Genomic DNA, 56,919 nt, shown 5'->3' on the forward strand with positions numbered 1-56,919 from the left:
GATGTGCGTCATAGGCCCGCTCACCATCGGCCCTGGTGGCCTGGTCATGAGCAAAGGCAATGGTCAAATGGGCTTCGCCGGCCGTAACCGGAGGAGCAATGTATTTTCCGCCGCCGCCCAAATTCGTCGATGGAAGGCGACGTGAGCTTTGATGCTGAACTACCGGGTCCGGATGGTAAGAAGCGTTCTCGTAGTCCATCCAGCACCTCTCGACAAACTGCGTCCGCCGCCCCGTCTGATCTTCCAGGATCGACTCGACGGCCAACATATCCAATGCCATCCGAGCCCGTGCGATTTCCAGGACCGCCGTAGGCTCCAGACTTGCCACACGCAGCCCCGATACGGCTCCTGTATCAGCAAGCCCTCCTGAACCAGCGCCTGACAACATTACAAGCGAGAAGCCGATGCGAAAGCCGCCAGGGCGAGCCCGAGCTGGAAGGTGGCGAGCAGCCCGCTGCTTTCGTGCGGCACGGCGCCGCTTCAGCATCTAGCTACAACGAGACGTTGCGCCCCCAGAGACTCTCTGGGGGCGCAACGACTATTCACACAGTATTTCCCAACGATTGGGTATGTTGCCTTTACTCGGCCTTGAAGTAGAAGCGCTTATTTACGAACTCACCCATGCCCAGGGGGCCCATCTCGCGACCGAAGCCGGAACGCTTCACACCGCCGAAGGGGAGTTCGGCAGCCTCGGCTGCAATGACGTTGACATGCGTCATGCCCACCTCAAGCTGAGATGCAATTTTGGCTGCCCGCGCCTCGTCGCGGGAGAACACCGAGCCGCCGAGACCGAAATCGCAGTCGTTCGCGAGCTCAAGCGCTTCTTCATCGCTGGAGACCTTGAAGACAGTTGCGACAGGGCCGAAGATTTCTTCACGGAAGGAAGCCGACTCGCGCTTTACGCCTGTAAGGACTGCGGGGGAGAAGTAGGCGCCCTTGCCTTCAACGAGTTCGCCTCCGATTTCGAGAGTTGCGCCCTCTTCCACAGCACGCTGTACCTGCTCGTTCACCTTTTCGGCGGCAGCACGGCTTGAAAGCGGACCAAAGCCCTTCTCCGGCATGTCCAGGGGATTTCCCGGTACTAAACCGTCCGCGTGCTTCTTAAGCTCAGCGACAAACTCGTCGTAGATGTCGTCCATCACGATGATCCGCTTGTTGGCATTGCAAACCTGGCCGGCGTTGTAGACGCGAAAATTCCATGCTTCAGCGGCGACGGCGGCTACATCGTCGGAGTCAAGCACGATCATCGGGTCTGTGCCACCGAGTTCAAGCACGGCCTTCTTAAGGTGTCGGCCGGCGTGTTCACCAATGATGGCGCCCGCTCGTTCCGAACCGGTCAACGAGACGCCTTGCACGCGAGGATCAGCAATAATCTGTGCTATCTGGTCATGTGATGCGAAGAGGTTCGTGTAAGCGCCGACGGGCACGCCAGCTTCTTGCATGATTTCTTCCATGACCAAGGCTGAGCGGGGGCAGATTTCCGCGTGCTTGAGCAAGATGGTGTTGCCGAGCACCAGGTTCGGCGCCGCGAAACGGGCGACCTGGTAATACGGAAAGTTCCATGGCATGACGCCCAGCAGCACGCCGATGGGCCGGTTCTCGACGATTGCCTTGCCAGGAATCGTGCTTGGAATCTCCTGGTCGACGGCCAGACTCGGGCCGTGAACCCCGTAGTAGCTGATGATCGAGGCGGCGAACTCGAGCTCCTCGATGCCCTCGGACACGGGCTTGCCCATTTCCTGGGCGACGATCTTCGCCAGTTCTTCCTTACGCTCTTCGAAGATTTCTGCAACTCGGCGGACGATGGCTGCACGATCCTGGATGCTTCTGTTGCGCCACTCTTGGTATGCGGCATCGGCATTCTTGAGGGCCTGCTCGACCTGAGCGTCGGTGGCGGTCTCGAAGCTTTCGATAACTTCGCCCGTTGCCGGGTTCTCAACGCGGTACACAGACATGATGCTCCTTCTGCTATTTCGGGTGATGTGGGAGGTCACTGCTTTTCAGCAGCAGCGGGTGGGCGATGGAGAAAACGACCGACCAGGGTCGGTCAGGGTATGGAACTGCATAAAACTGCCCTCCGCCTTGCAACGCTTCTTGAGCTGTCTATCGTCAGCTTTTGCTCATCCAGGGATGCCCCTATACGTCCACGTCTAGAGCTCAGCTTATGCGTATTGCTGATTGTCGTCAATCAGCAATAAGATGGAAGCTCTAGCTGGAAAACCGATTGACGCCACCGCTCGTACTGTCCTACTCTGCTTTTGCGACGGATTGTCAGTCAATCTACAATCTGGCGCCGGGTGGCCCCAGAGATTCCACTAACTCTGCTGCTCTTGGCGCCACTTGCAGCCGCTATTCAGTTTCGTCCTCCAGAAAGGTTGGGAAAGATGGCAGGTGCTGATCCGGGCCGCCCGACTGAGGTGTTGGCCTCAAAGGGCACAGGACTCAACCTGTCTCCGGTCCAGTCGAACACTCGGCGCAACGAGACCACCGAGTTGCTGAGGCGTGCCTTTCTCCGGGGGGACCTCGTACCAGGGCAGAGACTAAAGGAAATCGAACTTTGTGCGGCGCTGAACGTAACCCGGCCCACCCTGCGTGACGCGATGGGCAAGCTCATCCATGAGGGCATCCTCGTTCAGGTCCCTTACAAAGGCGTGAGTGTGGCCGAATTCAGTCCGGAGGAGATTCTCGACGTCGCCGAGATCCGGTTTGCGCTCGAGTCCCAGGCCGCCACGCGCATTGCTAAACAGGACAACGGGCACGGACTGGCGGCGCTGCGGCAAGCCCTGGAGGAACACATTGCGGCCCTGGATACCGGGGACGAAGTGGAGGCCGATTTAGCCCATCTTGAGTTCCATCGAGTTATGTACGAAGCGTCAGACAGCCCGCTGCTTGCACGCATCTGGCCGCTGATTGCAGCCCGCATCCAAATGGCGATAATGACGGACTACGCGGCCAGGCATGATCCTTCGCGGGATAAGGAGCTTCATACACGGTTGGTGGAGGTCATCGAAAACGGCGACGAAGGGGCAATCGTCGAGGAGATACGTCGGCATGTAATTGGGAGCGCGGAGGAAGTCGTGTTCGTGATCGGATCCCAGAGCGCCCGGCCGTCCCGCCAATACGAAAAACAGAACATGGCGACGACGCCGCAAAAAACCATCGGAAATAGGATGATTTCGCTATGAAGGAAGATTCGAGCTCTTGTGAGGGCACGAACGCCTGCGACGATTGCGGGCTGCGAAGCCGCGTGTGGTTCGCAGGCAAGGGGACTGCAGGCTTTAACCACCGGGCCAACCTCAAAGCCGGCGGGCATCTGGGCGAGATGTTCGATGGACGCCCCGTCATAGGGATCGCCAACTCAGCATCCGATCTGGTCCCATGCAACTCCGGGCTCACGGAACTGGCAGAGTGGGCAGTACGCGGTGTTCTGGAAGCGGGAGGTTTCCCCCTGGTCTTCCCGACCATGTCCATCGGTGACTCGATCATGCGGCCAAGCGGCATGATGTACCGCAACCTCATGAGCATGGAGCTGGAAGAGCTCGCCCGCAGCAACCCGATAGACGGACTGGTCCTGCTGACCGGCTGCGACAACACTGCACCCGCCTATGTCATGGGAGCAGCGAGCACCGGCCTGCCGACCATGATGATCCATGCCGGCCCGATGCTCTCGGGGAACTGGCGGGCGCAGACGCTCGCATCGGGCACTGATGTCTACCGCTTGAACGACCAAGCGCGAATGGGTGACCTCGACTCCTCGGACCTCGACCAGGCCGAATACGGTATCTCCAGAAGCGTCGGCACCTGCAACACCATGGGTACGGCGTGCACAATGGGTGCCGTGCTTGAGGCGATGGGGCTGTCGCTGATGGGAACGGCCAATATTCCCGCCGTCGATGCCCGCAAGAAGGCCGCTGCCCAGCGCACCGGACGACGGATTGTGGAGCTCGTCCGAAACCAGACCGGTATCGCCGACATCCTCACGTCTGCGGCGTTCTATAACGGTGCCAGGACAAATGCCGCCATGGGCGGGGGCACGAATACAACCGCGCACCTCGTGGCAATCGCCGGGCGACTTGGCGTGCCTTTCACCATCGACGACATGGAGAAGTACAGCCGGGATGTACCCCTGCTCGCCAACGTTAAGCCATCAGGCGAGTACCTCATGGAAGACTTCTACAATGCAGGCGGCCAGGCTGCGCTGATGAAGGCCATGGGAGAACTTCTCGATACCAGCGCGATCACAGTTTCTGGCAAAACAATCGGCGACGAGGTCGCGTCCGCACGTATTTGGGACCCGGCAATCATCACAACACCTGACAGTCCGTTCAGTACCGCACCGGCTCTTGCAGTGCTGCGCGGGAACCTCGCACCCCGAGGCGCGATCATTAAGGCGACCGCGGCCGACCCGCGCCTGCTGGATCACCGTGGCAAGGCGGTAGTCTTCGAATCCATTGAAGACCTGGACGCTCGATTGGACAGTGATGACCTTGAGGTCGACGCTGATTCCGTACTCGTGCTGCGCGGCATCGGCCCTCGGTCGTATCCGGGCGCGCCGGAACTCGGCAATATTAAGATTCCGCGCAAGCTGCTTGAACAGGGGGTCACCGATATCATCCGCATCTCGGACGGACGGATGAGCGGCACCGCATTCGGCACAGTAGTGCTGCAAGTGACCCCCGAGGCGGCAGTGGGCGGTCCTTTGGCATTGATCCGCGACGGAGACATCATTCACCTCGACGTGGCAAACCGCCGGCTCGACGTAGAGATAAGCGACGACGAGATCGAACAGCGACGACGCGAATGGAACCCGATCGAGGACCAGACCCAACGCGGCTTCCGCCGACTCTACATCGACCACGTACTCCAGGCCGACGAGGGCTTCGACTTCGATTTCCTCCGCGGCTCGTCGGGTGCGCCTCCGATGCTCCGCCGCCCGTACTAACGGCCTTCGGCGTCGGAATGGGCATAAAACGAGCGCTGCTTGTACTTTTCACCTGACGTATCAGGTCTCAAGGCTCTTCCACTACGCCGCAGGTTTTGTTCTCACACTGTTTGCTCCCTTGGAGCCGCTTTGCGCAGCTATGCACCACCCCTTAGCGCCGACTAGCGCGTGCCCAACGAAGGACACACCATTCATGACTGACGTTCTCTGGTTTTCTGACCTTGGCCTGTCCGACCTCGACCAGGTTGGCGGCAAAAATGCTTCACTTGGGGAAATGGTTCGTAGCCTCGCCTCCACCGGGGTGAAGGTTCCAGACGGTTTTGCCACCACGGCCGACGCCTATCGCCGGTTCTTAAGTGAATCGGGTCTCGACGAGCGGATTGAGCATATTCTGCAGGGGCTCGATAGCGACGACGTGACCGAATTGGCCCAGGTCGGCCAGGAAATCCGTGACTTGATTCGCCTCACTGCCTTTCCTGCCGGCTTCGAGGAGCAGATCCGTTCCGCATACACCCACCTGACTGGCCAGCATGGCGCGGATGTGTCCTGGGCTGTGCGCTCCAGCGCCACGGCCGAGGACCTGCCGGACGCTTCCTTCGCCGGGCAGCAGGAAACCTTCCTGAACATCCGCGGCGTGGACAACATCCTGCTCGCCATCAAGGACGTCTTCGCCTCGCTCTACAACGACCGCGCCATCGCCTACCGTGTCCACCACGGATTCACGCACTCGGAAGTGGCACTCTCGGCGGGCGTCCAGCGCATGGTCCGCTCCGACGTCGGGGCCTCCGGCGTGATGTTCACGATGGACACCGAGTCAGGCTTTAACGACGCCGTCTTCATCACCTCCTCCTACGGCCTCGGCGAGGCCGTGGTCCAGGGCGCGGTGAACCCGGACGAGTTCTACGTCCACAAGCCGGCCCTGGCGGCCGGGCGCCCGGCAGTCCTCAAGCGCGGCCTGGGCGAAAAGGCCGTCCAGATGACCTACACCGATTCCGAGGAAGTCGGCCGGACCGTGGACTTCGTTCCGGTGCCGGCTGACCAGCGGCGCCGGTTCAGCCTGACCGACGACGAGGTCCAGCAGCTCGCCCGCCACGCGGTGGCCATCGAGAAGCACTACGGCCGTCCGATGGACATTGAGTGGGGCAAGGACGGCGTGGACGGGGAGCTGTACATCCTGCAGGCCCGCCCGGAGACCGTCGAATCCCGCAAGGCCTCCGGCACTATCTCCCGTTACACGCTCACTGAGCGCTCGAATGTCCTCGCCGAGGGCCGCGCCATCGGCCAGCGGATCGGCGCCGGCCAGGTGCGTGTACTGACCTCCATCGACCAGATGGCCTCGTTCCAGACCGGCGACGTGCTGGTGGCGAACATGACCGATCCCGACTGGGAACCGATCATGAAGAAGGCCGCCGCGATCGTCACCGACCGCGGCGGACGCACCTGCCATGCGGCGATCATCGCCCGCGAACTGGGGATCCCCGCCGTCGTCGGAACCGGAAACGCGTCCCGCGTCCTGGCCGAGGGCACCCCGGTCACCGTGTCCTGCGCCGAAGGTGAGGCAGGCTTCGTCTACGAAGGGTTGCTTGACTACACGCTGCAGGAGACCAGCCTGGACACCATGCCGGAAGCGCCGGTGAAGATCATGATGAACGTGGGCACGCCCGAGCAGGCGTTCAGCTTCGCCAAGCTGCCCAACCACGGTGTGGGCCTGGCCCGGCTGGAATTCATCATCAACCGCCAGATCGGCATCCACCCCAACGCGCTGCTGGCAGTCGCCGGGGAGATCGAACGCCCGGCGTCGCTTTCGGACTACACCGTGCGGGAGATCCGCGAAAAGACCGCAGCCTACGACGGTCCGCGGGACTACTACGTCCGCCGCCTGGCCGAGGGCATCTCCACGATCGCCGCGGCCTTCGCCCCGGAAACGGTGATCATCCGACTCTCCGACTTCAAGTCCAACGAGTACGCCAACCTGCTGGGCGGCCCGGCGTTTGAGCCGTCCGAGGAAAACCCGATGATCGGCTACCGCGGCGCGTCCCGGTACCTGTCGGACTCGTTCCGCCAGGCGTTCGAGCTCGAGTGTGAAGCCCTGAAGTACGTGCGCAATGAAATGGGCCTGTCCAACATCAAGATCATGGTCCCGTTCGTGCGCACCCTGGACGAGGCCCGCGGCGTCATCGAGCTGCTCGCCGAGAACGGCCTGCGCCGCGGCGAGAACGGCCTGGAGATCGTGATGATGTGCGAGCTGCCCGCCAACGCGCTGCTGGCCGATGAGTTCCTGCAGTACTTCGACGGCTTCTCGATCGGTTCCAACGACCTGACCCAGCTGACCCTGGGCCTGGACCGCGACTCGGCGCTGGTGGCCGAAGGCTTCGACGAGCGGAACCCCGCCGTCACCAGGCTGCTAGAGATGGCCATCGCAGCCTGCCGTGCCAAGGGCCGCTACGTCGGCATCTGCGGCCAGGGCCCCAGTGACCACCCGGACTTCGCCGAGTGGCTGCTGGCACAGGGCATCAGCTCCATCTCGCTGAATCCGGACGCCGTTACCGAGACCTGGCTCCGCCTGGCCCGGTCCGGTAACCACACAGCCATCTGAGTGGCAACCAAGCCCGCTGTGGGGGCGGAAGGCGCTGCCGCCCCCACAGTGTTCTTCCTTTCGGACAGCACCGGCATCACCGCCGAGACGCTGGGCAACACCCTGCTGACGCAGTTCCCGGCCCAACACCTGGAACGCCGGAGCATCCCATTCATCACCACCGTGGACCAGGCGGAGGAGGTGGTGGCCGTCATCGATCAGCTTGCCGCCGCCGGCCCGCGGCCAATCGTCTTTTCCACCACCGTGGGCCTGGACATCCGCGCGGTCCTGGCCCGCAGCCGCGGCCACTTTTTCGACCTGATCGGTGCGCACATCGGCCAGCTGGAGCAGGCCCTGCGCGCCTCCGCCAGCGGCCAGCCGGGCAAGGCGCACGGCCTGGGCGACGCCATCCGTTACCGTTCGCGGATGGCCGCCGTCGAGTACGCGATAGAGCACGACGACGGCCAGTCGCTGCGTGCCCTGGAACGCGCCGAACTGATCCTCATCGCCCCGTCGCGCTGCGGCAAGACCCCCACCACGATGTACCTGGCCCTGCAGCACGGCATCCTCGCGGCCAACTTCCCCCTGGTGGAGGAGGACTTCGAAAACCTGGCCCTGCCCAAACCCCTGCAGCCGTTCGCGCACAAGTGCTTCGGACTGACGTCCCTGCCCGTCCGGCTCAGCCAGATCCGGCAGGAACGCCGCCCCGACACTAACTACGCCTCGCTGAACCAGTGCGCCTTTGAGCTGCGGAACGCCGAGGACATGTACCGAGTCAACAAGGTGCCATTCGTGAACTCGGCATCCATGTCCGTGGAGGAAATCTCCGCCACCGTCCTACAACGGATGAAGCTGCACCACTAAAGCATCCACCGGCAGCCATCACGTAGGAAGACGGTCCCGTCCGCCCTCGAATGATCAGTCCCGGCACCCCACAAGATGGTGTGCAGGTCCTCTTTGGAACTGCTCCCCTGCCGGTTTCTAAGAAGCCGATAATGAAGATTCCGTCAACCTGTGGAAGATGAGCGGCGAGGTTCCGCGTCAGCCCACGACCTTTCGGTTCCGGGGCACGGGCAGCGACTGCCGGCAGCTCACGCTTCTCCGTAGCGCCTGGCCGTTATGGTGGTGCCATGGCTTTTGACGCGCATGTTCTCCAGGTTCTCATAGCATCTCCCTCGGATACGAAAGAGGCCCGCGATGAAACGGAAAGAGCCCTTCATGGTTGGAATAGCGCTCGAGCGACACGCGAGCAGGTAATTCTCCTTCCTAGGCGATGGGAGTCGGACTCCGTACCCCGTATGGGGAGCGGCGACGGCCAGGAAGTGATTAACAGTCAGTTGGTCGATGGCAGTGACATCGTAATCGTGATCTTCAATAGCAAGGTGGGGCAGGCTACCCCTCGGGCTATCTCAGGAACCGCAGAAGAGCTTCAGCGTGCCGTGGACCAGGGGAAGCACGTTCACGTTTTCTTCTCGGACGCACCGGTTTCTCGGGACGCCTTGGAGTCGGCGAAGGAGGTTGAGGAGTTCAAAAAATCCCTCGAAGCCAAGGGGCTCTACGGAACTTTCTCCGACGCAGCGGACCTTGCCTACCAGGTCCGAAATGCTATCGAAGCCGATCTCCAAGTAATGGACCTTGCAGCGCCCACCGGCAGGAAAGCAGGACCGGCGGGAGCGGATCCAGTGGCATCCTATGAGTTCCAGCGAGAGCAAGATTTCGATAGCCGCGGCAAGGTTCGCTACAGGACGAGGAATACGCGGCTGGAAGTGACGAACCACGGCGAAGCAGCTGCGGAGGACTTCACGTTCACCCTGACCCCCGTCGACGCCGGCGAACTACCGATGCTGGAGCGAAACGAGATTGGCGTCACCATTCCAGCCAAGGGATCCTTCTCCTACCCCTTGATCCAGCTAGGGGGTGGCGCGAGCGTACTGACTATGGAGATGTCCTGGGCGGAGCGCGGGACATCGAAAACGAAGAGGCAGACAGTCTCCCTCTAAAACGACGTGTTCGCTGTTCGCCGCTACTCACATGGAGCGCGGCTGCCCCTCCGGCACACCGCTGAGCCGTGGAGGCCACTCCCCTGACCATTTTAAAGAGCCGATAGCTTATATTACGTAAAGCTAGCGCTAACGAGGGGTTCCCTGGGGCGCCAATCCGGGCCCCAGTATCACCCGATGCAAGAGGCTCCGGAAGCTGTGCAGAAGCTCGCGCCAGGTTGGCGAAGCCCCGATCAAATAGCGGTTGACCGGAGCTCCAGGAGCATTATGCCCAGCCGAACCTTGAGGTTGCCTGTGAGCTACCTTTACACCTGCCGCTGCTACAGAAGCCCGCAAAACCCTAATGGTAGTCGGACAGCTTTTCGTGGGAGGACGGCGAGGACATCCCTATCAACGCCGGGTAGGAAAGATGGCAGAAGGCCCCGATGATCAGGAGCGACCCGCTCTGAACGGTGCGCTCAGTGCCAAAGCCGCCACTGATAGCGGACGTTATGCAAGGTAAATTGCTTGAACCTTCAAGCAATTGCCCTTTTTAGCCAAACACGCAGGGGTCTCTTACTAAGAGCCGGCGGGCGGCAATACACTGTCTCGCCAGCCGGCTCTTAGCGGAATGGTTACCCGTCCTTTGGCATTTTGGTCGGAAGGCGACGCTTGTCACCAAGGGCGAAACGCGATGGTCCGCACTGGGAACAGCCGGGATCCTGACGCGGCTCATCGATCAGCACTTCCCCGCTTAGGGCATCCGCGTGGAACCACGCCACGTCCAGCCCTTGCGTTGAGAGACCAGTGACGCGCATAAGCCATTCGTTGACCGCATGGCTGGTTGCGACCGAGTTGAGAGTAATGACGCTGGGAGCGTGCACTCCCGGGTCGTCCACATAGCGTTGCCGATCGAGTTGCTCTGCGGAAGTGGCCTCCTCGCGAAGCCGGTCGGAGGAAATCAATCCGTTGCACTTCAAGCAGGCCCCACCGGGACCTACCCGACGACTCACCGCAAAAACGTCGGTGACATCGCCGCTGAGCTTATCGACGGAGATCTTTGCCCCGACCTGGGTGACGGTGATGAGGTACTGGTGAGCTATAGCGTTGACGACCAAACGCGCGGTCGCGCTATCGGCGGAAAGAAACACATGGTCGCAATCCCGCAGGAGCTGCGCCACCTCATGTTCCTCCACGCCGCTTACGATCGCATCAACCCGAATTGCAGGTGAAGCGGTTCGAGCCACCCGTCTGGCCACATGAACCTTCTTCGCTGCGAGGCGATGGCCCAGCTCCCTTATCCAGCTTGGCCGGCGTTCGTCTGTCATCCAGGGGTGAGCATCGGTTCGGCGCGCTCCAACAATCCGCGACAGGTTGGACGTCTCAACCACGTCGGAATCGATCAGAACCAGGTGCCCGACTCCGAGCCGAGCGAGCTGTTCACTGATTAAGGATCCTGCCCCGCCGAGACCGACAACGGCCACTTTCTGCCTTTTGAGTATTTCCTGGCCCCGATCACCGAACAGCCGTGCCTGGCGGTCGTACTCCTGGGAGGCACTCGGTGCTTTACGAGGAGCGGGAGTCAGGATCTGGCGCACCGGGTCGGTAATGACGAGGTGGTCAAGTTCCAATCGCTCCCCTGTGCTTGTCCATAGGTCTCCTGCCACAGCGTCCTCGGCGAAGACCAGAGCTCCTACGACAGGAGCTCCAATCAGCTCGAGAAGACCAGGGTAACCGAGCTCGTGCGATTCCAGATCTGTTTGCGAAAACGCAACGGTTCCCCGTCCTCCGTGGCAGTGAACTGCAAGGTACACAGACTGGTCTTCCGCGAAGCTCAGCGCAGAATCCAGCACAAAGTCAGCGGTCAGCTTTCGATAGCCCTTGGTGCCGGGAACATAATGCTTCCCATCAGACGCAGTCAGGACCTCGCGCACGAGCAAGCGGACCTCCCGCGTCGTGCGTCCAATGCCGCACCTGAGGATTGCCCCATGCTCGTCGCCGTCCCCGGGGAACAGGTGAGCGCGGAGCGTGGCCCAGTGTTCACCACCGATAGTTACCGTCCACATCATCGGTCGGCCAGCCATCTCAGGACCTTCAAGAGCTTGCCTGCTGCCGTATTAGTAGCGCTGTCCAGAACATTCGTGCGACGCGAGAGCTGGGTCGCCATCATCGTGCCACCTGTCCAGCAGCCGATTGACTGCTGGATTCCCTCACCGAGGGGCTGCCCGTCGATGCGGGCGAGGTCAGGTCGCACGAAGTGAGGGTACACGTCCGCTTCGGGATAGTTATAGGGAATCTGGAAGGCAATCCAAGTTTCCCCCTGAGAGAAGGCCGGCCCCGTTGGAACGGGTTCGACCCGCACCCACGCTCCCCCGTCCCCGGTTTCCTCGAAGATAAGTGAGGAATCCGGGAACGAGGTGCGCAGTTCCTCAAGCGCCACCTGCACTTCATCGGTGATCGCCATGAGTGCCCCTAGGAGTTGTCGTCGTCAGCGACGGCGGCGAACTCGATACCCTCACGGATCTCGACAATGTCAGTGTCGCCGATCACCGTGCGATGGTTGCGGTTCTTTATGTGGAACAGCACGTACGTCGGCTGGATGGCAAACCCCAGCGAAATCGCCTCGTGCTTGATTTCCGATCCGGAACTGCGCCCCTTCGGCAGCAGAATCGGCTTCTTATTGAAGACGGCCTCGACAACCTTGGGGTTCTTGATGCGCCCTTCGTTCGACGCGCTGGTTTCGTTTCCAGTGTGGTGCTCGGCTACAGTCATGGCCGAAGCCCCCTTTCAGGCTTCTAGGTGGCGCGATCGGCTTCCAATCGGCGCGCCACCCTACGATTCGAGCATAGATTTTCTATACCCGCTTGGTACAACAATCTAAGTGTACACCAAGTTGGTATAGACTTTGGGGTGTAAAGGTTAGTGGAACTAGGGTTCGGCAGCCAGCAAGAGGCAGAGATGTACAGTGACGTGCAGCACCTCCGGCGCGTGTACGGAGACGTCACGGGCCAGAAAATTTGGTTGCGATTGTCGCAGATTGACGCAGCCGCAAATTTCGCGCGGCTCAGCCGACTTCCGCAGGCCCGCTGTCGGCTGCTTACGTCCGATCACCGTCGCCACTACTCGCTCGCCATTGATGAACTGCGCGTGCTGATTGTGGCCGTGGCGCATCAGCCTGTTCCGTGCCGGTCCGACGGGACGATAGAACTTGAGCAAGTGACCCGACTCAAGTTCATTGCAGTCCAAGAACGGGCGCCGAAAGGATAAGGAAGGGGCATGAACATGGACACCGACATACGAGGTGGCGGCTGGCATCCTTATCGGCCCACCGAGATCCCCGCTCCGGGTGAAACTCTCCGTGAGACGCTTGAATCGCTCGACATGAGCCAGAGCAAACTTGCTTCACGGACAGGACTGACCCTGAAGCACATCAATCAGATCATTCAGGGCAACGCAGCGATAAGCCCTGAAACTTCGCTAGCCCTTGAGAGAGTCACAGGCGTCGAAGCTGACTTTTGGAACTCCCTTGAAGCCAGATTTCAGGACCACCGAGTCCGAGAAGAAGAGGCGGCCCGGCTTGGCAAGCATGAAGAATGGCTCCAGCGCATGCCGCTCTCCGCGCTTCGAAAACTGGGTTACATACATTCGGACAAGCGCAAAGCGGGGGCGCTTCTTCAGGAGGCCTTAGCGTTTTTCGGTGTCGGGTCAATCGAGGCTTGGGAAAAGAGCTGGAACACGCCTGCTGCGGCGTTTCTGCAATCGACAGCCTTTGATGCCGACGCTGGCGCCGTAGCTGCCTGGCTGCGTCTCGGCGAATTGCAGGCAAAAGACATAGATTGTGCACCCTTCGACAGAGTCGTCCTCAGGCGCATACTCCCTGCACTCCGCGCGCTCACAGTGAAGCAGCCAAAGGAATTCTTCCCGGAACTGGTCGCCCTCTGCGCGACCGCAGGTGTCTGTGTCGTACTAGTCCCTGAAGTTACTGGTGCTCGAGCCAGCGGTGCGTCTCGATTCATCTCGCCGTCAAAAGCGCTGATACAGCTAAGTAATCGAGGGAAGCGCAATGACAAGTTTTGGTTTGCCTTGTTTCACGAGCTTGGGCACTTGCTGCTGCATGGAAAGAAAGAGCTATTCGTAGAATTCACAGCTCCAACAGCCAATGTTTCTGCCGCCGAAGCAGAAGCCAACGAATTTGCATCCTCCTTGCTCATACCCAAGCAATACGAGAATCAGCTTCGCGCGATCAAGACCCCTCGTGACGCGGTTGAATTGGCTGAAACTATCGGAGTTGCCCCGGCAATTGTTGCCGGGCGGTATCAACGAGAAACAGAGGACTGGCGTTTTGGTCCGACCCTGTTTCAAAAATTAGAAATAACAACTGGTCCTACCAGCCAAACATCCAGCAATAGGTGACAGTCCTTCACTATCTCCTGTTTCAAGAGAGCCGCGGAACTGGTTGCGTCCCGGGCCGAGGCATACCGAATTCTCAAACACTCGGCCTGGACGCACGTGCTTCCCTGTACTCCTTGTAAGCCGAACTCCTCTAAAGGAATGTACAGCTTAGGGCGACCTGGGCAGTGTTGCAGGATCCACCCATGAATGCCCTAGTTGTGCAGACACTGTCTGCACAACTAGGTATCTCGCTATCCTGCCACCGGTTCGGACGGGCAGGCTTGTTGCTCTGCTTCCGGCAGTGCAACAGGGATGGAAATCGCTTGGAGAACGTGACCCTGTCGTTGGTGACATAGACATAGAAGTTGCGTTGCCACGGGATAGGGCCCGTTAGCCGCACTTACTCGGCTGGACCCGATGTGCACAGCAGCCGAATTGTCCAAAGTTCTATGGACAATTCGACTTCCTCCTGCGCTGGTGGCGCATCCCGAGTTCATTAGTCGGACGGTGACCTCTATCGGTCAGGTAGGCGCTCTACTCGCTACTTTCTATGACTTCGGAATTGGGCTCGGCCCATTCCAGGGCGGCGACGAGGTGTCCCTCGTCGGGCAGCGCTTGTTGTTCGGCCACGGGAAGCTTGTCGTAGGTATACGCGGCGACGGCCATGGGTGACGTGGAGCGGCCGAGACTGTACCGGACACTGCGGTCGTTCTTGGTGCCGCAGATGAGAATGCCAATGGTTTCGTTGTGGTGGTCCCGGCGGAGGACGTCATCGACGAGGGCGACGTAGAAGTTGAGTTTGCCGGCGTATTCGGGCTGGAATTTGCCTGTTTTGAGTTCGATGACGACGTAGCGGGATTGTTCGATATGGAAGAAGAGCAGGTCGACGTAGAAATCGTCACCGTCGACGTCAAAGTGGACTTGCCGGCCGACGAAGGCGAAGCCAGGGCCCAGCTCGCGGAGGGTTTCGGTGATTCTGCTGGTGAGGGCGTTTTCAAGTTCCCGCTCGGCGACTTCGCCTGAGAGCCCGAGGAATTCAAAATTGTAGGGGTCCTTGGCTACCTGCTGGGCGAGCTCTGAGTCCGGCGCATCGAGGTGTTGGACAAAGTTTGAGGGCGCGGCACCCGTGCGTTCCAGAGTCTTGTTCATGATCATGTTCATGAGGACGTTGCGGGACCAGCCGTGCTGCACGGCAGCGGCGGCGTACGAGTCCCTTGCCTCCTCGTCGAGCCGTTTGTCGAGGATGATGCGGATATGGCCCCACGGCAAATGTCCCACAGGCTGTGGGACATTTGGATCGAATGCCGGCCAGGCGTCGGCGAAGCTGCGCATGTACTGCAGGTTCGACCGTGACAGGCCCTTCATGTCGGGAAACTCAGCTCCCAGGTCGTCGGCCAGTCTGCCGATGACCCCACTCCCCCACCCTTCAACAGCTTGCCGCTCAAGTATCGTTTTCCCGATGGACCAATACAGTGCAATGAGCTGGGTGTTGACGGTCCGGATCGCCTGGATACGGGCAGCCCGCACCCGGTTCTTGAGCTCGCTGAGGAGGTCGGTGTAGCCGTTGGGCGGGGCGAGGTCGCGGGCTTCAGTCATGGGTTCGATCCTATCGAGGGCACCGACATGGCCCGGCCGTTCCCTCTCAGAGCCGGCTTAGCGGCCGGGGCCGCCTTTACCTCGTTCTGCCCCCAGCGATGCTCCCGTGGGGGTCTTTCTGGCTTTGGCTGCGCCTTTGCCCAGGGTGACGGCTCCGCTGGGGTGCGTGCCCTCGCTGCGTTCCGCGGCTGCCCGTCCTCGGACTTGCGCTTCGTTGGCGCCGGTGGTGGCCAGGGACGCGGCAAAGGCTTGCTGCCGCTCGGCTGAGCCATAATCGGCGACTGACGTGCTTTCGGCTTTCAGTCCCTGGGCTTTGAGCCCGCTGCCGTCGTTCCCGGTGACACGGTTTTCGATTTCGCGTCCGACGCCTTCAAGGCGGGCGAAGAGTTCCTTTTCTGCCCGCTCGTACCGCTGCTCAAGGGAGGAGAACTGGGAGCCCTTGAAGCCGCCTTCTGCCAGGAGCCTGGCTTCGTGCATATCCTTGGCCGCTCTGACGAACTCGGGATCTTTGAAGTGGGACTCGTTGGCACCGTTGACGTTCGCTGTTGTTTCTTTGCGCAGCTGGTCAAGGTCCGGACCGTTGACACCGTCCTTGCCGATGAGGAACATGCGTTCCTTGATGTCCACGTCGGCAGCTTCAGCTGCCGCTGGGGTTTTGGCGTTGTGTGCCCGCTGCAGCGCCTGTGCCAGCTCGGGGTTGGCCAAGTACTCAACCGGAACCTGGTGGCGCTCCATTTCGGGCGCCAGCTTCTCCGCCTGTGCGCGCAGTTCTTCAGCGCGGGCCGCTGCGAGCAGCTGCATGGCCTTTTCATGTTGGGCAGCTGCCTTGCGCGCCTCTTCCTGACTCAGGGCCATTGCTTCCAGCCGGGCCCTTTCGGTCGTGATGGTCTGGATGCCTGACTCCAGGTAGGCGGTGTCCGATCCGACGTCGTGGGTGTCGATCCCATAGCGGGTCAGGACTTCCTGCCTGATCCGGTCCGCGGCCGCCAAGGCTGCCGGGTCATGGTCTTTCCATGCCTCTGCTACAGCGTGGGCAGTGGCAATATCGCCGGGCTGTGCTTTGTCCCACCACTGATCCTTCTCCACCGGGGAGAGCGCGGCGCGTGCAGCGCTGCGTTGGGCGGCCAGTTGTGCCTGCGCTTCGTGCGCTGCCTGGGCGTCCTGCTGTTCCCGCTGCCGCTGCAGTTCCTGCCGTCGGCGGGCCAGGGTTTCGGCAATGCGTGAAGCGATCAACAGCGACTGCCGTATCCCGCCGTCCAGCACGTCGTCGATTCCATCTGATTCACTCATGGTGTTCCCCCTTGCACTTGGTGTGATTCGTTATCGGTCGAGCACAGGGCCAGATTCGCGCCCTGTCTGTTGGTGGGTTTTGGCCGGCGTCGGAGTGGTGGGTACTGCCGAACCTGGGCGGATGGGAGCCATACCGCGAAGGCCAAGTTCCACCGCATTCGGTACAGGTGTCTGTTCTGGTGCCGTTCGTTCCGGTGCGCCCACACTGACCGGCTTGGGCATGGTCGCTGCGAAGGGTTTCAGTTGTTCGGTCACCACGGTGCGGATCCGCTGCGCTTCCCTTGTTCGTCCCGATTGTTGGTGCATCTCGTGGATGGCAAAGGCAGTGTTCACCAGCTGCAGCATGAGGGCCGACTGTGCAGCGGTCTTGTTCTTGCTCGATGCCGCCATGAACAACATGGCCGTCCCGGCAATCGACGGGAGCGCCACGGGCTTGCTGTGCTGGCGTGGTGCTCGCAGCTGCGCTGTGCGGGCCAGTTCTGCAGCGGTCGCTGCCAATGGTCCGGGCGTAGGTTCCAGGCGATGGGACCATGCCGCGAATGCCCCTGATACTTCCCGCGCTGCCTTCGCCCAGGTGGCGTGGTCATCCTTAGGCAGGACGCGCAGCTTCTCAACCAGCGCTGTTGCGTTGCGGGTGTATTCCACCCACACATCTGCCGAAGGGGTAGCGTTCTCCGGGCCGGTCCTGGAGACCTTGCGCTTGTTGCGCGCGGCAGCGTTCCACTCCGCTGCCGCCTCGGTAGCCAGATGCGGGGAATCCATCCATTCCTGACGCAAGGCGCCGAGCTTCAGGTCTGACGCAAGCGTGCCGCCACCGAACCAGATAGGCCGCTCCCCCGGCTTCGGCCTCTCCGCTACCGAGTACCCGACGATGACGTCGGTGGTGCTCTTCGCGTAACGCGGGCGGACCAGCAGCCCGGTGTCACGGGACCGCCGAACGAACTCGGCCTCGGTGGCTGAGGCGCTGGCGCTGGCGCGCACCTTGCGGGCAAGGGAGGCCCGGTGCATTTCGCGTTCGTCCCGGATGGCGGTGGCCTTCTCGGCGCGGTCGTACCCGCGGGTGGCATGCACGCTGGAGAGCTCTTCGAGCCCGTACTTGGTTTCCAGTTCCCGGCAGGTCTGTTGTGCGCGTTTATAGTCGCCGTGGGTGGAGGCTTTGGTGCCGTCTTCGCGGACGAGGGACACGGCGATATGGATGTGGTGGTTGCCGTTTTCGCTGGTGCCGTGGTTGATCGCTACCCAGCGGCACTGGGCTTTTCCGCTGGCTTCGGTGAAGCCCATGGCGTCGACGAAGTCGTTCGCGATGTCACCCCACTGCTGATCAGTCAGGGCGCCTTCTTCGGCGCGGAGGCTCAACGAGCAGTGCCACACGTCGGCGTGTTTGTGTCCGTTCGGTACGCGCTCCCTTTTCACCGGGTCCCAGCGGAAATCCTTCTGCAGGACCTCGACGCCGAAGCCCTTTCGGGGCTGGTCCAGATGCTTCGCGATCGCCACCGCGTCGTCCTTGTCCAGGACGCCGTCGTCGTACCAGGCCATGACTGCCGCATCGCCTGCGACAAGGTGTGGGTCGGTGTGCGCGTTCTTCGTCTTGTCCTTGTCCGTGGACGCGAGGTACAGCATGAGTCCGGACATGCGGGAGCCGCGAGTGATGTTAGGAATCATCGCCTTACATCAGCCCCTCGATCGTCCGGTCAATGCGCATCGCAACCTGGCGCACATACGCCAGTGCCGCTTTCGCGTCCTGGGGAAACTCATCGCCGGCGTTCGCGTGCCGGGCGATCTGGTTCACGTTGTTCGACACCCGCGCAAGCAGCGTATGGATCGCCATCAGCTCGGCCATCGCCGCCCTGCGCTCGATCGGCGTCTCCGAAGTCTCAGACAACGCCGAAGTAAGCAGCAGGTTCGGGACGGTCACGTTTTGCCGGGCAGCCTTCGCAATCAGGGCCGCTTCCTCATTGGCGGTCACCCAGACATCGCGCCGCTTCTTGGTCCCCGCCGGAGCATTCTCGCGGCGCTTCTTCGTTCCTGCCGTCGCATTGGCGCGGCCACGTACTGAAAAGCGGGAACGCGGCTTCTCCTGCTCTTCAGTCACGCTCTCCCCCAATCCCTTCAAACGGCCCAGCGCAGCGACCCCGACACCGGGGACCACACGACCAGTGTGCCAAGCAAACAACCACAGGGCCGTGAGCGACACGCCATTTACACCCGTGTAAATGTATAGCTTGCTCCGCCGCTGTTGCGGATGCCACCTTTCCCGCCGAAGCGGGTGGTTGGGGATGGCCGTGGCCGCGTGTCGCACTCTGATCGTGCGGGTGGGAGTCAATAGACTCGAACCGATGCGACATTCACGAAGGGGGACGTAATGAGGCAGGACCACATTCAGGACATGAACGACCCGCACCGGCGCCGGCAGTACGTTAAAGCCGACGCCGCCGAGCGGTGGGCATCCAATAGCACCCGGGGCTTTGAACACAGCGCAGACGTCACCGCAGCCTGGGAAAACTTGGCACAGGCCATCAACAACAACCAGCTCCCAAGTGACCCGGATGCCACCGACACCGCGATTGCCGAACACCTCAACCGCAGCGTTTCCGCACTCAACGGGGACGACTACTACCGCTACATCATCGTGGACTGGAAAAGAGTAAGTTTCGGGCCCGACTGGTCAGCCGACGAGATCGCAGACATGGTCGCCCGGGACTTCCTCCCGGATGCAGAACTCCGCAAGGCGATCGACGCAGCCCGCACTGATCAAACCATCCTGGAAGCCGTCAAAACGTCGGCGCAGACCATCGCACGCGAACGGTATGAGCACGAACTGGAGGATGCACCGGATAGTTACGACGGCCCCTACGCCTACGACGAGCTGTTGGAACTCGAAACCGACACCCAGCACGAGCCGGCACTCCGCGTCGAGACATCCACCTACCAAGAGGCCACAGCCGAACGCCCAGCGCACATCCATCTCGAACTAAACATCGACCGGGACTTCAACCCGGCGAACCTTGAACGCCAGCGAGCTGCCGAAGAACGTCTCATCGGCGGCACCGACCAGGTATGCGGGAGCATCGACAATGTCGCAACACGCCACCTGCAGGAATTGACCGGATCAAGAGCCCGGATCGTCAATGACGGCTACGCCATCAGCATCGACATGGACCTCCCGGCGGCCCCGGAAGATCGCACTCACCGCACCGCACCTGACACCGGAAGAGATGCCGGGCCGCCGCTAACGGCCGACCAGGAATCGGTACTTCCCGAACTGACGCGAAGCATCGAAGCAGCCCTCCCTCCGCTTGAACGTCACCACACCCAAACGCTGGCCCTAATGGTCGCCGCGGAGCTCCCCTCACCGGCAGACGTGATCCGCTCCAGCGAGCGGGTAACACTCGCAGAAGTCATCGAGCACCACGAGCGCAGGATGGGAAGCGACCAGGCGCCCCTGCCAGCGTCGCTAAGACTCGCCGAACTCTCCTTCCCACAACACCCCAGCGCCGCACTCCACAGCAGCCCTGACACCACCTCGGCGGGACCGGCAGGCACGGCACGCTCGCACCACGTTGTCCCCGACCTCGAACGCTAAACAGCAACACCACGAAAGGCACCGAACACCATGGCTTCCATCAACATCGAAGAGACCAAAAACCAAGCCCGAGCTCTGCTCAACTCGCGCATCAAGTCCGTCGAAGAACTCGTCCAGGCACGCCAGCGCGTGACCGACCTCAAAGACCAGCTCGCCGCCGCTGAACGCGACGACAAACGCGCCTACGTCAAAGCCACACGCGACGGCTGGAGCCCGGACGAACTCAAAAAGCTCGGCCTCGAGCCCGCCGCCGCAGGCCGCCGGCGCAAAGCCCAGGCCAAGCCCACTAGCTCCCCCACCGACACGGCAGCAGACGCCGGTTCAGCCGCCGAGGAAGCCGCCTAGGATAACTAAGCCCCTCGCCCACATGGGCACGGCAAAAGCGATCTACCTTCGGGCTTTTCCCGTGCCCATGTGGACGACGGGACCCACCTGACCGGCTGCACACAAACGCCAGGACACCAAGGTACGAACCTCACCGCCGGGACCGGCGAATGTGCACAGCCTGGGAACACTGGAGTCACCATCGGAGTCCTTTCCCATGGACCAAGACCGGCGCCGCCGGCCCGTCTGTCGCAGGGGTCAGGTTTCTTTCAGCAGGGACGACACACACCGTCCAGGCGGGGCGAGGTCGGGCAGCGACGGAACCGCGAGCAGTGGCCGGCTTCTAAGGCGCTCGGGGGGCTTCCAGCCCGGTAACGGGCGGTGACAACCACAAGCTGCAGGGCGGCGCTAATCACCACTAAGTACCGCAGGCCCGCGTGATCCAAGCAATGGCACCAACCGCGCATCCTGTGCATCACAAACCTGCACCACAACGATGAAGGCCGGCACCCTCGTGGGCCGGCCTTCATGCTGCTTTGGGAACTTATTGCCTAGCTGTCGCCGGGGACATCGCCGTCCGGGATCTGCCCGGACGCGATGCGCTCTGCGGTCTTCTCATAGGCGGCTTCAATGTAAGCCGCCAGGTCGTCTTGCCGGACCCTCCAAATACCCCGGCCCCCGAATTGGGCGGCCCTCAATTCCCCGCTTTTGACCAGCGCATAGACCAGCGGTTTACCGAGATTCAAGACCTCCTGAACCTCATCCAGGGTGAGCATCTTGGGGAAGGGCAAGCTGCTCGCCCCAGTCGCCTTGTTCACGTCATCGGTCCTCTTCGCCACGGCTACGCGTCCTCGTTCCGGTGCTGCATCTCATCCATCGTTCTCTGCCCTCGCCGCAGCTCGCCGGCCTGAACCGGAGGCCACGGTTTGCCGCCGTTGTACTTGCGCTGCAGACGCTTCGCCTCACGCATGCTGGCCCGGACAATGAAGTCCGAAACGCTCGCGTCACCCTCTTCAGGCTTGCCGGCATTCACGAAAGCGGCACGGACCTCCTCGGCCTGCTCCTCCGTGTAGTAGGGCGTGAACGCAGCAATCTTCTTGGCCTTCGCCATCACCACATCCCTTGACCTACTTGACCGCACGCAACACCGGCGGCCACGGGTGCAGGGTGTCCAGGTAACCCTTCCCCAGCGACATGGAGCCGTCCTCGCTGAAGCGGACATCCGAGTGCTGGTGGCTGCCGCCGGCGTGCGCAATGGCAGCCAGCACCAGGTCAAGGTTTTCCCGGTCAAGACCCGGCACCAGGTCACCCAGAACCACAGGGACATCCTCGGCCAGCGACGCGGCCAATAGCAGGAACCGACGCTCCCCACCGGAGAGCACGCCCGTCTCATCCGGGATGGCTGCGAAGTCGATCCAGGCACTCACCTGACCGGGTCCCTGCGGCTCGGCACTTGTATGGACCCATGGGTTACCAGGGGCAGCAAACTTCCCCCCAAAGGCACGGATCAGCAGCTCGGTGGCCGCCTCGATCGTGTACATGCCTCTTGCCCAGGCACGGAGATCATCTGCATGTGTCATGGTTCAGTCTTTCCGGTAAGCGAAAGGATCGGGAAGGCAGACCGAGTTTGGTCGGTACCGCTTGTGAAGGGTGGGACTTCTGCTCGCCGGCCCCTTAGCTAGGGGCTGCTCTTTGTCTTAGCTTTGGGCGTGCTTTTTGCGTCCATCAACGCCAGATACTTCCGGAAGGCCCGGGGATCAAATTTGTCAGCGGGCAGGTCGCCGCCGGAATTCTGTACATCGTTCACTACATCGACGTAGGTCTGGAGGTTGCGGGCGTCACGCCATTTTACGTACAGCCAGACCGCCAGGCCCAGGACAGCGATTCCGGCCAGAACTAGCGGCATCGTGATGAGGAGACGGTCTGCCATTCCGTCAAAATCTGTTGGCGGCGCTTGGTTCATTGCGTTCATTGGGGGGTTCCTTTTCGATGTGGGGCGCTGCAGGCGGCAAGCGAGATCGAGATCGGCTGTCGGGACCAGCGTAACGGCAGGCCCCGACAGCCTGTCAGGTTAGAACGGGGGTTCGGAGTCGGCGCCGTTGCCCCAGCCGCTGTCTGCGTTGCTGGTTACGGGGATGCCCCAAGGGTCATCCTGCGGGGCTGACTGCGATGCCTGGTTGCCGTTCCCCTGGCCACCGAAGCCGCCGCTGCCCTGTCCGCCCTGATTGCTGCGCTGGGAGCGGTTGACCTTGGCGTTCGCGTACCGAAGGGACGGGCCGATATCATCGACTTCGAGCTCGATCACGGTACGCTTTTCGCCTTCTTTGGTTTCGTAGGAACGCGACTTAAGCCGACCGCTGACGATGACGCGCATGCCCTTGGTCAGGGACTCGGCCACGTTTTCAGCCGCTTCCCGCCACACACTGGCCCGGAGGAAAAGTGTCTCCCCGTCCTTCCACTCGTTGGACTGACGGTCGAAGGTCCTGGGCGTTGACGCGATGGTGAAGTTCGCAACGGCCGACCCACTCGGAGTGAAGCGCAGCTCTGGGTCTGATGTCAGGTTTCCAATGACAGTAATCGTGGTTTCGCCGGCCATGATGGTTCCTTTTCCTCGTGTGCTGGTGATGTTCTCGGTGTCTGTTGTGGGTTCGTTCTGAGGTTCGGTCCCACCCGGTTCTTCGTGGGTGAGGTCGTTGGGTTGGTACTGGTTCGCAGTGTGCGCGTCCCAGACACCGCCCTCCCCGAGCGGGGCGCGGTTGATCGCCTCAAGGTACCGGTCATCCCCTCCCTCGTCTGGGACGGCGTAGCCGTCGTACAGGTCCACGTTGAGGGGTTCCACAATGGCGGGTTTCACAACGTAGGGTTCCACAACGTCGGGGTAGATCCTGCCGCTGGGGTTGACCTGCCGGAACAAGTCCACCTCCAACGGGATCCGTGGGCTGAGTTTGTACCCGACGACCGGGCGCGGGGTGGTCACGGTCCTCACGCTGCCTTGTGACTCATGGCCGCCTGGACAAGCTTGTCGCGGCGCAGGCCGGACCAGTGGTCCTGGTCATCGGAGTTGTTCACGACAACCGGCGCCTGGGAATAGCCGAGTTCGGCGGTGATGTACTCCAGCGCTGCCGGCACTTCGGTGATGTCCACGGCCGTGTAGGTGATGCCCTTGGAGTCGAAGTAGTCCTTCGTCTTCTCGCAGTTGGGGCACTCGGGTTTGGTGTAGACCGTGTAAGCGGTCGGTGAAGCAGTCATTTTCAGCACCTGGTTTCGTATCAAAATGAGTTTCGTTCGTCTGGCTGACTTGCTACTTCAATTTTAGCAATCATTCAACTGAATGAATAGGGCTTTTACCGCTTGTTTTAGAGGTTTTTCGGACCCTTTTTGATTCGGAAAGTATGGAATTTCGTGCGGGCCTGAACCACGGAGACGGACGGTCGTTGGCGCCGCCGGCGACTGTGGTCATCCCCGCAGGTTCGCCAATGCCGCAGCCCCCCTGTGCCTGAGAAATCCCCAGGAGGTGGGGTGATGTGCGCACCGGCTGGAGTGGGAGTGCTGAATAGGTGTCGTCCCTGCTGAAGGAAGAACGCCCACAGCGGATGGTGCGTCGGCAGCGCATGGTGTGGACCATGGGAAACGTTCCCGGGCCTGTCTCTAAGAGTCCTGCGCCTTTCCTAATACCCAGCGGTTCCATCTGGTGGTGTTTCCGGGCGGCAGCCCGAGGGCGCGGATTGATTTCTTGCACCAGCGGTTGCAGAGGTAATAGTGGGCTGCGGCGAGGACAAGGAGGCCGGCCAGGATAATCAGCGCCTGGTCCTTTGCGGCCTGATACTCGTAGTATCCGGGCTGGCCGTAGACCAGCTCCCCCGTAACCAGGGGGCGGGTTACGTCCAGAAAGTAGTTGAGGACCTGGACGAACGGGAACATCAACAGAAATATCGGAACAAGCACGATGGCGAAGTATTTGAGCCATAGGATCCCGCAGCGTTTGTTCCAAGCCGCTAATTGCTGCTTCTGGTCAGTGTCGATCGACTGGTCCATACTCTCCCCCAATGAGTTCTCTTTTTGTGCATAGCTTACGGTGGCGCCGGGCGCGCCGACTTGAAAGGTAAGCATGCTTGCTATTAGGTTGGGTGTCAGCTTCTCCGCCTGTCCCCCATCAGGCGGAGTGGTTGCCAGGGAGGCCCCGCTTTACGACTCGTGCTGCGGGGCTTTTCGCTATCCACATGTGGGCAGCAAATGCAGGATTCGGAACGGCAGAGGGAGTGTGCAATGGCTCAGGGCGATATCGAGACGTACTACGAAGACGGTTCGTGGAAGAACAAGCGCGAAGGTAGCGACCGCGCGTTCGCTGCCGGCTACAGCACCAAGGAAGAAGCAGAAGCTGCAGGCCGGGAAGCTGCCCAGACTGACAGGGTCGAACACGTCATCAAGAACCAAGACGGCCAAATCGGTTCCAAGAATAGTTATGGCAACGATCCCCGGAATGTCCGGGGCTGATCGCTAAGCCACGCCCTTGGCACTTCGCTGTCCTCGGGACACAAGACGGGTCGGCTCAAAATGAGCCGGCCCGTCTGCGGTCTCCGCACGGTAGGTCTACGGGTTCCGTGGCATAGTCATCGTTCCCATCTCGGGGTTCCTGTCCCACAGCCCCCCGGACACTTCGCCTGTTCCGGGGCTGACAGTAGGACCTGCGGTGCCGGGCCTTGTGATCTTTTGGCCCGCCGCATTCCGCATTAACCCTAGTTAGCCTTCGGCCAGCCGATAACGCTAACACGGGCAAAACGCGTGTACTCCACGGCTATCTGCCGCCAGATGCGGCGCTGAGGGCGCTAAATTCCTCGTCAGAAAGTTCCGGCGCGTTGGAGCATATGCACAAGCGCCAGATGCGGGAGCATCGAGCAATGGAAATACTCGCCTCGCTCGTAGACATTCTTAAAACTGTCGCACTGCCGCTTGGCATAGCAATCATTACTGCCCAGGTGACGCTCCAAGCTGGGCGTCAACAAATTCGTGCCCACGCAGCTGAACGCAACGAGAGCCGCCACTACGAACATCAAAAACGTCTAGAGGACAAGGACGCGGCAGCGCGTGCTGTCCGAGGGGAGACCATCGAAGCCATCAGTGACGCCATGGACCAATACATAGAGGATTTCCGGAGCGAGACGAAGAATCACACCACTTCTGCCGTAACACGCTCACTCTTCCGCCTCTCCAGCCGGTGTTCTGCTGACCACTTGGCCGACACATGTCGGAGCTATGTTGAAGACTCTGCGCGGGCCCCTGACCCGGGGCACGCTGTGGACGCAATGCTCGATATCCGCCGGCGCTTACTCGGATGGCATATTGGTCACCTCACCCTCGAAGACACTGAGCGCCTCATACAGGAGGGCCACCGGGAACTAGTGGAGCACCTCGACGATACCCGGGCGGCTGAGAGCACGAGTTAATGATGAGACGCTGACGCTGAGTATCTGGGCGGTCTCGTTGAGAGTTTTCCCTGGCTGCGCGACTGTCGGGCGGCTTTTATCTTTGACGGGCCATCGTTCGAGGGCGGCCGCCGAACCGCCCTCGTGCTTTCGCCGCTGCCAGGCCGGCCTTGGTCCGCTCGGAGAGCCGGGACCGCTCGTACTCGGCAAGGAGGCGAATACGTCGAAGATGAGCTTTCCGTGTGCGCTGGTGGTATCGAGCCATGGTTCAGCGAGTGAACAGAACTCTATCCTCCGCTGTCCCAGCACCGTGACGATGTCAGCCAGTCTGCAGTGCTGCGGCCCCGCCTTGTCAGATCACAACTGTCAGAACATGCCTAGTTGGAGGTAGTCCAAGCATTCCTGCGCGTTCTCGCCTGGGTGGCGCCAGAGGCGTACTCCTGAAACACGCGCACTGCCCCCGCGGCGACGAGTGCATCCACTTGAGAATCCAATGACTGCCCGCGGGTGCTGACCCTCGCGTATCCAATGACGTTGCCCAGGCACGTCAAAAAGCCTTCACTCCGGGTTTTGACCAGCTTTCATTTCGGAAACCAGTTCTGACCAACCATATAAGTGCTTTTTCGACTTCTTTCGGCGGGGTGTCGCAGTCGGTCAGAAACGGTCGTTATTGACTCTTACGAATCGGCGTCCAGCAGCAGGTGGTGAACAGCGGCTCAAGCGGGGCTGTCATTTTCCGAAGTCGTCTGCACCGAATGTCAGAAGTCGACTTCACAGCGGAAGATCTGGCCGTACAAGAGGCCACTCGGCGACGTCGCCGGCTCTGGCGATGGCCGTTCGTGCACGCGCCGCCCGGACACTCGGATCACATGCAGAGGCACCCGAGAGATGGAACTGCTCGGGTGCCTCGTCTCGGGATCTCAGAGGTTGCGGATTCGCTTCCACCGATCGGTGATCGTCGGAGTCATCCAGTAATACATGCCTGAGCGCGCCGGCTTGAAGGTGGCACCCGGGTCGGCAGTAATCGGCCACCAGGCCGTCCCGTAGTGCTTTTTGAAGTGGGGGGTCAGCTTCGTGAAGGTGGCTTTGACGCGACCCGCTGAATGCCCAGTCTCCTCCACGAGGCGCGCCTGGTTGTACTCGTGCGTGCCACGAGGATCGCGTGCGATGACGTCCATGATGTCGGTGAGAACTCGGGTGGTGATCGTGTCCCCCTGGGCGACGCGTGCCAGTCGCTCTTCCGTCCACACCTCGTCTTTAGCCTCGGTCCGTTCGTCTTTAGCGTCGGACCCCTCCGACACGCCCTCGTGAGTGGGCGTCATTGCGTCGGACGCGGAAGCAGGCGAAACGGCCCTGCGAGCTCGCGACCGCTCCGCAATCAGCTCGTACACCGCCTCGATGTCCTCGGTGGAAACCGGTACAGAGTGAAATTCACTGGGAGACATCTTCTTTACCCTTTCGAGACGAACTTAGTATGTCCACAGTAGCCCTGCGCGTCTCCGAGAGCAATAGTAATCGCCTGGAGACGGCTCATAGATGTACTGGAGACGAGGTCTCAGCCTCTGGATCTACTTACTCTCGATGGGCCAGCAATCACATCCCCCGTTTAGCCTGGGGCGGAATCTGGCGCTTCCCGAGGGAGTCCTAGGCTACAAATAAGACATCATCACTGAATGACTGGCTGGGAGGCCCCTGTGGAAATCAAGATCGGCGTTCAGAACGTGGGCAGGGAAATCGTGCTGGAATCATCGCAGGATGTGGAGACGGTGGCCAAGGTTGTCGGCGAAGCAATCAGCGAAGGGAACGAGCTGCGGTTGAAGGATGACAATGGACGCCTCATCATTGTTCCGGGGAATGCCCTCGCATACGTGGAGATCGGCGCTGAAGAGGTCCGGCGCGTAGGCTTCGGCCAGTTCTAGGCCGGCCTCTGGCACTTCCCTTCGACGCCAACCTAGAGCCGTTAGTCTGCTTTTTCTGGCGTCGTGAGTGTCTCGCGACGTGGCCTCGGAAATTGATGGAAGGCGATTTGCTACCGCGCCCGCCAGATAGGGCACTGGCCGTCAGAACTAGCACCTCATTGGAGCTCGAAGACTCTATGTGCTGCGTATCTGTGGCAACATTTGGAAAATGACTAACAAAGCTCCTCGGCCGACGCCGGAACGAGAGCCGGAGAGGGCGGGCTCTTCGCTTTCCCCCGAACTGCTGGATGCCTATGCATCCATGTATGAGCGACACCGACGACTAAAACTAAGATCTGAATGGCCGGGCAGCGCGGGATATGAGTCGGAGTTGTCGGAGCTCAAAGCTGCTTTGAAGGCGATATACGACGATCTCTCGCCCTACCAGCGTCTTGAACTCCACGCAAGGGGGCTATCCTATGAGGCAATTGCTCCGAAATTCTACAACAACGACCGATAGCTGCTCCTGTCGACGGAGACGAGACTGAGCGCCCGAGAAAGCCCCCAGCATTAGGCTGAGGGCTTTTCGGGGGGAGTCGTTACTGGACGGCGTCCTTGAAGATCGCGGCTTTATCGGAGAAGGTTGGCCCGCTTACTTCCATGCGAACGTCGCCGAACTCAGCGGCCGGAATGCCGTAACCGAGCTTCACGGTCTGAGTCTCGCCGGGGAGGATGGTCGAGAGGGTGCCAGATCCGATTCCTGCCTCTATGTCCGTGGCGGTCTGAGCGGCGAGGCCGGAGGCGCCGTAGGTCAGCTTGGGGAAGCCCATGAGGGCGGCGTTCAGGGGCTCCTTGCCTCCGTTGGTCACGCTGAGGTCGAAGGTGACGATCTGCCCCTCGACGGCTCCAGCGGCGTACTGTGCGGCAGGGACGACGGCGGGCGGGGCGACCGTGACGGAGACGCCGCTCGGGAAGGTGATCGTATCGCCGAAGCTGCCGGAGAGCTTGGCCTCGGCGGCGGGAGAATCGGCGGCGACGGGCTGGGATGGAGTTGGCCCTCACCCATGCAATAAGCGAGGACTGAATGACTCGCAGAGTTCGTCGTCATTGCCGGTCCGGCCTGCTACACCCAAGAGATCGTTCCAAGCGTCGCAACAAGCATGCAATGGCTTTTAATACTTGCGAAACTGAACTCATGCTTGATGTCACCGTTCTCGAAGATATGGGATTTGAGGAGCCCAGAAACTTCTGGAACATGAACCCCAAGGAGCCGCCAAAAGAGTTCGGTGTCTACGTCATCCTCAGACCATCCAGCGGCCCGCCGTCGTTCCGTGAAACGAGCACGGCCGGAACCTATAGGAAAGACCCTACGGCTCCCAGTTCAGAGTTATACCGCCGATGGGTCAAGTCAACTCGCATCATGTATATAGGAGCAGCAGGACTAAGGCCGGAGAACAAGACAACTCTAAGAGGCCGCCTCAGCGCTTATCAGCGTTATGGTCACGGTCAAAACGGCGTCTCGCACGAGGGTGGGAACCGGATATGGCAATTAGAAGACGTAGAAGATCTCGACGTCATCTGGAAAGAAACCCCTGGCATCCCCGGCAAGTTGCTGGAGGATAAGCTGTTGGGTCTCTTTGAACTAACCCACGGTCGTTTGCCCTTCGCCAATGGAAGACACTAAAGCCAAGTTCGAATCATTCCATGACCTCCAGAGCGGGCAGCTGAGCCACGATCTTTACCGTTTCAACTGAAACTGTCACGATGCGTTTGATGAGATCCACGATGTAGCGAGGGTCGCCCACCTCACGGCAGTACTCGTTCGGGTCGTTGATGATCTGCGAGTCTTTGTGCGTGGTGACCTGATAGCGGTCGATGATCCATTCCAGCGCAGACTTTCCGTTGACCTGATAGTCATAAGCTTCGTCTGGGATCCCAGCCAGAGTGATCCGCTCGTTGTAGATGATGTTTGAGCGGTCCTTTCGGGAGCCGAAAGACAGCTTGTTCACGCGGTAGAAGTCGTAATCGTCGCCGCCGGAGACGCCCTTGATGATCTCCTGCAAAGCGTATGGCTTCACTGTTTCGTAGTTAAGGTGCAGTTCCGCGAGAGCTCTGCCGGCCTGGCTATAGCCCCAGAAGTCTTTGACCTTGGGAATGCGCGGGAGCATCTTCAGTAGGTCCGACTTGTACTGCTCCTTGTACGTTGGGCTGTGCAAAACGCCATAGACGTAGTAGAAGATATCCTCCTTGTCTATAGCGGAGTCTTCATAGAAGCCGCGATAACTCGTCAGCGTCGCATCTGTGATGTTGTCTTTCCGCCGGTAACCGTCAACGATGTCTTCAGCGTCCGTGAAAAGCTCACCTTGTGTGTTGGCCGCGACAGGTTCATAGGTATACAGGCTGAAGCATTGAGCGTTGTGGATGGTGTGAAGATCGGGCAGGAACTGACCGATCAGAGCGCAGAACGGCTTCTGGGCGCCCACCCCTGTCGCCTGAATGTAGATATTGCGATGTTTAGGCGTGGGAAACAGTTTCGGAAGCTGGTAAATCATGTCGTTCATTGCCCGACTAAAGTAGGCAGTCTGGGCAGTAAAGGGGCGGTAGTTAGATCTGACCAAACCTGTGGGGTCAAAAGCATGCGCCTTGCGGGCACGAAGGTCGTTTAGAAGGCCGCGGTTCCAGCTAACTCGAGTCGGGTCTGGATTCGGTGAAGTGGAGGCAACAGCACGATCTGATTCATAGTTGTCGATCATCCGACGCATATTCGCCTCAACAGCAGACGCGGAAAAGTTGTAGCACCAGGCGTCCCGGTTCGTTTTGAGCCCATTCGAGTAGGTTTCGAAGATAGCGGGCGTAGTCGATTTACCTTTGGTCGCCTTGTCACCCATCGGCTGGTAACGGTCGTAGCTTTCATCACGGTGATTGATCCAGTCGCCGTGATCATTTGGCTTGATTGTTTCCCACTCTGTGCCACCGATTGACTGCTCGATCTGTAGGATATCGAGCTTTTGCTCCCGGGTGAGGTAATCGCCAATGTCCCGATACTGAATATCCACAGGACCGGCATGCGCGGAGTTTTTAATCAGGACTGTGATGGCGATAGGCGTGCGGGCGCCGCTTCCGAAGATCTTCCCGCCTTCCTTTCGAGACGTTTCGCCAGACGTGCGCTGGTTGCCCCGGAGGTTGTAGACGAAGATGCGGCTAAATTCGTTCGCAAATGCCTTACGAATCCCGTCTGTCGTAGGTAAGTCAATGAAGCTGCCGTTCGAGACGAAGGCAATTACGCCATCGCTCTCGATGCGGTTAGACGCCCAGCGAATCCCGCGGATGTAGGAATCGTAGAGGTTGTTCTTGTTCGTCGCCGTCGAGAGTGTGGCATAAGTGGCCGCAATGGATTCATCCAGGACGGGGTACTTCTGGTTTTGGTTGTTGTCGTTGGCACTGGCCTGCCCGGCGGAATATGGAGGGTTCATCACAATGACGCGGATGTCCTGGTTCTTCTGCCGTTGAACACGCTCCGAGTTCTCCGGGAAGACCACAGAGTCGAAGGAGCCGTCTGATTCGTTGAGCTGGAAGGTGTCAGTCAGCGCGATTCCGTCGAAGGGCATATAGCCGTGGCTAAGACCATGCTTAGCCGACTCTTCCGCAAAAACCGTCTCAATATTGATAGCGGCGATGTAATAGCTGAGCAGGACAATCTCGTTGGCGAAGAGTTCCTGGGTGTATTTGCGGTAGAGGTCCTCAGGCTTGATTAGTCCGGATTGCAGCAGCCTGGTCACGAACGTTCCTGTGCCAACGAAGGGTTCCAGGATGGAGACCCCCTCATCGGAGAGAGACTTGCCGAACTCTAGTCGCAAGGCGGCGTCGGCTGACCGCAGAATGTAATCCACCACCGGCACCGGCGTGAATACAATGCCAAGCCTATCTGCCACGCGAGGGAAGGCATTGCGGAAGAAGTTGTCGTAAAGCTCCAGGATGATTTTCTGCTTTGCCGCGGCGTTATCGATTGACTTCACGCGGGCGCGGACTGAGTCATAGAACTTTTCCAGCCCGGTACGTTCCTTTTCGAAGGCCGAGTTCTCGTCCAACTGGTTCAGGATGTTCTGCATTGCCAGCGAAACCGGGTTGTGCTCAGTAAAATTCGAGTCCGCGAACATTGCGTCGAACACCGGTTTGGTCACTAGGTGCTGGGCGAGCATTTCAACGGCCTGAGCCTCGTCGATCTCTGGATTCAGGTTCTCTCGCAGGCCCTGGATGAAGTCATCAAAGGCTTTGCGGTGCTCCGGATCAGCCCCCGCCAGGAGATTATTGATGAGCGTGATGTGCTTGTTGGCGATGGCCGCGATGTCCTTGGACCAGTCTTCCCAGTACATGCGGTTTCCGCATTTGTCCACGATCTTGGCGTAGACGGAGTCTTTCCATTCTTCGGCAGGGAATTGAAGCTGCGGCTGCACGAATTCGGGATCCGCCTTTTGGTTGTCACCGTTGCCATCACCTGCATGTTCTCCGGCACTTCTGCCCACGTTAGTGCGGGCTTTCTTCTTTGATGACAGGTCCACGGTGTCTACGAGAATGGATTCGGGTGCTTTGGCGTTGAGTTCGATCTGGTTGATGGCGGCGTCCATGCGCTCATCGTGTGCTCGGAGAGCTTGGAGGACCTGCCAGACGACTTTGTAGCGGTTGTTGTCCCTGAGCGCCTCCGAGGTCGACATCCCCTCGGGAATTGCGATGGGCAGGATGATGTAGCCGAATTGTTTGCCTTTGGCGATGCGCATGACCCGTCCGACGGCTTGGATGACGTCGACCATAGAGTTGCGCGGGTTCAGGAACAGGACGGCGTCCAGGGATGGGACGTCCACGCCTTCGGTGAGGCAGCGGGCGTTGGTGAGGATCCTGCAGACTGGCTGGTCTGCGGGGCTGTCGAGATCCTCTTTAAGCCAGTCCAGCCGTTCGGCGCGCGTGATGGCGTTGAAGCCACCATCTACGTGCTTAACTTCGACTCTCAGGTCGTCCGTGGGGTCATCGTTGTCCAGGTTGGTCAGGTGCACGCGTACCAGTTCTTCGAACTCCGATTCGACGAGCTTGGAGGATTTGATGTCCCTGTTGAACGCCACGGCCCTTTTCATTGGTGCTAGGTCATTACCGAAGGACACCTCGTGGGCGCCTGAGCGTCGTTTGGCCAGTCCATTCCAGCAGCCGATGAGCTTGGCGACTTCGTCGATTTGCAGTTCCATGTTCGAATCGGCCAGTTGGTCCTGGAAGCTGGAGACCACTTGCGTCTCGTCCACGCCAAGAACCAGGACCTTGTAGTCGGTGAGCAGTTTCTTGGTGACAGCTTCACCGAAGCCGATCCGGTAGAACACCGGCCCATACATGGTCTCGTCGTCCATGGAGCACAGGATCGCATCGCGCTCCAAGGCCTTGTTTTTGGTGTCGTCGTTGAACAGGCGCGGTGTGGCCGTCATGTATAGGCGCTTGGCCCCGGCGACGACGTCGTTGCGGTGGACCTTGACGAAGTGGGAGTCCTCAGTGCCGGCCAGGGTGGCGCCGGTGGTGCGGTGGGCCTCGTCGCAGATGATCAGGTCAAAGTCCGGCAGGCCGGCCTTCTGTGCTTGGGATACGGCATCGATGGACTGGTAGGTGGAAAACACCACCGTCATTCCCTCGTCCAGCTCCCTAGTGCCCATTGCCTCGAGCAGCGTAGCGCCATCCGTGGTGGCCGGGATCTGCAGGTCGTGGATTGCCACATCGGTGAAGTCGGAGTTCTTCTGCCGGCCAACCTTCGTGTCCGAGCAGACGGCATAGGCGTGCATCGTCTGCGTCGCCTCGTCCGACCATTCTTTTAGCGACTGCGACATCAGCGCTAGGGAGGGAACGAGGAAGAGGACCCTGACGTGGGTTTCCTGCTCCGCGAGCCGCTCGGCAATCTTCAGCGCGGTGAAAGTCTTGCCGGTGCCGCAAGCCATGATGAGCTTGCCGCGGTTGCTGGTTTCAAACCCCTTCAGCGCGGCATTGACGGCCTCATGCTGGTGAGTGCGCAGCTGTTTTTTGTCATGCAGCCTGGGCGCCTTAGAGGGGTCCGTCAGCTCGTAAGTGGCCCAGTCGATGTTGGAATTACGGAAGTCTGTGAGCCCGATGCGCTGGATAGGGATGTGCTGGTTGTCCAGCATCTCCTCGGCGTTCGGAGACCAGTCCCGGCCCGTCGTATCCACGATGAGCCGGTGTGTGAACGGCGGCTTCCCCGACGCGGAGATGAACGAATCAATATCCGACTTCTGAATCCGGTGCCCCTCGGCGTAAAACTTACACTGGATGGCCGTGAAACCCCCGTCCTGGCGCTCGGCCACCAGATCAATGCCGTTGTCCTTCTTGCCGTCACGGTCCGGCCAGTCCCGCCACAACCACACGTTGCGATACTGCGGAGCCTGAACTCCGTCCGTCCCTAGGTACCGGCCAACAAGCTGTTCGAAGTAGTTGCCTTTCATCCTCTCGGAATCCGCAAGCTCACGGTACGAATTAAGGAGTACATCGAACGTCGTTGCCAAGAGAGTAACCCCCGAGAAGAGAAGCAGGTGAAGTCGGCATGAACCGGCGCCTCTGATCATATGGTCTTCCACGTCTCGCTCGTGGTTCTAGGCCATTTTGCGGCCGACACTAGACCGCCGACTCCTACCCCATAAGCGGTCGTTTTTGACTGTTCGAGATAACGGGACTTCACCGCAGATCGCCACGCCGCGGGCAGGTCCGGAGCGTCCAATCGTCATTGGTAGTGTTCGGATCATGTTCAATCTCGACTCCCCGTACGCCGAACCTGGGTTCGACGCGTGGAAGCAAGGGCTAGCAGCATTGCCACCTGCGGAGGTCTTGATCCGTAATGCGGAGCCGACAGCGCAAGACGGCACCTGGATGCGATGGATGCAGGCAGACTGCGAGGCAATCAACATTCACTCTGCCGAGTACAACGCATCCAAAATTGGTCAGCAACATGTTTTGCTCGCAGAAATCGCTGATTATCCTGTGGGCTTTTGTTGTGTGCTCGCGGGCCGACCCAACTCGGAACCGCTGTTCATTCAGCTGGTTGCAGTAGTTCCCTCTGCCAGGCGACGAGGCGTAGGGCTCGCGCTCCTCAACGCGGCCGCCGGGTCGCAGCCACAACGCGATATCGCGATGGCCACCCTCGACGACAACATCGCGGCGCGAAGGTTAAATGCGCGTTTCGCGCAATCGAACGGTGGGAACATTCAGCGTGTTCCCGTCAGCCGGTTTCGGCCGTCCGACTTAGGATTCGCTCGAGGTGAGCGTCACCGTCCGTGGATCATCTACCGTCAACAGGCTGATTGACGGGCCGTGGTGTTCACCAAGTGCATCCGGGCTGTTGTCCTGCAACACTGAACCATGCTTACTCTGACCGTCCTTGAGCAGATGGACTTCGAAGAATCGAGGAATCTTTGGACGATGGAAATGCATGACGCCGCCGCGCATGTCCCGTACCAGGTGATGTCGCAACGGCAGCTCAAGCCTGGGTCCAAGAAGGCGAAGCGGCACGCTGCCCGGAGTGCCCGTTGATGGGCGTGGAAGTGGGAGTCCGGCAAGCGGTACGTGAAGACCAGGAAGCCATTGGTAGGCTCATTTCCCCTTGGGACCGGGACAACGGGTGGAGGTACCAGAAGGGGCGTGGACGGGTCAGTGAGCGTGAGTTCGTGGCTGAGGATGTGGACGGGATACTCGGGTGGATTTCCGGGAGCCATCACTCGGGGGCCTGGGGGAATCTCGCAGCGTATGAGCGCCGTCCTGAGTCTTGGGCCTGCTCTTACATAGTGAAGTTGTACGTGGATTCGCAGAGACAGCCCGGCGGTGTGGGAAGCCTGCTCTTGGGAGCTTTTGAGGCCGACGCCATGCGTGCGGGGCGGGACCTCGTGGTGGTTCATCCGGACGAGACCGGGGACATAGAGAGGCTTGTACAGTTTTACCGCAACAACGGATACAACTTTATGGAGCCCAGCAGGGCTCATTCGATGAGACCCGCATGGCTGATGGCGAAGACGCTCCGATAGGTAGGTGCAATGGAGGATCCACTTCCGGACTGCAGCATCCGTCAGATAGCGCTGTGAAAACGCCGCCATTTATCGCCGTCAGTGGAGGCGGCCTGCTGGCAACCTAGCTCGGCGCGTAGGTTGCCAGCAGGCTTTGCTCATGCTGCTGCGCGGTACCGGTCGGCTACGAACCTGCGGAAGATTTCCACCAGGTCGTCCCCGGCACTTTCGGCCCTGAGTGTGACCACCCGGTTGGTGTCACGGCCGCGGCCCAGGCCCTGCTGTGTCTTCAGGCGGTCCTTCGGCGTCTTGATGATCTTTCCATCTCCGGTCACGACGGACTGTTCGTCTTGAACATAAGACAGGACGCTGGTTTCGTAGAACCGCCCCGCGTGCATCAGCAGCGTGTCCCGGACCCAATTTGCGGGAATGAGAAGCAGCGGCTTCCCGTCCACGAGCGGCAGTGTCACCGTTTTCTGGGTCCATGTCCGGTTGTTCGCGTCCCAGACCTGGCGCTGGAAGCTTCCCACTTTGTGTGACGCGGCGGTGAACTCGGGGAACCGCACAAGCATGTCGGCGGTGAAGTCTGCCAAAGGCCCGAAGACGATGCGAGTCGTGATGTCCGACGTAATGTCGCTGCCTACACCTTCGACGAACAACGGCAGCTCCTCGACGTGCTTGAGGACGCCGACCCGCAGAAGCACTTCGAGGTCCGTACACATCGCGTCCCAAATCCATGAACCGACGTCGTCGGACCCGCCATGGCCGGCGAAACCGCTCGCGGCCATGCCGAGCCGCGTCTCCCAGGGCTCTTCGAAGTGCTTCAGCAGATTCTGTGCGTGATTCCGCGCAGCTGCATCAGCAGACATAGCCCCGCGACTGACCGTGTCGAAGAACGTGTCGAGGCACTGAACAGCGTCCGACGCATACGGCTGTGGCGCGGCCGACAACCGTGTGACATGTGCATCCAAGACCTTGGGATTGTCGCAATCGACATCAAGGTTGGCGAACGGAACTGGACGGTTGATCTGAAAATGATCAGTGATAGAAGTCCCCATAGTCGGGTACTCCTTTCCCCCAGCGCACGGCTGGGTACACGAGGGAATCCGAAGCCTCGTCGTCCATTGGAGGCGACAACTCGGCCAATCTCGTGTAGAGTCTTAAAGCAGTCCGCCAGACTACTTCTCGACCCTGCCCGGGATCGACGCTCATGGGAGCGTTTTTCGGGTGGGGTGTTCGTGTTTAACAACCCACTCTCTTAAGTATACAGGATGGAATAACCCCACCTGCAGCTGTAAGGCCCTCAGAGGGGGCTGGAAGGCTCTGAGGGTACCGCGCGGTCCCTACCGCGCGGAGCGCACTCAACGAGCTCAGAGGGCCGCGGGGGGCCGTTCAGGAAATAACATCCCTGTAATTCTGGGGTTTTTTGGCGAACACCCTACCGCAGGCGCGTCCTGGACGGTACGGGAACTTCAGCCCAAAAAGTTTTTATGTCATATTTCGTAACAATACGGATTTCCCAATATTTCTCTCGCCATTTCCTGATATTGGCTCTTCCGTATGGGGTGGAGAGGGTCCTCAGGATAGTGAGAGGACGGTTAGCTGAACGGTCGCGTTGGAATGGAGATTGCATCGCGGCAAGACGAAGGGCCGGCGCTATTCGCGCCGACCCTTCCTGGGTTTCCCTCTGCAAAGGAAATCTGTGTTTCAGCGTAGCTGAGTTGTTGTGGTGCTGCCACGGGGCTGGGAATCGTCGTTGGTCCTGGTCCCGCGAGGAATGGTTTTTAGGGCTTGTGTCGCGTTGAGCTGCGGTCCGCCGCTGGTGAGTGGTCGCTGTGGTTCGCCCTGGGCGGCGGACCGCCCGACCTCTGGAAGGTTCCCTGGCCCTCCTGTGGTGATTCGGTTGGGGGGCCTGTGCCGGGCGGCGTTCAGGATCCGCCCCCGGCACAGGGGTCATGGCTTACCCGGCCGCCTCTGCCTTTTCGCCGCTGTCGATGATGATCTGTTCGACCTCACTTGCCGTGTATCCCCAGAGGACCAGCTGGTTCAGGTAGTCCCGGTGAGTTTGGCTGGGTGAGCGCCACGAGTCTTTCTGGATGGTCTTTTCGTATCCTGCGCAGATCAGGGCGATCAGGGAGAACTCGGGCCGGGCGGTGGTGTTGGCGACGTGGTCGCGGAGGAGGTTCCAGCCCCAGCGTCCGTTCTTGTCTTCGGTTTTGGCTCCGATCATGTCCGCGGCGACTTCGCCTTGGTAGCCGCTGGCGGTTTCGGGGTGGTGGGTGATGGCGTGGACGGTGAAGTACTGCCAGCCTTTGGGTGCCTGCTTGCGGGCCAGGAGGTTCTTCACGAACTCACGCCGGACGACACCAGCGGATTCCATGGCCTTGTTGTTGGCGATCAGGTACTTCCGCTCTGCTTTCTGTTCCTCTGTCATTGGACCGGATTGTGCCTGGCGGCCGCCGTCGTAGCGTTCGTGTCGCGGGGTGAAGCCGAGTTCCTTCCATCCGTTGATGACGGGTTTGGCGGAGTGGTGGCCTTGCCAGTTGCGCTGGAGGACGTAGGCGTTAGCGTCGTCCTCGGTGGCGGGTTCGCCATCGGGCCGGTTCGCGGCCGAGACGTACAGGGCTTCTTCGTCGGCGTAGTGGCCCGCGTCCTCCACGATGGTCTTTCCCTGGCCTTCGAGTTCGGCGACCAGTGCGGCGCGGGCGGCGGCGATGTCCCGCTTGTCCCGCAGGCGCTGGGTGACGTGCAGGAGCATGTCGGGTTCGTCGGCGAGGACTGATTCAAGTTCCTCGGTCGCGTCGGGGTCGTCTTCAAATTCAGCCAGAATCAGGGCCTCTTCGATGGTGCATCCCCGGCCCAGGGCGGCGTCCCCGGCGGTGGTGGACTTGGCTTTCAGCGCGTCCTCGACGGTGATCTTGGTCCGCCCGGTTTTCTTGGCGATCTGAGCCGCTGACACGCCGATCAGGGAGAGCTGGTGGTAGGCCTCGGCCTCGTCCGCCTCGGTCAGCGCGGAGCGTTGGATGTTCTCGACCACCTGGGTGACGATCCGTTCCGCTTCCTCGGGGCTTTCGGTGACCATGACCGGGATCTCGGGGCGTTCGGCCTCGACGGCGGCGCGGGTGCGGCGCTGTCCCATCAGGACGTGCACGGTGCCGTCGTCCTTGCGGTGTGCAATCACGGGCTCGAGTACGCCGTGTTCTTTGATGCTGGCCACGAAAGCCGGGGTCAGCGCAACGTCCTTGCGGACGTTGATGTCGATGGTCAGGGTCTTGGGGTCGAGCATTTCCAGCGTGGGTGTGGTGTTCATGTTTTGGTCCTTTTGCAGAGGAATGTGGTGGGTGGGGCGACCAGTGGTGACCGGCCAGCTTCCCCTCTCCCCCCGTTGTTTTTTGGCTGCTGGCGGAGCTTTGCGGAGCTGTGCCCGACGGAGGCCCGTCTACCCGAAGGGCAAAGGGCGGGAAATTCCTGGAGGAAATAAGCGACGCAGGAGCGCCGGAAGGAAATTCCTGGCCTGCAGGCCCCGACGAAGGAGGGGCTAGACGGGGTGGAGCGGGCACGTACGATCCGAAGGACAGCAGCCAAAAAACGTCGTAGACACACCAGGGCCAGGGACGGCGGAGCCGGCACTGGACCCAACAGCCGGCCGCGCCAGCGGACGACCATCAGTGCGAGCTCTGCGAGCACCATCTTTGTCCAGCAGCCTGTTGGACTTTTACCGGTGCCGGCCAGGTACCTGCGGCGGGTCCGGGGCGGCGAGGTGATGATCGTCAGGCTTTTCGGGATTGGCGGGCCGTCGCCGGTGACCACGGCGGCAGCTGCACCGTTGCGGCGGCCCGCCCGGACCTGGTCCTAAGGACAGGTGGCCGGGAGCTGTCCGTTTCCCGGCCACCTGTCAGGGTCTTAGGCGGAGAGTTGGGCGTCGAAGAGGTCTTCGGCGAGCCCGACAAGGTAGTGGGGGACGTCGGTCTCTTCGCCATGGGTGCCTTGACCCAGGAAGACCACGTCTCCGCAGAAGATGTCGTTCAGGTAGAGCCCTGTTTCGCGGAAGAGGTGTCCTGCGCGGATGTTTGCGGGCAGGTTGATGATCTTCCCTTCCTCGTTGAGGTAGGCGTGCCATTCGCCGCGGGTGATGGCTTCGATGTTGCCTTCGACCAGTGCCTGCAGCGTGGGCAGGGATGGGGCGATGGTTTCGGTGCGGACGGGCTGGGACAGCCGGGCCGGGACGATCAGGGCAGTGCAGGTCGTGCTCATGGTCATGCTCCTTTGGAGAAGTTTGGGGGCTGTACTGCCCGGCCTGTAGCCGGGCAGCACAGCGTTGGTGGTGGTTAGGCCGCGTCCTGGGCGACGTAGGGCATCCGGTACCGGCTGGGCAGTTCCGCTGCCGCCTCGGGCAGGTCCGCCGGGCCGTGGGCCTGCCCGTTCTTCCAGTGGAAGAATGCCTGCTCGGTGATCGCGTCCCAGTACCGGGCTTTGGTCCGGTAGTAGGTGGTTTTCACGTCGCCCTCGCAGTAAGTGGCGATACCGAAGAGGTTGCCGATGGAATCGGCGGTGCGAATGACGGCGACCATGACGTAGGGCCAGTTGCCAAGGTCCCAGCCCTCGCTGCCCCAGCTGGGGATGACGGTCCAGCCGTGTTCGGCGATGAGGTCCATCCAGTCGTAGCCGCCGTTCGCGTGGTAGTCGCGCAGCACCGGGGCGTCGGTGATGACTTCGCCGGTGTCGGCGGTGGTCACCGTCTCGGTGGTGATTGCGTTCATGGTGTTGCTCCTTTTGCAGAGGAATGGTGGGCGGGGCGACCAGTGGTGACCGGCCAGCTTCCCCTCTCCCCCGTTGTTTTTTGGTTGCTGGCAAGCTTGCTTGCTCGGCGGCCGACGGAGGCCCGTCTACCCGAAGGGCAAGGACGGGAAAATCCTCGGAGGAAATAAGCGAGGAACGAGCGCCGGAGAGGAATTTCCGGGCCGCAGGCCCCGACGAAGGAGGGGCTAGACGGGGTGGAGCGGACGCCTAGAATCCGGAGGACAGCAACCAGAAAACGTCGTAGACACACCAGGGCCAGGGACGGTGGAGCTCTGCGGAGCCGGCACTGGACCCAGCAGCCGGCCGCGCCAGCGGACGCCCATCAGGGTGCAGCGCAGCGGAACCCCCAGCGCGCCCCGCGCGCTGGTCCTGCGTAGGGTGAGGGCATGAATGACCCGTCAGCGCAGCGTCCCAGCGATAGTAGCGGGCGCCCACGAACGGGGCCGGACTATTCACGGATTCAGCGGCGCCTGGCATTGGTTTTCACTGCCGCCGCAGCTGCCTGCTGGGTGCTGGTGGCGGCGGACCTGGTTGTAGGACGGCCGACCGGTGGCGATGTTTTCATCGCCGCGCTCAACACTCTCGCGGCTGCAGCGCTCTGGTGGATGGCTGCCACCAGCCGTCGGAGATAAGGGAAAGGCCGGCACTTGTGTGCCGGCCATTCCGGGGTTTTCCCTCTGCAAAGGAAATCTATGGGCGCGGCGTCGTTACCGCGGGTGTCACTGCTCGTCGAGCCGGTGATCTTTGACAGGTCGGTCTACAGGGCCTACGACAGGCCCTGCGGTCAACAAGCTCAGTTCCAGGATGTCTTCGAGCGGGCTCGCATCCGGGGCAACGGTATCGTCTTCGGTCATGCGGAAGGGATCGGCCACGTGCGGGGCTCCTTGGCTGTGTGGGGGACGGCGGTGTCCTTTCACAGTATCGGCTGTTCCTGCGGTCCGGCTGGAAGTGGCGGCGCCCGCGGCAGCGTCCAACGCGGCCGGAGGAGCCCTGGCGGGGGAGGCCGCCGCGCACCTGAAAAACCAAAACAGTAGGCCGAACCCCTTGCGTGTGGGGTCCGGCCTACCTTGGTTTAGCGGCTCAGTTGGCGGTCATAAGCCTTCTTCGGGTCGCGGGTGCAGTCGGCGAGCAGGCCGCGGTTGACCAGTTCGGCCAGCAGTTCCGCGAGCCGGTATTCGGCCACGTCATCGAGGGCGAGCTTGAAGTAGCGGGCGGCGAAGCTGGATTTTCCTTTGAGCCATTCCAGCCAGCCGATCAGGCACAGCATCGGGGCGCGCTGGCCTTCCGGGGTGGTCTTCATCAGCTCGAACGCGACTTCCTGGGCGGTGTCCACGCGGGCCCAGTCCGGTCGGGCAAGGAAGACGCCCAGCATGACGGAAGTGAACTGCTCGGGCGCGTGCGGGACGATGTCACCCATCATGTAATCCCGGATGGTGGGGTGCTGCAGGGCTCCTGCGAGCTGGTGCGCGGTTTCGGTGGTCAGACTCTTGGGGTCATCGAGTACCTTCGCCCACACGGCACGGCTGGCTTCGAGGTCTTCGGGCCAGCCGTCGGGCTTGTGCGCGGCAATGGCCTCGCGGGCCGTCTCATCGCCGGTGAATGGTGCCGGGGCGGTGAAACCGGTGACGACACTCCCCCGGTAGATCAATGCGGCGTTGCCGTTGCTCGTGGTGATGGCATCCAGGGACTGGTTAGGGCAGCAGCTCGTGTCCGTGCAGTGGTAGTTCCGCCACAAGTCGGAAGTCACCAGCCACGCGTCCTGCAGGGGCATCCCGGCGGTCTCCAGCTCGATCCGCAGTGCCTCCACATGCTCGGAGTAGGAGTTGGGGTTCTCATCGGTGTAGATGACCAGCAGGCTGCCGGTGGCGGCTTCGTCGGCGGTCAGGTAGCTGACGAGGGTCTGGGCGTAGCCAACCGGGTCCTGCCCGAACGGGGCGTCCACGCGCAGGGTCGCACCGAGCTTGTTGCCCTGCACGGTGAGGGCGACAAAGGACTCCGCGGGGGTCTGTCCCAACGTGTGCGGGATGAAGGCCAGGACATCGGCGGGGCCGGTGAACTTGATGGACTCGTTCATGGTGTTGCTCCTTTTGCAGAGGAATGTGGTGGGTGGGGCGACCAGTGGTGACCGGCCAGCTTCCCCTCTCCCCCCGTTGTTTTTTTGGCTGCTGGCGGAGCTTTGCGGAGCTGTGCCCGACGGAGGCCCGTCTACCCGAAGGGCAAAGGGCGGGAAATTCCTGGAGGAAATAAGCGACGCAGGAGCGCCGGAAGGAAATTCCTGGAGGAAATAAGCGACGCAGGAGCGCCGGAAGGAAATTCCTGGCCTGCAGGCCCCGACGAAGGAGGGGCTAGACGGGGTGGAGCGGGCACGTACGATCCGAAGGACAGCAGCCAAAAAACGTCGTAGACACACCAGGGCCAGGGACGGCGGAGCCGGCACTGGACCCAACAGCCGGCCGCGCCAGCGGACGACCATCAGTGCGAGCCCTGCGAGCAAGTAGCAGAAGAGGACCGACGCCACAGCGCCGGTCCTCTTCATTGTTCAATCCGCCTTAGGTTTCCTGGTCCTTCCGGGTTTTGGAAGTGGCGCGGTAGGCGGTGATGGAAGCACCAAGTGCTGCCAGGGAGAGCACGAAGTTGATGATGGTCAGTGGTTCCATGAGGGTTTCCTTATCGTTGAGCAGGACTTAGTCTGGGAAGGAGCCGGTGGCCGCAGCCTTGCGGTTACGACCACCGGGTTCGTAGCTACACCTACTTCCTTGCTTTACGCTTACGCTTCCGAGTTGCCGCTCGGGAGCGTTTGCCCGTTAAGAGCGCGTTCCGCGTGGAAAGCAGAGCGATGAACGCTGTCGCCAGGCTCACGACCGACGTCGTGAGCCTGAGCAGTTCGTCGATGCTCATGTAGCCACCTCCTTCCTGCCCCGCCGAGCGAGGCCCCCACTGTCGCAGCCGGTCGAGGGTGGGCCGTCAACCCCGAGGAGCGACCGGGTAATCCCGCGAAATGAGGGAGCGCAGCGACCGCGCGGGACTGCCCGGGCGCGTGGGTTGACGGATCGGGCCCCCGGACGGCTACGATCAGTGGCCTTGGACGGAGAACAACCCAGCCACATGTAAGGCAAAACAACGCTTTACAGTCCGCAGCGCAGCGCAGGACCGGTTCCTGGGTGAGCACAGCGGAACCCAGGGCTTGAGGGAACGGGTTATGCCCACTGGCGGGCAGGTGGAGCCCTCCGCACAGCTCAAAGCTGTCCCCATTGGGTATAACCCGTTCCTTTTGGTGCCCGTGTCCGAGCTCGGGGGTAGGATTACCTGATCGAACATATATTCGAATAAAGGTGTGTTGTGGGCGTTATTGTCGGTCCCCGTGTGATAGATGCGGGAGTTTCGTTGTTGTCGGTGCTGGTCTCTCCGGTGCCGGTCGCGGCGGGTTTTCCGTCGCCGGCGCAGGACTACTTTGACGGCCGACTGGACCTGAACGCGCACCTGATCAAGGACGTCACGAGCACCTATGTGGTGCGGGTGTCCGGGGAGTCCATGGAGGGCGCCGGAATCAGCGACGGGGACGAGCTGATCGTCAACCGGGCACTGGAACCACACGACGGGTGTGTGGTCGTGGCAGTGCTGGACGGGGAGCTGACGATTAAGCGGCTGCGCATCACCACCACGGGCGTGGTGCTGCAGGCAGAGAACCCGGCTTACCCGGACATCGAAGTGCCGGCCCTGTCCGACCTGACTATTTGGGGCGTCGCGACCCGATGCCTCCACCACGTTTAGGACCGGGCGATGTCTAAGCCGGCGTTGATGCGCCGTATGCCGCAGATCGCTCACGTGGACGTGAACTGTTTTTACGCCTCCGCGGAGCGGGCGTTCGACCCTTCACTGGAGGGAAAGCCGGTGATCGTGCTGTCCAACAATGACGGGTGCGCTGTCACCCGCTCCCCCGAGGCCAAAGCCCTGGGCATCGCCATGGGCGAGCCGTGGTTCAAGCTCGCCCCCAGGGCGAAGGAATGGGGCCTGGTCGCGCTGTCCAGCAACTACGAGCTGTACGGGGACATCAGTGCCCGGGTGATGGAGCTGCTGGGCCGGCACTCGGCCTGGCTGGAGGTTTACAGCATCGACGAGGCCTTCCTGGGCGTCAAAGGCTCGCCGGCGGAGCTTTTGGCGATTGGCCGGTCCATGAAGGCCGCGGTCCGGCGGAATGTCGGTGTGCCGGTCTGTGTTGGGATCGCGCCGACGAAGACGCTGGCGAAGCTCGCCAACAAGTGGGCGAAGAACAATAAGGCCTTCGGCGGGGTGTGCCACTGGGACTCCGTCCCCGCTGCGGAGCGGGAGGCCCTGCTGGGCCAGCTGTCCGTGGAGGAAGTGTGGGGCATCGCCGGGCGGCTGACCAGGCGGCTGAACGTGATGGGCATCTTCACCATCGCCGACCTGGTCCGGGCCGACCCGGTCGCGATCCGGGACAAGTTCAACGTGGTCATGATGCGGACCGTCCTGGAACTGGGCACCCCTTGCATCCCGATGGAGGAGGAACGGATCGGGCGGGACCAGCTGATCTTTTCCCGGTCGTTCGCCAAACCCATCACCACGGCCGCCGGGATCCGGCAGGTCATGAGTGTGTACGGGCAACAGGCCTCGGCGCGGCTGGCCAAGCACGGGCTGCAGGCAAAGGTCCTGACCGCGTTCGCCGGTACCTCGCACTTCAACCCCAGCGACACTTCCTACCCCTCTGTCTCCGTGCCGTTGCCGATGCCCACCGCTGACCCGGTGATCCTGACCAAGGCCGGCCACGCGCTCCTGCCCCGGATTGTCGAGGGCGTCCGGTACGCCAGGGCCGGGATTATGGTCACCGACCTGCGTCCTACGGGGAACCAGGCACCGCTGTCATTGTTCGAGAACCCGCACGAGGAACGCCACATCGGAACCCTGCTTGAAGACGTTACCCGCCGGTACGGCCGCGGGTCCATCGGCCTGGGCCACGGCGGGATCCGGGGCGGGCCCGACTGGACCATGAAACGCGACATGCTCTCCCCCAGATACACCACCCACTGGGACGAACTCCCCCTCGTCAAAGCCGCCTAATCGGCTGCTCTCTGCATCACCCAGGAAGAAAACAAGCACATGACCATCACCCCAGAAGCTCCCACCCTCAAGGCCCCGGTGGACGTCCGGTTCACCACTGCCGGCACTCCCCTGGCCGTCCGCTACGACGGCCAGATTTGGGCTGTGGCGGCCGAGCCGCTGCACTGGTTTACTCGGGACTCATGGTGGGAAACCCGCCGGAGCGTGCCCGTCGGCGTCGGCAATGTTGTGGACATCGAACACTGGCGCGTCCAGGTCCGCCGCACGTCGGACTCACCGCTGCGGACCTTTGAACTGCGCCGCGGTCCCCTCTCTGAGCAGTGGCTGCTGGTATCCGTGACCGAAGGTTAAGGATTCTGCGAAGCGGGCAGCGGCTGTAGAGGGGACCGGTCTTAAATGCCGAAGGCCCCGATCTCCCGGGGCCTTCTAACCAGCCGCCGAAGCCAACTGGGGGTGTGACACCAGACTACCAACAACCGGATCCGACCTTCCAGATCACGGATATCCGCCGGTCGTTGTACGTAGTGTGAGGCTATGGGACCCACAATCCGGTCGGGGGCAGGACTACCGGCAGGCCTTGAACCTCCAGTAAAGGTCGCCCTTGCACGGGCAATCGCCAAGATGCCACGCGGTGACGCATCACACGGACATTTAATGTTTGAACCCAAGTGGGACGGGTATAGATGTGTTGCAGTCAGGAATGACCACGGCGCCACGCTCTGGAGCCGGCAAGGGAAGGAACTGACTGGGTACTTCCCTGAACTCTGTTCAGCGGTCACTTCGGCCGTTCCCCCGGGATGTGTGATCGACGGCGAAGCCGTGATCTGGAGCCAGGGCCGGCTGAACTTCGACGCCCTGCAGCAGCGCCTGGGCGCAGGACCAAGAACCCTGCCAGGGCTGGTCACGGCAGCGCCTGCCAACTACGTAGCTTTCGATATCCTGGCCGTTGCCGGGCACGACGCAAGGGACCTGCCGCTGAGCGGCCGGCGTGCGCTCCTGGAAGAACTCGCCACCGGCTGGGAACCGCCGCTGTCCCTCTCCCCCGCCACTACTGACCGCGGCGTAGCCGAACAGTGGCTCGAAGAGCTGCCCCCTACCGGGATCGAAGGGCTGGTCATTAAAAGCCTGAATCAGGCATACATGCCCGGCGTCCGTTCCTGGTTGAAGCTGAAGCACAGGGAAACCCTAGACATCATCTGCGGCGCTGTGATCGGGCCGATCACCCAACCCTCCGAGGTTGTCGCCGGCCTAATCCTGGACGGCAACCTGAGAATCGTTGGGCGCTCCACACCACTGAAAACGAGGGAAAGCCGAGAACTGGCGCGATGGCTGCATCCCCCATTGGGCGAGCACCCCTGGCCGGCCATAGTGAAAGGTACGGCCTTGGACAGGTTCAACCGGGACAAGGAACCAGTGGCGCTGACACTCGTGGAACCCGTGATTGTGGAGGTCTCCGCCGATACAGCTTGGTCTGGGAGATCCTTCCGGCATCCCTTGCGGATGCTCAGGGCTCGGCCGGAGCTATCCCCTGCCGATGTCGTCCGGCCGGCCCGGATTCACGAGGGTTAGCGATCCGTGCGGATCACAAGGAGGTTCTGGCCCTCTTCCAGAAGCGCGTAGAGGTTTTCCCGTGCTTTCTTCGTACGTGTCGCCTTCGGCCTCGATGTGGTTGTAGCTGCCGTCCGGGTTGGTAATGGTGCCGGTGAGTATCACCGAATGAGCCTATTTCGCCGCAGGATCTGCGGACTCGATAAGCTCCGGTCCGTTGTTGCGCACGCTGTTGACCCGGGAGCTGACGATCCGAGGTGTCAAGGTCGGTTCCGGCAGGGAGTCCAGCAGGTGCTGGATGCCGTCCTTGTCAGTCAGGTCAGGGTCGAGCCATTCCGCGAACCGGTCCCGCGGGATAATGACCGGGGAACGGTCATGGACGTGTCCCAGCGCGTCCTGGGTTGTTGTGGTGAGCACGGTGCAGCTGAGCAGCCACCTTTCTGGGTCATCCTCAGGCAGGGATGGGTCAGCCCACCATTCGTACAGACCGGCGAAGCCCAGCAAGGGCTCCTTCTCGGAGAACAGGTAGTTCGGGATCTTCTTCCCATCCTCAGTTTTCTGCCACTCAAAATATCCTTCGGCCGGGATAATCGCGCGTCGCTTCACAGCAGCCTTTCGGAAGGACGGCTTCTCCAGGATGGACTCGCTGCGGGCGTTGATTAGCTTGGAGCCGATCTTGATGTCCTTTGCCCAGGAGGGGACCAAGCCCCAGCGGGCAATCAGCAGGTGCCGGTCGATGGTGCCCTCATCCAAACGCTCAGCCACGATCGGCACACTCTGGGTTGGAGCCACGTTCCAACTCGGCGGGGGCGGGCTCCCCTCGACCTCTTTAGCTTCAAAGTGGCTCAGAAGGTCTCCGGTGGCTTTGGACATCACGTATCTGCCGCACATGAAGCCATTCTGCCCGAAACATGGGGCCCCTGCCCTCGAACCCGTGCCCACCAACACTCCATGGCCAAGGCCTGCTCGGCGTTGAAAAACAAAAGGCCGTAATCTGTGGGCTATGGGGCAAAGCGATGTTCAGCGGCTGATGAATCAAACGGGAATGAAGAAGCAAGACATTGCTGTGGCTCTCGGAGTGAGTGTTGCCAGTCTTCGGCACGTCCCCGCAGCGCTCCTGGCTGACTTTCCGAGTGATGTTTTGATCGAGGAATTGGCCAGGCGTGCAAGGAGCGGACTGCTCCGGGACTCGTCCGGCCAGGACCGAAATGCCGTGCCACAACGTTGAGGATGGATAAGTCAGGACTACGTCGGCAGCTACCTCAATCAGAATCCAAAAGAGCCTGGCGATCAATGCGATTGAACTTCACTGAGGTTGGTCAATGGCAGGATGAAGGACTAAATTCGGCCACCACGAAGCCCGGTTCTCTTCTCGATGTAGTGGACGCGATGACGGAGCCCTACCAGGTTTCCCACCACATCGGATATCTGCTCCACACCGCTGTTGACCACCTGCACGCTCTTAGCACCCTGCTGGAACAGTCCGGAGCGCAGCACACTTTCGCTCCCTACACCCTTATGCGCGCCGCGATCGAGAGTGCATCCACAGCGCTCTGGATCCTAGAGCCAGCAGATCCACATGAGGTGGCGTTACGGTCACTAAAACTTGAATATGCAGATTTGAATGACCTGAAGCGCGCAAATACAACTGTGGACCCGCTTGCAGGGCATGACGAAGTGCGGTTGGAGGTTTTCAATAGCTGTCTCTCCAGGCACGGGTGGAAAGCTCCAGAGGTCAAGGCACGTCCGCCGGGCACGCTGACGATCATTCAAGACACGTCGAAGCACTTTGACGTGTTCGGCAGTGCGCTCATGTGGCAGATGTGCTCAGCAGCAGCTCACGGAAAACGGTGGGCACGCCATTACCTGACGCTCTTTGAGGCTGAAGACGATGGCCGTTCGAAGGTTATAAGCGGCCGCCTTACATCCGACGAATCGGCTATCTCGCTAGCCCTCAACATTGCCTGTGCCGTTGTTCGCAAAGCAAAAGCGGTTCGAGACCTTCACGCAAGGAATCCTCTGCACCCAGGGGATAGCTTTGTTCGTCCCACTGCCACCCTGCAGGTCGTCGAATCAGGGTTGTACGTCCCCAGCCGATTTGGCAGCAACCCGAGCCGAGGCGAATAAACACCGGGTCCGCGTCCCCGTCGGTCTCAAGAACGATCCCATATTCGGAACGAGACATTTAGTACCGCGAAAACGCTCTGGGCCAATCTCAACAAACGATCCCTTGTCAGGACCGCACCGAGCACTCTGTGGGTAAGTTTCCAACCCCGCCTTTTCGGCGGTTCTCTTGGGCATGGGTTATCTCAACAATGTGTCTCACTCGGGGTATTCTCAATAGAAGGGAAAGTTACCTTTGATGATCCAAGGGAGTAATTTTGGGGAGTATCGGATATGCCAGGGTCAGCACCACAGATCAGAATGCGGACCTGCAGCAGGCAGCGTTGAAGGCAGCAGGGTGTCACCGAATCTTTACAGACCATGGCGTGAGTGGATCAAAGCCCAGCCGGCCTGAGCTGGACAAGATGTTCGAACACCTTCGAGAAGGTGACGAGGTCGTCGTCTGGAAGCTGGACCGTCTGGGGCGCAATACCCGCAACCTGCTGGCCCTCATTGATGATTTGGAGCGCCGGGGCGTGCACTTCCGCAGCGTAACCGAAGGGATCAGCACAACAGGCGCGATGGGCAGGGCCATGCTCACCGTCATGTCAGCGTTCGCGCAGCTCGAACGCGACCAGTTGTCCGAGCGAACTAGAGCTGGCATGGCCGCCGCTGCTGAACACGGGCGAAAGCCTGGGCGACGGGAAGTCACCGCCGAACATGCAAAGGTCAAGCGTGCCCGCGACCTGAAAGCCCAAGGGCTAGCACCTGCCGACATCGGGAAGATCCTGGGCGCAAGCCGGGCCACGGTGTACCGCTACCTGCGCATGGCAACAGAAGACGTGGCCTAATCCTGTCCGTTACCCTAGACCGCGCAAATCGGTCATTTTGAATGGCGCAACATGCACAGGGGGAAAACTCTGGTTGGATGTTGGACGACCTTTCAGTCAAGAGTGGAGAATGGTGTGCCCATAGACAGCCTCGCGTTGATGCTGACCGATGTGGAAGAGAAGTATGAAGCGCGGCCGTCTTCGCCGGCTTTCTCACGCCTCTACGAAGGTGTAGGGCGGTGGAGTCATATGTTCGCCGTGCTGCACGAGGAACTCAATGGCCATTTTGAATCCATCAACGGCAGGGCCCTAAGCACTAGGCACTACTGGGCGGACAACAGCAGGGGGTTCCTTCAGTTGATTCAGGACTTAAAGGAGGACCTGTACGCCCTGAAACGTGGCGGCGTGGACGCCAAGCTGGTCGACAGCTACCAACAGGCGATCGAGCGGTGCCAGCCCTGGCTTTCCCCGAGCGGCGGAAGCGCAGTGCCGGATAACTTCGAACCCATCGCGATCATCAGATACGAGCAGGTCTTCAGCGAAACTTCCTCATCGGTCCGCCTCAAGAAGCAGCAGTCACCTGTTGAACTCAAAATGATTGGCGGGGGCTCATACGCCAACGTCTACTCATACGTGGATCCCGATTATGGAATCAAGTTTGCCGTCAAGCGTGCGAAGCGAGGCCTCAGTGAACGAGACCTGCAACGGTTCCGCCAGGAATTCGATTACATGGAGAGGCTCAGCTTCCCCTACATCGTGGAGGTCTACAAGTTCGACGAGACGCGCAACGAATATCGGATGGAATTCTGCGACGAGACACTCAGGGACTACATCTCAAAGCGGAATGGCAATCTAAGCTTCTCGATTCGGAAGCGAGTGGCTCTTCAGTTCTTGTACGGCATCAGCTACATCCACAGCCAAGGGCTTTTTCATCGGGACATCAGTCTTCAAAATGTGCTGATGAAGGTATTCGGCAGCGGGGCTGTTCTCGTCAAGCTGTCTGACTTCGGACTAGTCAAGGATCAGGCATCCCGTTTCACACGCACGCAGACCGAGATGCGCGGAACCATCCGTGACCCTCAGCTGCATAATTTCAAGGACTACGGCGTTCTCAATGAGATGTACTCGATTGGTTGGGTGCTTTCCTACATCTTCACGGGACGAGACGCACTGTCTGGTGCGGCTGACGCTGCCAGCCGCATCGTGCAAAAATGCACCGCCCCCGATCTCACGCAGCGTTATGCGTCCGTGCTTGAGGTTATCGCTGAGGTTGAGCACCTAGAGGCCACTCCCACCGCAACAACCGAAGCGGGAGCAGAGGCTTGAATAAAGCCAGCTAGAGGTCACCTAAACTCGACCACATGAGTACAGCGACAGCCCCGGCGGAGAGCGATGCAGAGGCGCCGGCGGAGAGCCATCCAGAGAACACACCGGCCCCAGGATGGATTTCAAGAACAACGCGCCACCCCTTAACACGGCTCATCGGGCGAATAGCGCGGCGTACGTACATCACCCTGTTGCTGCTGGCGACGACTGTTCAAGCTGTCGTTCTGTTCCTGCTTTGGAAGTGGCCGTCTTACGACTGGGGCTCACTCCTTGACCGGTTCGTTACGAGCCCTGCCATGGCTGGCCTGTTTGCGGTTATTGCTGCGGTCATCGGGGCATGGTCTTTGCATAGACAGCTGGCCCACACCAAGCAGAAAGCCGAAGATGAGGCGTGGTGGGAACAGTTCGAGTGGGTGACTGATCGGATCATTTCTCCCGATGGGGATGAAGCGGAGAAGGCAACAAAGGCAAAAGACCGACTGCCAAAATCCCTGGCTTACAACCTCATGACAGCTCTATCAAAGTCTGCCAGGGCCGACTTTCAGAAGGCGGCTGTTGCCGGGATTTTCAGACATCATCTAAGAGATGCCGCCCCTCCTGAACAGGATGAAACTGCGATCTCGGATGAGCCGCGGATGGACGCAACAGAAGCGGAGTCCCTTCGCGCCTTGCTTGCCGTAGTGCCGGACGAATCTACTTCCAGCGAGACCGCTCATCGACTACTCAGTGAATACGATCGGTACATCCGCTACCGCGGATATGAGGATGAGGTCCAGAGGGCTCTTCGCCATGGATTTGGGGAGAATCATTCAGTGCCCCGGACTGGGGACTTCGGGGCGGACGCCGTTGTCGAAAATGGCTCTTACAAGCTGGTGATAGAGGTGAAGCAATCTATCCTCCGTCGCAGCAACTTCCTCAAAACCGTCAATCGGCTTCGTTCGGTCGTGGATCGCGAAGGTGCGAACGCTGGCATTATTGTCACCCCTCCTCAATCTCTAACCCTGCGCGCGCAGGAGATCGAGGAGCTGAAAAAAGACGGGATTTATCTCGTCGAATGGGACCCTTCTGAGTTGTCAGGGGCTTTGAAGGAAAGGATCCAAAAGAATCTCCCGTTCGTGTACCGCAGTTAGCTTGCAAAGCGTTGTCCGGCGGGGGCGAATCCAGCGCCGTTAATAGACGAACCAAAGCCCTGCACAGACTCCAGGCTGTGCAGGGCTTTGCTTGTATCCATAGCGGTTTAGCGCCCGTAGTCAGAGTCCTGCTGGCGGCGGGGTTCTGACTGCAGCTGCCGTGTTGCTGTGGCGGTGCCTGCAGCGGCCGTAGCGGCGGGCTGTTGTGGGAATGACGCCGCCATTAGTCGTTGCATCTTTTCCAGCCGCGGGTCGACTTCGGCGATCGGTTCAGGCTGCGGTCGGTCTTCCGGTTTTGATGCGTCGGCCATAAGTTGGTCGATGCGTGCTGAGTTGGCTTGGGCGGCTTTGAGCGCTTCGGCGTGCTTGAACGGTTCGGCCAGTGCGTTCTCTGCCTGTTCGACGCGGGAGAGAGCTTCCTGGCGTCGTGCTTCAACGTCCGTGGCAAGCCGGGGCAGGGAGGAAACCCTGTTCTCCAGCTGCCGGATGGTGCCGATGTCAGCGGACAGCAGGCTGCGGCGGGCGATTTGGGTTGTTGCCCCCGGCACACCTTCGATGCGCACTTCCACCGTGGCGTGGTCGAGGTCCCGGGCGGGGACGAGTTTGGCGCGGAGTTCGTGGCCACCAAGATGGGCGACGGTCCCGAGCTCGTCGTAGCCGTAGAGATTCATAAGGCGGTGGCCGTGCTTGCCCGCCCAGGCCCGGAGGGCTTCGGCCGCGTCTCCGCGGTTATCGACCGTCTTCCCGTCGATGCTGGCTTTGAAGGCATCTGCGGTGGTGTCTACGGTCCGGGCTGCGGCCGCTTGGATCAGAGGCAGGTCGTGAGTGGCTGCGTCGGCTGCTGACTGTTCGCCGCGTTTGGTGTGAGCTACGGCGACCATGTTGCGGTTGTACGCCCGGTCGAGGCGGCTGAGGCGTGCCAATTCTTGATCCGCGACAGCCTTTTCCAGTACCAGCGGGTTGCCGCTGGTGATGGCTTTTGCTTGGGCGAAGTTCAGGGTGTTGTCTCCGATGTCTTCGATTTCCCGGACGTCGAGCCGGCCGCGCATGATCTGGTTGATGAACCGGGACTTCCGTTCCAGCCCTTGCCACATGAAAGAGTCGAAGGATTCCTTCGTGACGACCTGGGAGATGCGGACCTCGGGGTTTTGATTGCCCTGGCGCAGGATGCGGCCGTGGCGTTGTTCGACGTCGGAGGGACGCCACGGGGCGTCCATGTCCACGAGGTGCACGGCCCGTTTTTGGATGTTCGTACCGACGCCCATCTTCGAAGTCGAGCCCATCAAGACGGCGATCTGCCCGGATCGCGCGGCGGCGAACAGCCGGCCCTTTTCGGTGTCGTTCTTGGCTTCGTGGATGAACCGAACCATGTGTTCGGGCACACCGCGGCGGCGCAGCTGGTCCTTGAGTTCGCCGTAGACGTTCCATCGGTCAGACGGTGTGCCGAAGTCGCAGAAGACCAGTTGCAGGGCCCCGGGAACTGGGTCGGGTTGGCCGGTTTTCGGGTCGGTGTAGATGCGGTCCTTGTGTTCTTCATAGACGCTGGCCAGCAGGTCTGCGGTCGCGCTGATTTTGGTGGGTCCGCGCTGGAACAACGTGGGGTCAACGAGCCTCATGTCCAGGGCGGCCTTGCGGCCGTCCGAGGAGACCTTGAGCATGTTGTCTTCCTCAGAGTCCACCAGGCGTTGCTGGATGGCGTCCACGCGCTTGCCGATGTCCTGAATGTAGTCGCGCAATTCGGGGCTGGGTTCCACGGCCAGCATGTTCGGCTGGCGCAGCCCATCCCCGTCCCGCCGCGCGAGGTCGGGGACGGGCAGCTTCAGGTCTTCGGCGGTTTTGACGTCCGCGAAGGTGTGGAACATCTTTAGCAGCTCGGGGACGTTTTGGAACTTGGCGAAGCGGCTCTTGAGTTTGAACCGGTCGCCGCCGGCTACGGAGAGTTCCATTTCTTCGACCACCTGGCCGAATGTGGCGGCCCAGGTATTGAAGTCCTGGATGCCGGTCGCCTTCAGCAGGTCCGGGCGCAGGTAGCGCTGCATTACGTACATTTCGGTGACGGAGTTGGCGATCGGCGTGGCCGTGGCTCCGGTGATCACCCGCCGGCCTTCACGCTGGCGCAGGAACTCGGTCTTCATGTGGAGGTCGGAGGCGCGTGCTGAGCCTTGGATGGCGGCGCCGGGGATGTTGCTCGGGGTCCGGAGGTTCTTGTAGTCGTGCAGCTCGTCCACCACGAGGTAGTCGATGCCGGTCTCTTCAAAGCTGATGCCCGGATCGGCGGGAGCATCAAGCTTGGCTTTGAGGGTTTCTTCCTGGGCCAGAAGCGCCTTTTCCAGCCGTTTGATGATGCTCGAATTGGCGCGCCCATTGTCCTGCTCACTGCTCCTTACGGCCTCCAGTTCCGCCCGCATCTGCATCACTTCGGAGTTGATGTAGGCAGCCTCGGCTTCGGGGCTGAGGCTGACGCGCTGGAACGCGGTGCGGGTCATGACCACGGCGTCCCATTCGTTCGCGGCCGCACGGGCAACAAACTGCCGTCGTTTGTCCCCGGCGAGGTCTGCCGATGATGCGGCGAGGATGCGGGCCTGGGGGTAGATCTGAAGCCATTCGCGGGCGAATTGCTCCAGCATGTGGTTCGGGATCACGACGGCGGGCTTGTTGACCATGCCCAGGCGGCGCAGCTCCATCACGCCCATGACCATTTCTGCGGTCTTGCCTGCGCCGACCTGGTGGAACAGGCCGACGGCCGGTTCGGAGAGCATGCGGGCCACGGCTGCGCGCTGGTGCGGCCGCGGGACCCAGTCCTTGGCCATGCCCGGCAGGGTCAGCCGCTCCCCTTCGGTGCTGTAGTCGCGCAGCACGATGGAGTTGAACCGGCGGTTGTACTCGTCGATGAGACGGGTAGCCCGCTCGGGTTCTTCCCACACCCATTCGCTGAAACGCTCCTGCAGCAGCTGGGCCTTCTCCTGGGCCGCTGCGGTCTCGGTCGGATTCAGGACGCGGCGGTTATTCTCGCCTTCGTCCGTGACACGGACGGGGCGTTGTTCGAGGACCTGCTTCAGGATGTCCGAGGCAGGCATCCGCTGGGTGCCCCAGTTGCTGGTGGCAGCCAGGGTGTGACGGTTGGCTTTGACGTCCCACATGGAGCCCGCGGCGTTAGAGACCGTGGCGTAAGGGTCGTTCAGGATTTCCCGGACAAACTCCTGGTGGGTGCCGGCGTCGATCCAGACCGCGCCGAGGCGCGCTTCCACTTCGTCCATGCGAAGCGGCTGGGGCATGGCGTCGGTCAGGGCCCGGACGTTGACGGCGAACCTGTCATCCGAGAGCGCGGCGGCCTGGGCCACTTCGAGTTTTTCGCGGACGTTCCCGGACAGGTACTCCGCCCGGGTCTGGAACGGCTCGTCAGGTCCCGGGACCTGGTAGATGCTCTCCCCCATCGCCGCGCGTGTTTCGTCACGGCTGATGCCCAGCAGGGAGGCGGCATAGTCCAGATCAACTTCGCCCACACTGTCGAGCGTGACGGTAAGGGCTTCTTCAGCGGTGTCTACGCCAAGGACCGGTCGGCGTGGCTGCACTTGGCGGCTGGAGAGCAGGGCCGCCGGGGAAGCTGTTTGCGTGGCATCGTCGAAGTTCTCCAGTGCCATGACCAGGGGCCCGAAGGGGTCGCGGGAGACGATGGTCACGGCCCTGGGCGTGATGCGGGCCTGGATGGGCTCCTGCGTCTCTTCATCTACCCGGCCGGTGTCCCGGAGGGTGTAGCGGTTGATCGGCCCGTAGGTGTCTGCGTACTCGCCGTAGGCGGTCTTCAGTTCCTCGCGCAGGGCGTCGATCTCGGCGGTGTCGTCCCGGTTTTCGGCTTCTGCGCTGAGGAGATTCCGTGCTGCGTCGCGCAGCCCCAGGAGGGCTCGGAGTTCGGCGGCCTGGGTCTTGGGCACGGGGAGGTCGGTGTGGGAGCCGTTTTCTACAACGGTGAAGCCGTTGTCTGTGGCGTTGATGTGACCTTCCCACTCGTGGCTGGCAGCCGGGACGTAGGCGGCCCGCTGGCGTTCCTGTTCGGCCGTCCTTTCTGTCATG

The 56,919-nt window shown here is 61.0% G+C and carries 54 protein-coding genes (1 of these 54 only partly in view); 23 read left to right on the plus strand and 31 right to left on the minus strand.

The window, feature by feature from the left end:
- Both ACZ9J7_RS20485 and ACZ9J7_RS20490 read right to left on the minus strand, forming a co-directional pair.
- Positions 1-199: hypothetical protein (locus ACZ9J7_RS20485; protein WP_476211922.1), on the minus strand; the 199-nt coding region annotated here is incomplete at its 3' end.
- 379 nt (positions 200-578) lie between these two features.
- Positions 579-1,955: an NAD-dependent succinate-semialdehyde dehydrogenase gene (locus ACZ9J7_RS20490; RefSeq protein ID WP_476211923.1), complete on the minus strand. Its 1,377-nt coding sequence runs from the start codon at positions 1,953-1,955 to the stop codon at positions 579-581.
- A gap of 429 nt (positions 1,956-2,384) precedes the next feature.
- Here ACZ9J7_RS20490 and ACZ9J7_RS20495 point away from each other — a divergent pair, with 429 nt between their 5' ends.
- The 5 genes from ACZ9J7_RS20495 (at position 2,385) to ACZ9J7_RS20515 (ending at position 9,517) form a co-directional block, all read left to right on the plus strand.
- Complete coding sequence (locus tag ACZ9J7_RS20495) at positions 2,385-3,185, plus strand: GntR family transcriptional regulator (protein WP_476211924.1); 801 nt, start codon at positions 2,385-2,387, stop codon at positions 3,183-3,185.
- Positions 3,182-4,942, plus strand: a complete 1,761-nt coding sequence (locus tag ACZ9J7_RS20500; RefSeq protein WP_476211925.1) for a dihydroxy-acid dehydratase — start codon at positions 3,182-3,184, stop codon at positions 4,940-4,942. The genes ACZ9J7_RS20495 and ACZ9J7_RS20500 overlap by 4 nt, the downstream gene beginning before the upstream one ends.
- Positions 4,943-5,135: 193 nt before the next feature.
- Complete coding sequence (ppsA, locus tag ACZ9J7_RS20505; protein WP_476211926.1) at positions 5,136-7,538, plus strand: phosphoenolpyruvate synthase; 2,403 nt, start codon at positions 5,136-5,138, stop codon at positions 7,536-7,538.
- Positions 7,539-8,381 carry a pyruvate, water dikinase regulatory protein gene (locus tag ACZ9J7_RS20510; protein WP_476211927.1) on the plus strand — a complete coding sequence of 281 codons (843 nt, stop codon included), beginning with the start codon at positions 7,539-7,541 and terminating at the stop codon, positions 8,379-8,381.
- Positions 8,382-8,647: 266 nt separating this feature from the next.
- On the plus strand, positions 8,648-9,517 hold the full coding sequence (locus ACZ9J7_RS20515) for a hypothetical protein (protein WP_476211928.1): 870 nt from the start codon (positions 8,648-8,650) through the stop codon (positions 9,515-9,517).
- A 614-nt stretch (positions 9,518-10,131) separates the two neighbouring features.
- On the opposite strand, the gene ACZ9J7_RS20520 is transcribed toward ACZ9J7_RS20515, so the two are convergent.
- The 4 genes from ACZ9J7_RS20520 to ACZ9J7_RS20535 form a co-directional block, all read right to left on the minus strand.
- A complete protein-coding gene (locus ACZ9J7_RS20520) occupies positions 10,132-11,430 on the minus strand; it encodes a HesA/MoeB/ThiF family protein (protein ID WP_476212007.1) in 1,299 nt (432 codons plus the stop codon).
- A 131-nt stretch (positions 11,431-11,561) separates the two neighbouring features.
- Positions 11,562-11,960, minus strand: coding sequence for a hypothetical protein (locus tag ACZ9J7_RS20525; RefSeq protein WP_476211929.1), 399 nt, complete (start codon positions 11,958-11,960; stop codon positions 11,562-11,564).
- Positions 11,961-11,968: 8 nt separating this feature from the next.
- On the minus strand, positions 11,969-12,268 hold the full coding sequence (locus ACZ9J7_RS20530) for a hypothetical protein (RefSeq protein ID WP_476211930.1): 300 nt from the start codon (positions 12,266-12,268) through the stop codon (positions 11,969-11,971).
- Between the two features lie 156 nt (positions 12,269-12,424).
- The gene (locus tag ACZ9J7_RS20535; protein ID WP_476211931.1) at positions 12,425-12,667 is read right to left on the minus strand and encodes a hypothetical protein; all 243 of its coding nucleotides are present in this window, start codon (positions 12,665-12,667) and stop codon (positions 12,425-12,427) included.
- 105 nt (positions 12,668-12,772) lie between these two features.
- On the opposite strand from ACZ9J7_RS20535, the gene ACZ9J7_RS20540 reads away from it, so the two are divergent.
- Positions 12,773-13,909, plus strand: coding sequence for a HigA family addiction module antitoxin (locus ACZ9J7_RS20540; RefSeq protein WP_476211932.1), 1,137 nt, complete (start codon positions 12,773-12,775; stop codon positions 13,907-13,909).
- Positions 13,910-14,422: 513 nt separating this feature from the next.
- Here ACZ9J7_RS20540 and ACZ9J7_RS20545 read toward each other — a convergent pair.
- The 4 genes from ACZ9J7_RS20545 to ACZ9J7_RS20560 are packed head-to-tail and all read right to left on the minus strand — an operon-like array spanning position 14,423 to position 18,866.
- Positions 14,423-15,484: a PDDEXK nuclease domain-containing protein gene (locus tag ACZ9J7_RS20545; protein WP_476211933.1), complete on the minus strand. Its 1,062-nt coding sequence runs from the start codon at positions 15,482-15,484 to the stop codon at positions 14,423-14,425.
- Between the two features lie 57 nt (positions 15,485-15,541).
- On the minus strand, positions 15,542-16,774 hold the full coding sequence (locus ACZ9J7_RS20550) for a hypothetical protein (RefSeq protein WP_476211934.1): 1,233 nt from the start codon (positions 16,772-16,774) through the stop codon (positions 15,542-15,544).
- 30 nt (positions 16,775-16,804) lie between these two features.
- On the minus strand, positions 16,805-18,436 hold the full coding sequence (locus tag ACZ9J7_RS20555) for a relaxase/mobilization nuclease domain-containing protein (protein WP_476211935.1): 1,632 nt from the start codon (positions 18,434-18,436) through the stop codon (positions 16,805-16,807).
- 4 nt (positions 18,437-18,440) lie between these two features.
- Entirely contained in the window at positions 18,441-18,866 is a 426-nt protein-coding gene (locus ACZ9J7_RS20560; protein WP_476211936.1) for a MobC family plasmid mobilization relaxosome protein, read from the minus strand.
- 270 nt (positions 18,867-19,136) lie between these two features.
- Here ACZ9J7_RS20560 and ACZ9J7_RS20565 point away from each other — a divergent pair, with 270 nt between their 5' ends.
- Entirely contained in the window at positions 19,137-20,357 is a 1,221-nt protein-coding gene (locus ACZ9J7_RS20565; RefSeq protein WP_476211937.1) for a hypothetical protein, read from the plus strand.
- A 30-nt stretch (positions 20,358-20,387) separates the two neighbouring features.
- The gene (locus tag ACZ9J7_RS20570; RefSeq protein WP_476211938.1) at positions 20,388-20,702 is read left to right on the plus strand and encodes a hypothetical protein; all 315 of its coding nucleotides are present in this window, start codon (positions 20,388-20,390) and stop codon (positions 20,700-20,702) included.
- A 530-nt stretch (positions 20,703-21,232) separates the two neighbouring features.
- Here the strand turns inward: ACZ9J7_RS20570 and ACZ9J7_RS20575 are convergent.
- From ACZ9J7_RS20575 to ACZ9J7_RS20605, 7 genes are all read right to left on the minus strand, one after another.
- Positions 21,233-21,499, minus strand: coding sequence for a helix-turn-helix domain-containing protein (locus ACZ9J7_RS20575; RefSeq protein WP_476211939.1), 267 nt, complete (start codon positions 21,497-21,499; stop codon positions 21,233-21,235).
- Positions 21,500-21,522: 23 nt separating this feature from the next.
- On the minus strand, positions 21,523-21,792 hold the full coding sequence (locus ACZ9J7_RS20580; RefSeq protein ID WP_476211940.1) for a ParB family protein: 270 nt from the start codon (positions 21,790-21,792) through the stop codon (positions 21,523-21,525).
- 16 nt (positions 21,793-21,808) lie between these two features.
- Positions 21,809-22,261 carry a hypothetical protein gene (locus ACZ9J7_RS20585; protein WP_476211941.1) on the minus strand — a complete coding sequence of 151 codons (453 nt, stop codon included), beginning with the start codon at positions 22,259-22,261 and terminating at the stop codon, positions 21,809-21,811.
- Positions 22,262-22,359: 98 nt separating this feature from the next.
- Complete coding sequence (locus ACZ9J7_RS20590) at positions 22,360-22,653, minus strand: hypothetical protein (RefSeq protein ID WP_476211942.1); 294 nt, start codon at positions 22,651-22,653, stop codon at positions 22,360-22,362.
- 99 nt (positions 22,654-22,752) lie between these two features.
- Positions 22,753-23,658, minus strand: coding sequence for a single-stranded DNA-binding protein (locus tag ACZ9J7_RS20595; protein WP_476211943.1), 906 nt, complete (start codon positions 23,656-23,658; stop codon positions 22,753-22,755).
- A 5-nt stretch (positions 23,659-23,663) separates the two neighbouring features.
- Positions 23,664-23,930, minus strand: a complete 267-nt coding sequence (locus tag ACZ9J7_RS20600; RefSeq protein ID WP_454485935.1) for a glutaredoxin family protein — start codon at positions 23,928-23,930, stop codon at positions 23,664-23,666.
- Positions 23,931-24,329: 399 nt separating this feature from the next.
- Positions 24,330-24,791, minus strand: coding sequence for a hypothetical protein (locus ACZ9J7_RS20605; RefSeq protein ID WP_476211944.1), 462 nt, complete (start codon positions 24,789-24,791; stop codon positions 24,330-24,332).
- 156 nt (positions 24,792-24,947) lie between these two features.
- Here ACZ9J7_RS20605 and ACZ9J7_RS20610 point away from each other — a divergent pair, with 156 nt between their 5' ends.
- The gene (locus ACZ9J7_RS20610; protein ID WP_476211945.1) at positions 24,948-25,175 is read left to right on the plus strand and encodes a DUF2188 domain-containing protein; all 228 of its coding nucleotides are present in this window, start codon (positions 24,948-24,950) and stop codon (positions 25,173-25,175) included.
- A gap of 1,026 nt (positions 25,176-26,201) precedes the next feature.
- On the opposite strand, the gene ACZ9J7_RS20615 is transcribed toward ACZ9J7_RS20610, so the two are convergent.
- The 3 genes from ACZ9J7_RS20615 to ACZ9J7_RS20625 form a co-directional block, all read right to left on the minus strand.
- The gene (locus ACZ9J7_RS20615) at positions 26,202-26,369 is read right to left on the minus strand and encodes a recombinase family protein (RefSeq protein ID WP_476211946.1); all 168 of its coding nucleotides are present in this window, start codon (positions 26,367-26,369) and stop codon (positions 26,202-26,204) included.
- Positions 26,370-26,481: 112 nt separating this feature from the next.
- Positions 26,482-26,586 carry a hypothetical protein gene (locus ACZ9J7_RS20620; protein WP_476211947.1) on the minus strand — a complete coding sequence of 35 codons (105 nt, stop codon included), beginning with the start codon at positions 26,584-26,586 and terminating at the stop codon, positions 26,482-26,484.
- A 438-nt stretch (positions 26,587-27,024) separates the two neighbouring features.
- Complete coding sequence (locus ACZ9J7_RS20625) at positions 27,025-27,549, minus strand: hypothetical protein (protein ID WP_476211948.1); 525 nt, start codon at positions 27,547-27,549, stop codon at positions 27,025-27,027.
- 249 nt (positions 27,550-27,798) lie between these two features.
- On the opposite strand from ACZ9J7_RS20625, the gene ACZ9J7_RS20630 reads away from it, so the two are divergent.
- Together ACZ9J7_RS20630 and ACZ9J7_RS20635 are read left to right on the plus strand one after the other, a co-directional pair.
- Positions 27,799-28,023, plus strand: coding sequence for a DUF3107 domain-containing protein (locus tag ACZ9J7_RS20630; protein WP_476212008.1), 225 nt, complete (start codon positions 27,799-27,801; stop codon positions 28,021-28,023).
- Positions 28,024-28,231: 208 nt separating this feature from the next.
- The gene (locus ACZ9J7_RS20635; protein ID WP_476211949.1) at positions 28,232-28,522 is read left to right on the plus strand and encodes a hypothetical protein; all 291 of its coding nucleotides are present in this window, start codon (positions 28,232-28,234) and stop codon (positions 28,520-28,522) included.
- 79 nt (positions 28,523-28,601) lie between these two features.
- Here the strand turns inward: ACZ9J7_RS20635 and ACZ9J7_RS20640 are convergent, their stop codons facing one another.
- Positions 28,602-28,871 (minus strand): hypothetical protein, encoded by a 270-nt coding sequence (locus ACZ9J7_RS20640; protein WP_476211950.1) that lies wholly within the window; start codon positions 28,869-28,871, stop codon positions 28,602-28,604.
- A gap of 326 nt (positions 28,872-29,197) precedes the next feature.
- On the opposite strand from ACZ9J7_RS20640, the gene ACZ9J7_RS20645 reads away from it, so the two are divergent.
- Entirely contained in the window at positions 29,198-29,686 is a 489-nt protein-coding gene (locus ACZ9J7_RS20645) for a hypothetical protein (protein WP_476211951.1), read from the plus strand.
- Positions 29,687-29,699: 13 nt separating this feature from the next.
- Here the strand turns inward: ACZ9J7_RS20645 and ACZ9J7_RS20650 are convergent, their stop codons facing one another.
- The gene (locus ACZ9J7_RS20650) at positions 29,700-34,487 is read right to left on the minus strand and encodes a DEAD/DEAH box helicase (RefSeq protein WP_476211952.1); all 4,788 of its coding nucleotides are present in this window, start codon (positions 34,485-34,487) and stop codon (positions 29,700-29,702) included.
- 295 nt (positions 34,488-34,782) lie between these two features.
- Between ACZ9J7_RS20650 and ACZ9J7_RS20655 the strand changes: the two genes are divergently transcribed.
- The 3 genes from ACZ9J7_RS20655 (at position 34,783) to ACZ9J7_RS20665 (ending at position 36,056) form a co-directional block, all read left to right on the plus strand.
- Positions 34,783-35,343 (plus strand): GNAT family N-acetyltransferase, encoded by a 561-nt coding sequence (locus ACZ9J7_RS20655; RefSeq protein WP_476211953.1) that lies wholly within the window; start codon positions 34,783-34,785, stop codon positions 35,341-35,343.
- A gap of 54 nt (positions 35,344-35,397) precedes the next feature.
- Positions 35,398-35,568, plus strand: coding sequence for a hypothetical protein (locus ACZ9J7_RS20660; RefSeq protein WP_476211954.1), 171 nt, complete (start codon positions 35,398-35,400; stop codon positions 35,566-35,568).
- A gap of 134 nt (positions 35,569-35,702) precedes the next feature.
- Positions 35,703-36,056, plus strand: a complete 354-nt coding sequence (locus ACZ9J7_RS20665; RefSeq protein ID WP_476211955.1) for a GNAT family N-acetyltransferase — start codon at positions 35,703-35,705, stop codon at positions 36,054-36,056.
- A gap of 137 nt (positions 36,057-36,193) precedes the next feature.
- On the opposite strand, the gene ACZ9J7_RS20670 is transcribed toward ACZ9J7_RS20665, so the two are convergent.
- From ACZ9J7_RS20670 to ACZ9J7_RS20700, 7 genes are all read right to left on the minus strand, one after another.
- Complete coding sequence (locus ACZ9J7_RS20670; protein WP_476211956.1) at positions 36,194-37,093, minus strand: hypothetical protein; 900 nt, start codon at positions 37,091-37,093, stop codon at positions 36,194-36,196.
- A 902-nt stretch (positions 37,094-37,995) separates the two neighbouring features.
- On the minus strand, positions 37,996-39,345 hold the full coding sequence (locus ACZ9J7_RS20675; protein ID WP_476211957.1) for a ParB/RepB/Spo0J family partition protein: 1,350 nt from the start codon (positions 39,343-39,345) through the stop codon (positions 37,996-37,998).
- Between the two features lie 593 nt (positions 39,346-39,938).
- Positions 39,939-40,289: a DUF3846 domain-containing protein gene (locus ACZ9J7_RS20680; RefSeq protein WP_476211958.1), complete on the minus strand. Its 351-nt coding sequence runs from the start codon at positions 40,287-40,289 to the stop codon at positions 39,939-39,941.
- 74 nt (positions 40,290-40,363) lie between these two features.
- A complete protein-coding gene (locus tag ACZ9J7_RS20685) occupies positions 40,364-40,795 on the minus strand; it encodes a hypothetical protein (protein WP_476211959.1) in 432 nt (143 codons plus the stop codon).
- A 759-nt stretch (positions 40,796-41,554) separates the two neighbouring features.
- Entirely contained in the window at positions 41,555-41,707 is a 153-nt protein-coding gene (locus tag ACZ9J7_RS20690; protein WP_476211960.1) for a hypothetical protein, read from the minus strand.
- A 200-nt stretch (positions 41,708-41,907) separates the two neighbouring features.
- Positions 41,908-42,909: a DUF4192 domain-containing protein gene (locus tag ACZ9J7_RS20695; RefSeq protein WP_476211961.1), complete on the minus strand. Its 1,002-nt coding sequence runs from the start codon at positions 42,907-42,909 to the stop codon at positions 41,908-41,910.
- Between the two features lie 674 nt (positions 42,910-43,583).
- Positions 43,584-43,733: a hypothetical protein gene (locus tag ACZ9J7_RS20700; RefSeq protein ID WP_476211962.1), complete on the minus strand. Its 150-nt coding sequence runs from the start codon at positions 43,731-43,733 to the stop codon at positions 43,584-43,586.
- A gap of 441 nt (positions 43,734-44,174) precedes the next feature.
- On the opposite strand from ACZ9J7_RS20700, the gene ACZ9J7_RS20705 reads away from it, so the two are divergent.
- The 4 genes from ACZ9J7_RS20705 (at position 44,175) to ACZ9J7_RS20720 (ending at position 47,480) form a co-directional block, all read left to right on the plus strand.
- Positions 44,175-44,606: a LexA family protein gene (locus tag ACZ9J7_RS20705; RefSeq protein ID WP_476211963.1), complete on the plus strand. Its 432-nt coding sequence runs from the start codon at positions 44,175-44,177 to the stop codon at positions 44,604-44,606.
- A 27-nt stretch (positions 44,607-44,633) separates the two neighbouring features.
- Positions 44,634-45,911: a Y-family DNA polymerase gene (locus tag ACZ9J7_RS20710; protein WP_476212009.1), complete on the plus strand. Its 1,278-nt coding sequence runs from the start codon at positions 44,634-44,636 to the stop codon at positions 45,909-45,911.
- Positions 45,912-45,950: 39 nt separating this feature from the next.
- Positions 45,951-46,262, plus strand: a complete 312-nt coding sequence (locus tag ACZ9J7_RS20715) for a hypothetical protein (protein WP_476211964.1) — start codon at positions 45,951-45,953, stop codon at positions 46,260-46,262.
- A gap of 303 nt (positions 46,263-46,565) precedes the next feature.
- Positions 46,566-47,480: an ATP-dependent DNA ligase gene (locus tag ACZ9J7_RS20720; protein ID WP_476211965.1), complete on the plus strand. Its 915-nt coding sequence runs from the start codon at positions 46,566-46,568 to the stop codon at positions 47,478-47,480.
- A gap of 153 nt (positions 47,481-47,633) precedes the next feature.
- Here ACZ9J7_RS20720 and ACZ9J7_RS20725 read toward each other — a convergent pair whose 3' ends face one another.
- Positions 47,634-48,350 (minus strand): SOS response-associated peptidase, encoded by a 717-nt coding sequence (locus ACZ9J7_RS20725; protein ID WP_476211966.1) that lies wholly within the window; start codon positions 48,348-48,350, stop codon positions 47,634-47,636.
- A gap of 402 nt (positions 48,351-48,752) precedes the next feature.
- On the opposite strand from ACZ9J7_RS20725, the gene ACZ9J7_RS20730 reads away from it, so the two are divergent.
- The 4 genes from ACZ9J7_RS20730 (at position 48,753) to ACZ9J7_RS20745 (ending at position 52,848) form a co-directional block, all read left to right on the plus strand.
- Positions 48,753-49,586: a hypothetical protein gene (locus ACZ9J7_RS20730; protein ID WP_476211967.1), complete on the plus strand. Its 834-nt coding sequence runs from the start codon at positions 48,753-48,755 to the stop codon at positions 49,584-49,586.
- Between the two features lie 254 nt (positions 49,587-49,840).
- The gene (locus ACZ9J7_RS20735) at positions 49,841-50,413 is read left to right on the plus strand and encodes a recombinase family protein (protein ID WP_476211968.1); all 573 of its coding nucleotides are present in this window, start codon (positions 49,841-49,843) and stop codon (positions 50,411-50,413) included.
- Positions 50,414-50,527: 114 nt separating this feature from the next.
- Positions 50,528-51,718, plus strand: coding sequence for a protein kinase family protein (locus tag ACZ9J7_RS20740; protein ID WP_476211969.1), 1,191 nt, complete (start codon positions 50,528-50,530; stop codon positions 51,716-51,718).
- A gap of 35 nt (positions 51,719-51,753) precedes the next feature.
- A complete protein-coding gene (locus tag ACZ9J7_RS20745; RefSeq protein WP_476211970.1) occupies positions 51,754-52,848 on the plus strand; it encodes a restriction endonuclease in 1,095 nt (364 codons plus the stop codon).
- Between the two features lie 107 nt (positions 52,849-52,955).
- Here ACZ9J7_RS20745 and ACZ9J7_RS20750 read toward each other — a convergent pair whose 3' ends face one another.
- A protein-coding gene (locus ACZ9J7_RS20750; RefSeq protein WP_476211971.1) for a helicase-related protein crosses the window boundary here: on the minus strand, positions 52,956-56,919 show its 3' portion. Its footprint extends 989 nt past the window's final position; only the last 3,964 of its 4,953 coding nucleotides appear in the window; its start codon lies off the right edge, out of view; the stop codon is at positions 52,956-52,958.

This window comes from Pseudarthrobacter sp. TE9888 (assembly GCF_056279345.1).

Excerpts from the sequence above, each read along its gene's own strand:
- ACZ9J7_RS20680 (WP_476211958.1), bottom strand. The coding sequence starts at position 40,289 with ATGAGCACGACCTGCACTGCCCTGATCGTCCCGGCCCGGCTGTCCCAG.
- ACZ9J7_RS20545 (WP_476211933.1), bottom strand. The coding sequence starts at position 15,484 with ATGACTGAAGCCCGCGACCTCGCCCCGCCCAACGGCTACACCGACCTC.
- ACZ9J7_RS20600 (WP_454485935.1), bottom strand. The coding sequence starts at position 23,930 with ATGACTGCTTCACCGACCGCTTACACGGTCTACACCAAACCCGAGTGC.
- ACZ9J7_RS20650 (WP_476211952.1), bottom strand. The coding sequence starts at position 34,487 with ATGAAAGGCAACTACTTCGAACAGCTTGTTGGCCGGTACCTAGGGACG.
- ACZ9J7_RS20495 (WP_476211924.1), top strand. The coding sequence starts at position 2,385 with ATGGCAGGTGCTGATCCGGGCCGCCCGACTGAGGTGTTGGCCTCAAAG.
- ACZ9J7_RS20745 (WP_476211970.1), top strand. The coding sequence starts at position 51,754 with ATGAGTACAGCGACAGCCCCGGCGGAGAGCGATGCAGAGGCGCCGGCG.
- ACZ9J7_RS20530 (WP_476211930.1), bottom strand. The coding sequence starts at position 12,268 with ATGACTGTAGCCGAGCACCACACTGGAAACGAAACCAGCGCGTCGAAC.
- ACZ9J7_RS20660 (WP_476211954.1), top strand. The coding sequence starts at position 35,398 with ATGCTTACTCTGACCGTCCTTGAGCAGATGGACTTCGAAGAATCGAGG.
- ACZ9J7_RS20715 (WP_476211964.1), top strand. The coding sequence starts at position 45,951 with ATGACCATCACCCCAGAAGCTCCCACCCTCAAGGCCCCGGTGGACGTC.
- ACZ9J7_RS20645 (WP_476211951.1), top strand. The coding sequence starts at position 29,198 with ATGCTTGATGTCACCGTTCTCGAAGATATGGGATTTGAGGAGCCCAGA.
- ACZ9J7_RS20525 (WP_476211929.1), bottom strand. The coding sequence starts at position 11,960 with ATGGCGATCACCGATGAAGTGCAGGTGGCGCTTGAGGAACTGCGCACC.
- ACZ9J7_RS20585 (WP_476211941.1), bottom strand. The coding sequence starts at position 22,261 with ATGACACATGCAGATGATCTCCGTGCCTGGGCAAGAGGCATGTACACG.
- ACZ9J7_RS20655 (WP_476211953.1), top strand. The coding sequence starts at position 34,783 with ATGTTCAATCTCGACTCCCCGTACGCCGAACCTGGGTTCGACGCGTGG.
- ACZ9J7_RS20580 (WP_476211940.1), bottom strand. The coding sequence starts at position 21,792 with ATGGCGAAGGCCAAGAAGATTGCTGCGTTCACGCCCTACTACACGGAG.
- ACZ9J7_RS20725 (WP_476211966.1), bottom strand. The coding sequence starts at position 48,350 with ATGTGCGGCAGATACGTGATGTCCAAAGCCACCGGAGACCTTCTGAGC.
- ACZ9J7_RS20675 (WP_476211957.1), bottom strand. The coding sequence starts at position 39,345 with ATGAACACCACACCCACGCTGGAAATGCTCGACCCCAAGACCCTGACC.
- ACZ9J7_RS20550 (WP_476211934.1), bottom strand. The coding sequence starts at position 16,774 with ATGAGTGAATCAGATGGAATCGACGACGTGCTGGACGGCGGGATACGG.
- ACZ9J7_RS20590 (WP_476211942.1), bottom strand. The coding sequence starts at position 22,653 with ATGAACGCAATGAACCAAGCGCCGCCAACAGATTTTGACGGAATGGCA.
- ACZ9J7_RS20610 (WP_476211945.1), top strand. The coding sequence starts at position 24,948 with ATGGCTCAGGGCGATATCGAGACGTACTACGAAGACGGTTCGTGGAAG.
- ACZ9J7_RS20500 (WP_476211925.1), top strand. The coding sequence starts at position 3,182 with ATGAAGGAAGATTCGAGCTCTTGTGAGGGCACGAACGCCTGCGACGAT.
- ACZ9J7_RS20570 (WP_476211938.1), top strand. The coding sequence starts at position 20,388 with ATGGCTTCCATCAACATCGAAGAGACCAAAAACCAAGCCCGAGCTCTG.
- ACZ9J7_RS20710 (WP_476212009.1), top strand. The coding sequence starts at position 44,634 with ATGCGCCGTATGCCGCAGATCGCTCACGTGGACGTGAACTGTTTTTAC.
- ACZ9J7_RS20490 (WP_476211923.1), bottom strand. The coding sequence starts at position 1,955 with ATGTCTGTGTACCGCGTTGAGAACCCGGCAACGGGCGAAGTTATCGAA.
- ACZ9J7_RS20700 (WP_476211962.1), bottom strand. The coding sequence starts at position 43,733 with ATGAGCATCGACGAACTGCTCAGGCTCACGACGTCGGTCGTGAGCCTG.
- ACZ9J7_RS20615 (WP_476211946.1), bottom strand. The coding sequence starts at position 26,369 with ATGGCTCGATACCACCAGCGCACACGGAAAGCTCATCTTCGACGTATT.
- ppsA (WP_476211926.1), top strand. The coding sequence starts at position 5,136 with ATGACTGACGTTCTCTGGTTTTCTGACCTTGGCCTGTCCGACCTCGAC.
- ACZ9J7_RS20720 (WP_476211965.1), top strand. The coding sequence starts at position 46,566 with ATGTTTGAACCCAAGTGGGACGGGTATAGATGTGTTGCAGTCAGGAAT.
- ACZ9J7_RS20515 (WP_476211928.1), top strand. The coding sequence starts at position 8,648 with ATGGCTTTTGACGCGCATGTTCTCCAGGTTCTCATAGCATCTCCCTCG.
- ACZ9J7_RS20695 (WP_476211961.1), bottom strand. The coding sequence starts at position 42,909 with ATGAACGAGTCCATCAAGTTCACCGGCCCCGCCGATGTCCTGGCCTTC.
- ACZ9J7_RS20670 (WP_476211956.1), bottom strand. The coding sequence starts at position 37,093 with ATGGGGACTTCTATCACTGATCATTTTCAGATCAACCGTCCAGTTCCG.
- ACZ9J7_RS20555 (WP_476211935.1), bottom strand. The coding sequence starts at position 18,436 with ATGATTCCTAACATCACTCGCGGCTCCCGCATGTCCGGACTCATGCTG.
- ACZ9J7_RS20535 (WP_476211931.1), bottom strand. The coding sequence starts at position 12,667 with ATGCGCCACGGCCACAATCAGCACGCGCAGTTCATCAATGGCGAGCGA.
- ACZ9J7_RS20635 (WP_476211949.1), top strand. The coding sequence starts at position 28,232 with ATGACTAACAAAGCTCCTCGGCCGACGCCGGAACGAGAGCCGGAGAGG.
- ACZ9J7_RS20540 (WP_476211932.1), top strand. The coding sequence starts at position 12,773 with ATGAACATGGACACCGACATACGAGGTGGCGGCTGGCATCCTTATCGG.
- ACZ9J7_RS20605 (WP_476211944.1), bottom strand. The coding sequence starts at position 24,791 with ATGCTTACCTTTCAAGTCGGCGCGCCCGGCGCCACCGTAAGCTATGCA.
- ACZ9J7_RS20625 (WP_476211948.1), bottom strand. The coding sequence starts at position 27,549 with ATGTCTCCCAGTGAATTTCACTCTGTACCGGTTTCCACCGAGGACATC.
- ACZ9J7_RS20685 (WP_476211959.1), bottom strand. The coding sequence starts at position 40,795 with ATGAACGCAATCACCACCGAGACGGTGACCACCGCCGACACCGGCGAA.
- ACZ9J7_RS20565 (WP_476211937.1), top strand. The coding sequence starts at position 19,137 with ATGAGGCAGGACCACATTCAGGACATGAACGACCCGCACCGGCGCCGG.
- ACZ9J7_RS20730 (WP_476211967.1), top strand. The coding sequence starts at position 48,753 with ATGCGATTGAACTTCACTGAGGTTGGTCAATGGCAGGATGAAGGACTA.